We start from the raw sequence: 57,671 nt of genomic DNA, 5'->3' as shown, positions 1-57,671 counted from the left end.
GACGCCGTTGTTTCCAACCCTCACGTTTTGCCATGAGGTTGATTCCTTGTGGAGACGAGGGCAACCCCGCGATACCTGTCAGTTCCTTGGCAGCAAACCACTCTTTTTTCATAGCCTTTCTTCTCTACTATGCGGTAACACGCAAAAAAGGAATTTTTAGAAAATATTTGAAAATCATTTGGAAATTTGATGTTATCCTGTTTCTAAATGATTACTTTTCGTTCGTAATATGATTAACGATACACGGTTAGTTATACCACTAACATGCCAGCAGCTTAGTAAAAAAAAGGATTAAAGATGATTTTAAGGAAATCTGATTGGCACCCTGCCGACGTTATTGCGGCACTGCGGAAGAAAGGAACAACCCTGGCGGCGTTGTCTCGAAATGCCGGTCTTAGCTCATCAACGCTAGCCAATGCCCTGACTCGTCCCTGGCCGAAAGGTGAGTGGCTAATTGCGGAATGTCTGGAGATTCATCCCTCGGAAATCTGGCCTTCCCGCTATTTTGACGCTAGAACAGGGGCCTTACTGGATAGGAAAACGCGTATTCGTTCAGCACAGTCATAACTTACTGACATAAAAAAAGCCGCCGGTGCTTGCCACCAGCGGCTTCTTAGACGAAACAGTCAAGGGAAAATAACCCCCCGCTATTTTCAATCAACAATTGTTATTTGTTGACGAAATCTACGCCTAGTTCGATATCTTTGTGCAGCACGTCTAGCATGCTTTCTAATGCATTTTGCTCAAAGGCACTAAGTTTGCCAATGTCTTTACGTTCAGCAACACCTTGTTTTCCAAGCAGAATTGGCTGCGCGAAGAAGCGAGCATATTTGCCATCGCCTTCCACATATGCACATTCAACAATGCCGCTTTCACCTTGCAGAGCGCGAACCAGAGACAGACCGAAACGCGCAGCAGCCTGGCCCATAGACAGCGTTGCAGACCCGCCACCGGCTTTTGCTTCAACGACTTCAGTACCCGCATTCTGGATACGTTTGGTCAGGTCGGCAACTTCCTGCTCGGTGAAGCTCACGCTAGGAATCTGTGACAGCAATGGCAGAATAGTCACGCCAGAGTGACCACCAATAACCGGCACTTCGATATCCTGAGGCTGCTTGCCTTTCAATTCAGCAACGAAGGTGTTTGAACGAATGGTATCCAGAGTGGTGATACCAAACAGTTTGTTCTTGTCGTATACCCCAGCTTTTTTCAGTACTTCAGCCGCGATAGCTACGGTGGTGTTCACTGGATTAGTGATAATACCGATCAATGCTTTTGGGCAAGTACGAGCGATTTGCTCAACCAGATTACGAACGATCCCAGCGTTAACATTAAATAGATCCGAACGATCCATGCCAGGTTTACGGGCTACACCGGCAGAAATCAGAACTACATCAGCGCCTTGCAGAGCTGGGGTAGCGTCTTCGCCGCTAAAACCTTTAATATTGACTGCCGTAGGGATGTGGCTCAGATCTACAGCTACACCCGGAGTAACCGGAGCGATGTCGTACAGAGAAAGGTCTGAACCTGAAGGAAGCTGAGTCTTGAGTAGAAGAGCGAGGGCCTGGCCGATACCACCAGCGGCACCGAGAACTGCAACTTTCATCCTATACTCCTTGTTATATATAATTTAAATTTGCCGTGAATTCATCTATTTACGCACCTTAGTTTATTGCGATTTTAAACACAATCTATTAACAGTCAGATTGAGAGATCACGCATTAAAAACGGGTGTGAAGTCGGCTTATTTTAGAGTAATTCGCTTATCGATTAATGATATAGCGCACATTCTTCTAAAAATAATTTAAGCATCCACAACAGGTTAATCGGCGGTTACATTACACCCTTCCATAACATCAGAACAACATCATTTTAATAACATTTTTATCACGACTGTTTGATTGCTATGCATTTAGCTTAGGCATAATAGTTAGAGATATATTTACGCTAAATTGTCATCTGCTTTGATATAAGAGCTTTTATTACTTCCTACGCATGCTAATGTTGAATAAAAATTCATTTAAATGCATAATTGGCTTCCTAACTCTCCATTCCCCCAGGTGAAAAATGCGAAATCCCGCAAAACAAGAAGACCTTATCAAAGCGTTTAAAGCGTTATTGAAAGAGGAAAAATTCAGTTCTCAGGGCGAGATTGTTTTGGCATTGCAGGAGGAAGGGTTTGAAAACATTAACCAATCCAAAGTATCACGCATGCTGACCAAGTTTGGTGCCGTTAGAACCCGTAATGCGAAAATGGAGATGGTTTACTGTCTGCCAGCAGAATTGGGAGTTCCAACGACCAGCAGCCCGCTGAAAAATCTGGTTCTCGACGTAGATTATAATGATTCTGTCGTGGTGATTCACACCAGCCCTGGTGCTGCTCAGCTTATCGCCCGCCTGCTAGATTCATTAGGGAAAGCCGAAGGCATCCTGGGTAGCATTGCCGGAGATGACACAATTTTCACCACGCCAGCTAAAGGCTTTAGTGTTAAACAGCTGCATGACGCCATTTTAGGTTTATTCGACCAAGAGCTGTAATCCCAGCCAATCAGATCGCGGCCAGTAGAATCAAGGTTCTATTGGCCTTTTACAGTACATACTCTGCATTTCAATCCCTTTGCCATCTTCGATCTGCGACAGCCTATTCCCTTAGTCATCTTCCTTTACCTTGCATCAGCCATCCTTTCCAAGCCATGCAGCTTCGCTTTTTTGCTCGTTATCATCCTATAGATATAACTAGCCTCTGAGCTATTTCCCAAGAGGCATACTGCATGTAGTGAATATCACTGGATTTTCTCATCTAACCGGCACGGAAAATGACCCTTTTTCATTAAACAGCGAATACACGCTAAAATTTTCGCACTTTTGGTCAAAAACACCCACTCATTTGAAATATCTACTTTTTTGCCTCAATCACTCATTTTTTGATCGATTTTTATTCCGTTTGGTTATTAAAAACTAATAACTCACATTAAAGTCACGCCAAATATTATTAGTCAGCTATTAATGTTTCGGGTGACTAGATGTATACTCATTTCGTGACGTAAATCACATTTACGCAAACTAATAAAAGAATATTAAGAGGCCATAACATGAACATTAAAACTACCGTAGCAGCATTAAGCGTTCTTTCTGCACTGTCATTTGGCGTATTTGCAGCCGATTCAATCAACGCAAGCCAAGCGGCTAACTTACAATCGGTTGGCACCATTACTGTTAGCGGTGTGAATGGGACGCCTTCAGATATTCGTCAGGCACTGTCTGACAAAGCAGATGCACAAGGCGCCAAGGCTTATCAGGTTATCGAAGCTCGCGAAGACGGCAACTTCCACGCTACAGCAAAAATCTACCAGTAAATTCTGACCTGGCGCATCGCCTTACCAGATTCAGTCAGAATAGAAACACAATCAAAACAACAGCCTCTAAGTAGCAGAATCGATAATAATGCTTTCTGGTTGTTGGCTATTTTTAGGAAGAGATCATGAAAATCAAAAATACCATCGCTGCACTAGGCTTATTTTCCGTTATCGCGTTTGGCGCTTCAGCCGCCGAGTCTGTTAATAATGCTCAAACTAACAGCCTGACCGATATGGGAACCATCAGCGTGAGTGGCATCACCGGCGCGCCTTCTGATATTACTCAGGCACTGGCCGACAAAGCCGATAGCAAAGGCGCTACAGCGTATAAAATCATTGAAATGCGTCAGGAAAATGGCTGGCATGCAACAGCCAAGATTTACAAATAAGGGCGAATGCACGGTGTTTTAAGCGGCAAATCCCAAACAGACAAGCTTGCTCAATAATCTTTTAACTATAAACAGATGAACATAAGTCTATTGAGCAAGAGCAAGAGCAAGAAAAAAGTAAGAAAGAGCAATGCTAGATAATCCCTCGCTGTCCTATCCAGCGAACCCTTTGGCCCCCTTTCGGGGGCTTTTTTTATCTAAATCAGTTCAATAGCTGCTGATGCGCCTTTTTCTCCAGCGCTTCCAGCAGTTTGCTATGGATTCCGCCGAAACCACCGTTGCTCATGACCAGAATGTGATCGCCCGGCTGAGCGGTTTTCGCGATCATTTCTACCAGCGTATCAATATCAGCACTCCATGAAGCCGGTTGAATACAGGCTTCGGCCACTTCCACCACCTGCCACGGAATATGCTGTGGCTGGAACAGAAAGACTTCATCAGCCCGGCCGAGTGACGGCGCCAGCTCATTTTTGCACAGCCCCATTTTCATGGTGTTTGAGCGAGGTTCCAGCACCGCCAAAATCCGCGCTGTCCCGCCAACCTTGCCACGCAGCGCAGCTAAAGTAGCCAGAATGGCCGTTGGATGATGAGCAAAATCATCATAAACCGTTACGCCGTTGGCTTCGCCACGTAGCTCAAGACGGCGACGAGCATTGATAAAATCACCGAGAGCGCGGCAAGCGTCGGCTGGCTGTACACCAACGTGCCGAGCGGCAGCAATGGCCATCAGCCCGTTATGCATATTGTGTTCACCTACCAGCGACCAATTGACTTCGCCAACCAGTTCATTATCCAGGAATACCTGATAAGCGCTGGCATCGACCGTGACTTTCTTCGCTGACCAACTGCCGGTTTCGCCCACAAATTCCTGCTCACTCCAGCACCCCATCGCCATCACCTGTTTCAGGTGGTTGTCGTTATCTGGCAGGATGATCTTGCCTTTCCCGGGCACCAAACGCACCAGATGATGGAACTGCTTCTGGATCGCTTTAAGATCGTCAAAGATATCTGCGTGATCGAATTCCAGATTGTTCATGATCAGCGTGCGTGGGCTGTAATGAACGAATTTGGAACGTTTATCGAAGAAGGCGCAGTCATATTCGTCGGCTTCGATCACAAAGAATGGGCTGTTACCTAAACGGGCAGAAACGTCAAAATTACCCGGTACACCGCCAATCACAAAGCCTGGCTCATAGCCACAGGCTTCCAGAATCCAGGTCACCATACCGGCGGTGGTGGTTTTACCGTGAGTGCCTGCGACCGCAATAACCCAGCGCTCAGGCAGAACCTGATCGTGGAGCCACTGCGGGCCAGAAACGTAAGGAATACCGCGTTCTAAAACTGCTTCGACACAAGGATTGCCGCGAGTCATCGCATTACCGATGATCACCAGATCCGGTGCAGGATCGAGCTGAGCCGGATCGTATCCCTGGATCAAACTGATCCCTTGGTTCTCTAACAAGGTACTCATCGGTGGATAAACGTTAGCGTCGGCCCCAGTGACCTCATGCCCCAATGAGCGCGCCAGCATTGCCAGCCCCCCCATAAACGTGCCGCAAATACCAAGAATATGAATGCGCATAAATGTTTCCGTCTGATTGCATCGAGTTTGCGGCTATTCTACCGCTCAGAATCCGAGAGAAGAAATGGAATTGCCTATGAATCAATCTTAGCTTTGGGCTACACTGCGTAGCATATTGTAAGTGGTTTGTTAGTAATTCGATGTTCAACCGTAGATTCAGGGATTGTGTCATGAAAACGTTAGGCGAATTTATCGTCGAGAAACAGCAAGACTTCTCTCACGCCACAGGCGAATTAACTGCATTACTGTCAGCTATCAAGTTAGGCGCTAAAATCATTCACCGCGACATCAATAAAGCAGGTCTGGTCGATATTCTCGGTACCAGCGGCGCTGAAAATGTGCAGGGTGAAGTTCAGATGAAATTGGATTTGTATGCCAATGAGAAGCTGAAAGCCGCTCTTAAAGCGCGTGGCGAAGTTGCGGGTATCGCGTCTGAAGAAGAAGATGACATCGTTATTTTCGAAGGTGAGAGAGCAGAGAACGCCAAATATGTGGTTCTGATGGACCCATTAGACGGCTCTTCTAATATTGATGTGAATGTCTCGGTCGGTACTATTTTCTCTATCTATCGTCGCATTACGCCAATCGGCGAACCCGTCACAGAAAAAGATTTCCTTCAGCCGGGCAGCGCTCAGGTTGCGGCAGGCTACGTGGTCTACGGTTCATCCACCATGCTGGTCTACACTACCGGTTACGGCGTTCACGGATTTACCTACGACCCATCGCTGGGTGTTTTCTGTTTATCCCATGAGAAAGTTCGCTATCCAGCAACCGGTTGCATGTATTCAATCAACGAAGGGAACTACATCAAATTCCCTCAGGGCGTGAAGAAATACATCAAGTATTGTCAGGAGCAGGATGATGCAACCCAGCGTCCTTATACTTCTCGCTATATTGGTTCTCTGGTCGCAGACTTCCACCGTAACCTGTTGAAAGGCGGCATCTATATTTATCCAAGTACCGCCAGCCATCCGCAAGGGAAACTGCGTTTGCTGTACGAATGCAACCCAATGGCATTCCTGGCTGAACAAGCCGGCGGTAAAGCCACCGATGGTGTGAATCGTATTCTGGATATCGTGCCGGAGAAGCTGCATCAACGTGCGCCATTCTTCGTCGGTACCAAATCTATGGTGGAAGATGCAGAGCGTTTTATCGCTCAGTTCCCAGATTAATTATTATTCCATATAGATCGAATCAAGCAGCGGCTACGGCCGCTGTTTTTTATGCTGCCACGGTTTCTTCATCCGGCTGCAGCTTAAACACCGCCATGCTGGCAGCAAGCGCATCCGCCTGCTCTTCTAGCGAGCGCGTTGCCGCCGCTGCCTGTTCAACCAACGCTGCGTTCTGCTGCGCTACCTGATCCATTTGCGTAATCGCCAGATTAACCTGCTCAATACCAGAGCTTTGCTCATGGGACGCAGCGGATATTTCTTTCATTAATGCCGTTACCCGGCTTACCTCGCGGGCAATATCATTCATGGTTTTACCAGCGGACTCAGCCATATCAGCCCCTTCCCGTACCCGACTTTGCGATTCTACAATCAACCCTTTGATTTCTTTGGCTGACTGGGCGCTTCGCTGAGCCAGATTACGGACTTCACCGGCGACGACGGCAAAACCTCGTCCCTGTTCTCCGGCGCGGGCCGCTTCCACCGCCGCATTCAGCGCCAGAATATTAGTCTGAAACGCTATGCTATCCATCACGCTGATAATATCGGAAATCCTTCGCGAACTGGTGGTGATCGCCTGCATTTTATCCATCACATGATTAACCACCGAACTCCCCTGATTAGCGATCTCAGAGACGCTCACAGCCAAACGGTTTGCTTGATCTGAATTCTCCGCGTTCATTTTCACCGTAGAAGTCAGTTGCTCCATGCTGGCGGCAGTTTGTTCCAGCGAAGCGGCTGATTCTTCGGTTCTTTGCGCGAGATGGATATTACCTGCGGCTAACTCCCGCGATCCGATACCAATCTGACCGCCAACATCCCGGACATGGCTCACTGAAGCCACCAGCGATTGCTGCATGGCCTGTAAAGCCATGGCCAAGCGCGCCAGTTCGGTTTTACCTTCGCCATTAATACTATGGGTCAGATCTCCGGCCGCAATAAACTCCAATTGATGAATAGACTGCTCCAACGGACGCAGAATAATAATTTGCAAAGCAAACCAGGCAACTATCGCGGAAAATAAAGTTATCAGCCCCGAAGCGACAATAATGGCAACTTTAATGTGTGCCGCGCTATTGGCTTGCTCAATTTGCTGCTGGCCTGCATTCAGCGCATAAGAGCGGAATTGCTGCACATCTCCATCGAAAGCACCGCTGATGCTGGAAATCCGGTTTTCCAGCGCTTCATAGTAATCGTCCGCCTTACCTGCTTTGATCGCTTCCAGCATCGGAAACACGCCTTGCTCGAGATAGAATTTATAACTTTTTTGAATATTATTCGCCAGGTCTTCCCCTTCCCCTCTGGCAGTGACCGCCGCAATAAAGCGCTTCATTTCCTGCTGAGATTGGGCCAAATCGGCTTCAATTTTGTTGGCCGTTTTCTGGGATTCATCAATCAGGCCGATTTCCATTTGCCTGACGGCCAAGGCAGCCGCGGCTCTGGCACTTAACGTCGCATTAAAACTATTGGATAACGCCCCCAGCTCCTCTCCCTGAATCTGATTAATGATCCGCAAAGAATTAGAGCTTTCGTGAATGGAGTTGATACCAATTACGCTAACAACTAATAAAATCAACGACATCAAACTCAACTGGGCGATCAACCCGGTCTTTACGGTAATCTTTTTTAACATCTTTTTTTCCCGGTTATCTGCGAAGAATGAAGATTACAAAGCGTTAACTAAAAGTGAGCAGGCATATTATTTAGATAAGTTATCGGCGTACCCGATACCTTCTTGAGCTATGGCGAGTAAAACAGGTGAAAATAGATACGATTAGGCAATGACGAGATTTCTACGCGGCTTGTTCAGCCAAATTTAGCTAATACCTCCATTATCCAGATGTGAAAAGGACGGGAATTAAGAAAAGAGTTGGCTATAATAGCCGGCACTCCATTTCTGGTTTGATAAAAGGAAACCGACATGAGCTTGAACTTAGTACCAGCAGGTAAAGACCTGCCAGAAGATATTTACGTTGTGATCGAAATCCCAGCTAACGCCGATCCAATTAAATACGAAATCGACAAAGAAACCGGTTCTCTGTTCGTTGACCGTTTCATGTCTACCGCCATGTTCTACCCGTGCAACTACGGCTACATCAACAACACCCTGTCTTTAGACGGTGACCCGGTTGACGTTCTGGTTCCAACGCCTTACCCATTACAGCCGGGTTCAGTGGTTCGTTGCCGTCCAGTTGGTGTGTTGAAAATGACTGACGAAGCGGGCGAAGATGCCAAGCTGGTTGCCGTTCCGCACAGCAAACTGACTAAAGAATACGATCACGTTAAAGACGTGCAAGATCTGCCAGAGCTGCTGAAAGCGCAGATCAAACACTTCTTTGAACACTACAAAGATCTGGAAACCGGCAAATGGGTTAAAGTTGACGGTTGGGAAGATGCAGCAGCAGCGAAAGCTGAAATCGTTGCTTCTTTCGAGCGCGCGGCCAAGAAGTAATTCTTGCCGCTGCCCCATAAAAAAACACCGCTCAATGAGCGGTGTTTTTTTACTTTCAAATCACTTTTCTTCGTGTTCTTCGTGGCGTTTGAGCCAGTCACCGCTTCGAATCCGCGGCAATCCTGCAACACTCAGGCGATAGAGATAAATCCAGGCGCTGCCAAAAGGCGTTTGAATTAGCTCACGCTTATAATCTTTGGTATTACTCTTCAGTTCATCCAGCTCGGTCATGATGGCTGAGTTTATCCGATAAACCTCGCAATGCACCTGACCTTCACCGGGAATGACCGCGGGATAATGGCCCAAATTGTACATTTCATACCCATCAAGGTCATATTCACCCAAAAGCTGAGCGTCAGTCATCCAGTGACTGTTACCTTGTTTGCGCCGTAAACTACCGTAGACAATAATTCGCATCATTAAAACTCAAACTGATAGAGCACATCTAATGCCTGATTAATACCAGACACCGCCTCCAGATACAACCTGGGCATCAATCGATAGCGTAATGTTAACGTCGCCAATGAGTCAAATATACCGACACCATATTTTACCTGTAGGTCTTTGGTGACATATCCGCTAACGACCACTTGCGAACTATCTCCTACGCCCTGAGTATCCAACGCCAGATCGCTTACGCCGAACGCCTCACCGATTTGCCCCACCAGCTTGCCGCTCTGCGCCACCCCCATGCCGATGAGCATTGAGGTCATCATGCTGCTATCGGTGCCAGAACTGCTCAGACCCTGGCCGCGCAGTAAGTATGACAAAGCCTCTTGCTGAGATTTGACCGGATCGGAGAACACCTCAAGCTGCGGCGCATCTGCCAACCCAGTAACCCGAACCCCAGCGGTGACGCCATCTTCGGTAGAATCTGGGTTACGAATCGCTTCAATATTCAGCAGCGGTTGATCCGGCGGCCCGGAGAACAACAGCAGGCCTTTCCGCACGATCAGATCCTGCCCATAGGCACGGAAACTACCGGACGGAATATTAATTTGGCCGTTTAACCCCAAACCGCGCTGATCCTGAACCATTTTCAGATCGCCTTGCAGGCGCGCTTTCAGGCCAAAAGCGTTCAGACGAACATCATTGCCAACATGAATAAGCAGATTACTGTTAATCGGAATACCCGCGCTTCTTGGGGCGATAGGCTGAAGGTTGTTATTCAACATCACTTCATCCGGAGATACGCCAACCGCGCTTTCCGGCACTTCTTGTACCGTTATACGCGCCCACGGAATATCCACAGAACCGTTAAGAGAGAACAGCTGCGGGGTAGCTTCAAACACAATATCCGGTGATACATCAACGCGAACCATTGGTGGGATAGTGACTCGCAGCTTATTGCCTTTCGCCGCGATACGGGCACGCCATGCATCGATATTGCGCCAATCCGCGCTCCCATCAAGATTAAGCTGCCCGTTTGTGGTTCGAATCAACCCTTCCAGAGTGGAGGTCATGCCATCAAAATTCACGGCCAGACGCCCATCAGTAATATCAAATGGCATCCAGCTACCGTCAATATCCATGTCTTCAAGCGCCAAACGCCCGAAGACCAGTGGATTTTTGGCATTGCCACCAAGACGCAGGTTGGCGTTCAACATCCCTTTGGCTTTCTCGCCGTCGCTGAGAATCGGGTTAATCATCGCCAGCGAAATATGACTGATAGCAATATTACCAGAGAGATTTCTGCGCCCTTGCGGATCCGCGACCTGCACCTGACCGTTAAACTGGCCGTTATTTGTCAGCTTAATTAGCCAATCGGCCTGAGCCCGGCCATTATTCAGCGCCGCGTTCAAATTCAGGGTATCAAAGGCCAGCGGCAGAGGATTCCCCTGAACCATCTGTTTAACGTTAACCCCTTTACCCACCAAAGAAACCTTGGCCTGAGGCAAGGCACCACCTTCTGCCCAGCTCACGTCCGCTCGACCGCTGAATACGCCGTTTAGCGTGGTATCCGGCCCAAGGAAGGGTTTAATCATCGCCAAATCAAAGCGATTAAGCACGATGCTAGCTTGCCCGCTTGGCCCAGCTTCAATGGTACGTGGCACACAAAGTTCGGCATTCGGGTTCTGCCAGCAGTGCGGCCCGATGGTGATTTTCTGCGCCGTATTGAGATAATCCAGAGCAATAGCGCGATTTAAACGCCATTCTCCAACTGGCGTGTCAAAGCGGGTATTGTTCAGATTGCCACGCCAGCGCTGCTGTTGACGATCGAAACTGCCGTCCAGCGCCAACTGGCCAGAAACCGGCTCTCCCTGAACGTTTAAACGTAGCTGATGCTGCTTTTCGCTCCCTTTGGCATCTAGCGTCAACAGACTGACCAATAAGTCGTCCTGCTTCAGTTGCTCAACCCGTACCGCCAGTTGCCCCTGAATCTGCTCAGCAGAACGCACATCGCCATCGACCTTAATCCGGCGAATATGTAGTGCTTGCCATTGCAACCCCGTCGCGGTTAGATCGGCCAAAAGCTGTGGTGCTGCAAGATCGCCGCGCAGCTTCAGATTGCCTTTAACCACGCCAGCCAAACCTGGCAGAGCGCCATCTAACTGCGGCGCGTCCACATTGGCGTCGAGAACCCATTTGTCATTCAGATCGCCCTTCACATCCAGCTTATTGCGACCCAACGCCAGATTGATACCCGGAATATGCCATTGTCCGGCGGCATTGCCGGTGAGAGAGCCTCTGGCCGTGACGCGATTCTGTTTTACGTTACCGTCTAAAGTCAGCTCTGGAACATTAAGCTGCCAGCTGCCGCCGTGCATACTGCCGCGGGTGACAATCTTGCCGTCCAGCTTCGCCGGCCATTCCGGCCACTGCTTCGCCGTATTGATTCCGTTTAGCGTCAGAACCGAGTTCCAGCTAATAGCGTGACTCCAGTCGGCTACGCCAGTTAGATCGGTATTTCCTTGCAGTGCCGCCAACCGCAAACGCGTTAGCCTAAACTGCTCAACGTTGCCTTTCCCGTCCAAAGTAATGACGGCGGGAGGAATATCCGCCCCTTTTACGTCTGCGCGAATAGACAACGCATAATCTGAGGCCTGTCCGTTAAAGCGCGTTTTGAAGTTATTGACCTGGAACTGAGCGTCGCCGGTAAAAGGCCAACGCAGCTGCTTGCTTTGTAAGGTCAAAGCCAGAGGTAAACCGGCTTTAGCCAGTTCAGTTTGTGCTTCAAGCTGAGCGCTGACCGGGCCGGACAAATTTAGCGCCACAGTGAGTTGATCCCGCAGGCCGCCGCCCAGGTTCAGTTTGATTTTCTCGCCTTTCAGCGGCTCAACGTTAACGGCACTATTTACCACCAACTCCAACGGCCATTTATCTGCCAACGTAGCCTGCCCGCTGGCGGTCAAGCCACCCTGCGGGGATTTAATATCCAACGTTTCCAGCGTCACCCTTTGATCTTGCGTGCTGGCTTTCAATATCAGGCTAGTGATTAATGCTTCGGTATCGCCGGTCAAACGCAGCTGTTGAGCATTGATTTCCTGAATCTGCAAATCGACAGGCAAACGAAAATCAGGCAACTCTGGCAGCAACGGCTTGGCGAACAGGGCTTTTAACGTTTCCCCTAGCGGTTTTTCAGGCTCGGAGGACTGAGCTAAATCTTGCGTTGGCGCGGAATCAGCCACTTTCTCCGCTGCTTTTTCCGTGGCTTCTTTGACTGCAATCGCCGTGTCTACCGCCGGTTTCATTGCTTCCGGCACGGCAACTGGCGTGGTTTTCGGTAAGGCAATCAACAACCCGCTAATTTTGGTCGGCATCAAGGTTAACGCGCGTTGTTGCCAGTGAGCACCAGTGCGGAACTCGTCCAGCGAAATCGCCGTATCGTCGATGGTCACTTTGACATGGTTAATCGCCAGCAGCCGCAGAGTCATCGGATACGGCGTGCTCAGCTCGCCCATGGGTTCGCTATCCGGCGGCACAGGCTCAGAAGGCGGCAGCAATTTTGTATCGACAACCACGTCAATATCCTGCGCCGTCAAAGCGTTAACACACAGTTCGCTACGTTTAAGACAAGATAACTGCAGGGAAAGATGGAACTGGCCGGCTTTCACCGTCACGCCCGGCATTTGGTACTGAATGCCTTTCAGCGTGAGATCCCGCCAGCCGCCGCTGACACTGGCAATATCCAGCCCCGGCACCCAACGCGCCGCGCTGTTGATCAGAAAGTGCAAACCGGTAGTGGTGCCGAGCAAACCGGCCACAGTGCCGATCAGCAACAGCAAAATGAGTAAAAATGCGATACTGAGTTTCTTTAGCCAATTCATAGTTCAGGCCCCAAACCAATATAGAATTGGACTCCGTGGGTTTCTTGATCGCCAACCGGCGCTGCAAGGTCAAATTTAATCGGTCCAACCGGGGATTCCCAGCGCACGCCAACACCCGCGCCGGTTTTAAAATCGCTCTTACGGATATCGTTCACAGCTTCACCCGAATCGATAAATACGGCACCCCACCATTTTCCAGTGACGTTATATTGATATTCGATGGAGCCAGTAGCCAACTTGGATGCGCCGCTCAATTTACCGGAACTATCCAGCGGTGAAATGCTTTGATATTTATAACCCCGCACGCTGCGATCGCCACCGGCGAAGAAACGCAGAGATGGAGGGACTCGATTAAAGTTATTGGTTTCGATCCAACCGAGATTTCCTCGCGCAACGAAGCGGTTTTTCTCACCTAATGTACGAATCCACACGTTTTGCGCCTGGAACACGGCAAAATCGACGTCGGAACCCCAGGTGGTATCAGAAACGTCCACCGAGTAACGCTGGCTGTCTCCCCACGACGGCATCGCGCCGCCGCGCTGACGGGTGCGATTCACACTGGCGCCCGGATACAGCAGCATAGTGGTATCCGTAACGTTACCCTGCGTAAAGTGGTCCAGACTCCAGCGCAGATTGATAGAACGCTGCCAGCCGCTGGACATATCCCAGAAACGCGCCACATTCAGCGTGGTGGTGTCAGATTTGGTGTCATTCAGATCGGTACGTTTGAAACCGCCCTGAAGCAGATAATATTGCTCAAGTGGATTTTTCAGCAAAGGAATGCGGTAGCTAAAATCAAGACTTTGCTCAGGGGCCGAAACGTTGGCGCTCGTCGTAAAACTGTGGCCACGATTATTCACCCAGGGTTTACGCCAACTGGCTTTTACCCTTGGGCCGATATCGCTGGCAAAACCACCGCCTAGCTCAACGGTATTTTCCGTGCGGGGCGTCAGCACGGCGTCTAATGGCAATGTTTTACTTTTCTTCGCATCGCGAAAATCAGGAGAAACCACCACGGAGTTAAACCAGTTGGTGGCCGCTAAACGGCGGTTGAGTTCGGCTAAATCGTCCGAGCTGTAATCTTGCCCTGCGTGGAAAGGAACCAAATTTTGCAGGTAATCTTCGCGAATTTGTGAACCCTGAAAACTCACCGTACCGAAACGATAACGTTCGCCGCTGTCAAAATCGATATCCCAAAAGGCTTTCCGTAATTCAGCCGCTACGCCTAACTGACTTTTGATCATGTTAGCGTCAAAATAACCCCGGCGTAACGCCAGATTAGTCAGCGAACCTTTGAAGCTATCGAATTCGCCGTGGTTCAGAATTGAACCGATTTTTGGCGTGTCCCGGCGTACCAGAGCCAGATAGGAAGGATCGGTTTTCGCACCGCCTTGTAATACGATATCAACGCTGGCTATTAATACCGGTTCACCCGGAGTGACCTTCACCATTAATATTGAACGCGCCGGTGCAGGCTTGGGCTGTAAATCAAATTCAATGATGGGATCGTAATAGCCAAGCGCTCTAAGTCCCTGACGGATTGCTTCGTCCACCCTGGCACGGAACCGGCCATCGGCGCTGACTTCATCGGTGCCGATAGTTGATAATCGCGCCCGAACGTTTCTTTCCAAATCCCCGCTAAGACCTTCAACCTGCAGCCGAACATTGGCGGCATAAGCAAACGGTGTTGCGAGTAATGCACACAAAAAACACACAATAGGGTATCGAGACACGCGTACTCCTGATTAATTTTTACTTTCCTGTAAAAAAACGATCTCACCGGCTAACGGATATATGACGGTGTTTTCACACCATATTCCCCTTTATGAAGACCGATTTAAGCCTGTCGCCCCTAAGATTCTGCGTTAAGCTGATACATTAACGCAATATGCCTCTTATTGTGTGCAAACTCGCAATCAGATACAACTATCTATCCTTTAACACTGTGATAACCGGAGTTCATTTTGCTGCACAATTCAGAAAAATCAGCCGTTATTAACGCACAAGATGCCCTGCCGGGACGCACCACCCCGATGCCGGTTGCAACTACTCACGCCGTAAATGGCCACTCGATGACTCATATTCCAGAAGGTATGAAAGAAGCGATTTTTGCCATGGGCTGTTTTTGGGGCGTAGAGCGCCTGTTCTGGCAACAACCGGGGGTTTATAGCACCGCCGCAGGCTACTGCGGAGGCTATACACCAAATCCGACTTATCATGAAGTTTGCAGCGGCCGCACCGGCCACGCCGAAGTGGTGCGAGTGGTGTTTGATCCCAAAGTGATTGGCTACGACCAGTTACTACAGATTTTCTGGGAAAACCACGACCCGGCTCAAGGAATGCGTCAGGGCGGCGACATCGGTACTCAGTATCGCTCGGCTATCTACGTATTGACCCCGGAACAGGAACAGCAGGCTAACGCCAGCCGCGCCCGATTCCAGCAAGCGATGGCAGACGCCGGTGATAAGCGCATCATTACCAGTGAGATTACTGCGGCGTTGCCTTTCTATTATGCGGAAGACGATCACCAGCAGTATCTGTATAAAAATCCTCACGGCTACTGTGGTTTAGGGGGCATTGGGGTTTGCCTGCCACCGAATTTGTAGGGGCTAGCGGGCATCTGATTGCTGCTGCTATACTATCCGGGCTGTTGACACAGCCCAATGGCGGCTTTCCTGCCCGCCATTTTAACTTTTATGTATGACCCTTCCTTACGATCGCCGACTGAATCGTCGGTACGACACGGATAGATTATGTTAAACAGTATTTTACTGATTCTTTTTCTGATCGCGGTAAGTGCCTTTTTCTCTTTATCGGAGATATCGCTGGCTGCTTCACGCAAAATCAAACTTAAACTTCTTGCTGATGAGGGAGACATCAACGCACTTCGGGTGCTGAAACTGCAAGAGACGCCGGGCATTTTCTTTACAGTAGTGCAAATCGGCCTGAATGCCGTCGCTATTTTGGGTGGTATTGTTGGTGACGCCGCTTTCTCGCCGTCATTCAAAGTGGTGTTCGAGCGCTTTATGTCGCCAGAAATGGCAGACCAGGTCAGTTTCATCTGCTCATTCGTTCTGGTAACCAGCTTGTTCATCCTGTTTGCCGATTTAACCCCGAAGCGCATCGGTATGATTGCACCAGAGACAGTCGCCGTCCGGATCGTCAACCCGATGCGTTTCTGCCTGATGATCTGCCGTCCGTTAGTGTGGTTTTTCAACGGCATGGCCAACCTGATTTTCCGTTTATTCAAGTTGCCAATGGTTCGCAAGGATGACATTACATCTGATGATATCTACGCCGTCGTGGAAGCCGGAGCATTAGCTGGGGTACTGCGCAAACAAGAGCACGAACTGATTGAGAACGTTTTTGAGCTGGAATCCCGTACCGTTCCGTCATCAATGACATCTCGCGAAAGCGTGATTTATTTTGACCTGCGGGAAAGCGAAGAAAGCATCAAAGAGAAAATTGCGACTCATCCGCACTCCAAGTTTTTAGTTTGCGACGGCCATATCGATCAGGTCGTAGGCTACGTCGACTCTAAAGACTTGCTAAACCGCGTGCTGGGCAACCAGAGTTTGGTACTGAGCAGCGGCGTACAAATCCGCTCGGCGCTTATAGTTCCGGATACTTTAACGCTTTCTGAAGCGCTGGAAAGCTTCAAAACTGCCGGAGAAGACTTCGCCGTTATTCTTAACGAATATGCATTGGTGGTTGGGATTATTACTCTGAATGATGTAATGACCACGCTGATGGGGGATTTAGTCGGCCAGGGGCAGGAAGAACAGATTGTTGCTCGTGATGAAAACTCATGGCTGATTGAAGGCGGTACGCCTATCGATGACGTGATGCGCGTGCTGGATATCGATGAGTTCCCGCAGTCTGGCAATTATGAAACCATCGGCGGTTTTATGATGTATATGCTGCGTAAAATTCCGAAACGCACGGATTTCGTCAAGTATGCGGGCTACAAGTTTGAAGTGGTCGATATCGATAGCTACAAGATCGATCAGCTACTGGTTACCAAGCTCACTGATACTCCGGCTCCCATTCTGCCCAAAGCGCCGCACGAAAGCAGCGATGCCTGATTGATACGAGCAGAATGACTTGCTGAAAATACTAGCGGCCCCATTATCGGGGCCGCAATTCATTCGGCGCTACTGCTTTTACGCCTTATCAACCCATTTCTGCCTGTAGCCGTAGAACCTGGCGGTTGACCTCGGACATCACGCTATAGTGGCGTTTATCTCGTACTTTCGGTGGCAAAATCTTACCTTTGTCGAATTCAAAAGCCCCCATATCCTTGATGTATAGCCGACCGCGGAATAGGGTTTTGACATACATCGCGACTTTAGCGGGGTTGTAACGCTGGAAGATCCTCATTTTTTTGCTTTCCTCCCATGACACAAATACGCTCCGCGAATGGCCTAAGCGACCAGGATCACAGGTAGCGTAAGATAATTGCAGAGTAATAGACCTGAAGAGTGGCGCTAAGTTCCGCCAAAAGTAGTCATACATACTGTGTTTACATAAAATTACAGAATCACACGAACATAAACGGCCGTTAAGGCAGAATAACCATCTAAACAGTAACGATTACTAAAATCGGCATCAGACAGGACAGACCTCTGATCTGCACCTATGATTTGAAAACTTGCCTCAATTCGCGGCGCAAGTGCCTAATTCCATCGTTCAGCATCGTCAAGGACATCACATGATAAAAAATAGCCTGCTCATTCTTTCCCTTATTTTCACACCTTTGCTTGCCTCGGCTCATAACATTCAACTCGATCAGCGTGTGCCGCCGGTGGGTGTTAGTGATAAAGGTGAACTGGATTTGGCTAATAATAAGTTTAGCTATAAAAACTGGAATAGCTCGCAATTAGCCGGCAAAGTCCGGGTGGTGCAACATATCGCCGGCCGCAGCAGTGCCAAAGAGATGAATGCCCCCTTGATTGAAGCAATCAAGGCCGCCAAATTACCGCACGATCGTTACCAAACGACGACAATCGTCGATACCGATGACGCCATTATCGGCACTGCTATGTTTGTGCGTAACAGCATTGAAGACAGTAAGCGTGAGTTTCCCTGGTCGCAGTTTATTGTCGACAGCAATGGCAACGTGAAGAAAGCTTGGGATCTGGCCGCCAAAAGCTCCACCATCGTGGTGCTGGATCAGCAAGGTAACGTTCGTTTCGTTAAAGATGGGGCATTAAGCGCGGAAGAAGTGCAGCAGGTCATCGCCCAACTGCACCAGTTGCTGAAGTCTTAAAACAGCGACACTCTGAAGCCGGGGTTCAGGAAAGACTCACGCGGGGTATAAGATAAAGGTTTGCCCTGCCAATCATTGACCTGCGCTCCGGCTGCGACGGCCACCGCATGGCCTGCGGCGGTATCCCAAACGTTAGTCGGCCCAAAACGTGGATACAATTGCGCCTTTCCTTCGGCCACTAGACAAAACTTGAGGGAAGAACCGACGGATACCGTTTGATGCTCGCCCAACTGAGCCAGATAGTCTCTTAGCTCGTCATCACTGTGGGAACGGCTCACCACCACCAGCGGCAGTTGCGCATCACGAACCTGGATCTGCATCCTACGTCCGCCTTCCTCTTTCCACGCCTGCCCGTTCTCAGCGCTGTACATCACATCCGTCACCGGCGTATACACCACGCCCAAGATTGGCGCGCCTTGCTCGATCAGCGCGATATTCACGGTAAACTCACCGTTTCGGTTAAGAAATTCTTTAGTTCCATCCAGAGGATCGACAAGCCAGTAACGCTGCCAGTGCTGGCGAATTTCCCACGCCGGAGGATCCTCTTCCGACAACAGGGGAATATTCGGCGTCAGCGCTGCCAGACCGGCTTTAATAATATGATGCGCCGCCAGATCCGCTGCGGTTACCGGCGAATCATCTTTTTTGTGTGCTACATCAAGAGGTTTCTCTCCATCGTAGACGGCCATAATCGCCGCCCCGGCATCGCGTGCCAACTGGCAAATTTGCTCTAACATCATCCACCTCTGAAGTTATCTATCATTCTTTTCGTCGCTGTTCGGCTCACCGCAGTCCGGCTGTTACCGGTCGGCAACGCCCTTTTCCCTCTATTTATTTTAGAGGTAAATACCAAAATAAACTTCACCTAAAGGATGAATTCGGCTTGAGTAGCAGACTAGTGAATTTTGCCATTAATAGCCATCGCCAACTTAACATGTAATAAAATCAAGGGGATTAACCTGCCGCATCTGTGAGCGTCTACGCGTTAATCTGGCTGGCTTTCTGCCAAACTTCACACTTTGTTGCCACAATTAATTAAAATTACATCTGCTTTTGCGATACATGTCGAATAGCTCTCATATGGAAAGCCACAATGGAGAAAGCCATGATAAAGCGTCCCCTGACGTTGTCCCTACTCGCCTGTCTGATTGCCAGCGCGGCTCAGGCCGCTACGGTTGATTTACGCGTATTGGAAACCACCGATCTCCACAGCAACATGATGGATTTCGATTATTACAAGGATAAACCGACTGAACAGTTCGGTTTGGTTCGCACTGCCAGCCTGATTGACGCAGCGCGTCAGCAAGCGGTTAATAGCGTACTGGTAGACAACGGCGACTTAATTCAGGGCAGCCCACTCGGGGATTACATGGCAGCCAAGGGATTGAAAGAAGGCGAAATTCATCCGGTCTACAAAGCAATGAATACGCTGGATTATGCCGTAGGAAACATCGGAAATCACGAGTTCAACTACGGCCTGGATTACCTGAAGAAATCTCTGGCGGGAGCAAAATTCCCCTATGTAAATGCTAACGTGATTGATGTAAAAACCGGTAAACCGCTGTTCCAACCTTTCCTGATCGCCGATACACCGGTTAAAGATCGCGACGGTAAAACTCATAATTTACGCATTGGTTATATCGGTTTTGTTCCGCCACAGGTCATGATCTGGGATAAAGCCAATCTGACGGGCAAAGTCCGTGTAGACGACATCACCGAAACCGCGAAAAAATGGGTACCGGAGATGCGTAAGCAAGGGGCTGATTTGATTATCGCCATCCCGCACTCAGGCCTATCCAGCGAGCCGTATAAAACCATGGCTGAGAACTCGGTTTATTACCTCAGCCAGGTTCCGGGAATCAACGCAATTATGTTCGGGCACTCCCACGCCGTCTTCCCAAGTAAAGATTTCGCTGCGATTAAAGGCGCGGATATAGCGCAAGGTACGCTAAACGGCATTCCAGCAGTAATGCCGGGCCAATGGGGTGACCATTTAGGCGTTGTAGACTTTGTACTGAATAACGATAAAGGTAGCTGGCAGGTCGAACAGGCGAAGGCAGAAGCCCGCCCTATCTACGATAAAACCAACAAAAAATCGCTGGCACCGGAAAACGCCAAGCTGGTTAAAGTACTGGCCGATGACCATAAAGGCACCCGCGATTTTGTCAGCCAACCTATCGGAAAAGCCTCCGATAATATGTATAGCTTCCTGTCGCTGATTCAGGACGATCCAACGGTACAGATCGTCAACAACGCTCAGCGCGCCTATACCGAACACTTTATTCAGGGCGATCCGGATCTGGCCGATTTACCCGTGCTTTCTGCCGCAGCGCCGTTCAAAGCAGGCGGTCGCAAAAACGATCCGGCCAGTTTTGTTGAAGTCGAAAAAGGTGATTTAACCTTCCGTAATGCCGCGGATTTGTATCTCTACCCCAATACTCTGGTCGTAGTGAAAGCCAGCGGCGCTGAGGTGAAGCAGTGGCTGGAATGCTCTGCCGGGCAATTCAATCAGATCGATGTGAAAAGCAGCAAACCGCAGTCGCTAATTAACTGGAACGGTTTCCGTACCTATAACTTCGACGTGATTGACGGCGTTAACTATGAAATTGATGTGACACAGCCGGCTCGCTACAACGGCGACTGTAATCTGATCAACGATAAAGCCGAACGTATTAAAAACCTGACTTACAAAGGTAAACCACTAGATCCAAAGGCCACTTTCCTGATTGCGACCAATAACTACCGCGCTTACAGTGGCAAATTCGCGGGCACCGGCGATGACCATATTGCCTTTGCTTCACCGGATGAGAACCGTTCGGTACTCTCTGCCTATATCAGCGCAGAAACCAAGAAGAACGGTCAGGTTAAGCCTCAGGCTGATAACAACTGGCGTCTAGCCGAAATCACCAGTTCGCAGCCGTTGGATATTCGTTTTGAAACTTCACCAAGCGCCAAAGCCGCTGAATTTATCAAGCAAAAAGCCCAGTATCCCATGAAGGCACAGGGACTGGATGACATTGGTTTTGAAGTTTATCAGGTCGATTTGCAGAAGAAGTAATCCCTCCTTAAAGCGCTCTACGGAGCGCTTTTGCTCTTTCTCCCTCATCCTTACTACCTCTTAATAACTATGGCACACACATTAACATGCATTTATAATGCAACTTATAGAAGTTACACATTAAAGAGGTGTCATAATGGATTACCGCAATCAATCTCTCGGTTCTCTGGCTATTGCCATACCACGAGCCACAACGTTATTTCGCCGGTATGAACTCGATTTTTGCTGCGGAGGGAAACAAACTCTACAACGTGCCGCCGAGCGCAGGGCTCTGAATATTGACGCGTTGGAAGCGGAGCTCACCATGTTGCAAAAAGAAACTCAGGCAGTGCAGAACTGGCAAGAGGTTCCACAGGAGCACCTGATCAGTTTTATTCTCAACCGCTATCATGAACGGCACCGCGAGCAATTGCCGGAGCTGGTGTTAATGGCAGAAAAGGTAGAGCGCGTACATGCCGCAAAACCCACCTGCCCACGAGGTTTAGCAGTGCAGCTCAGCGTGCTACATCAGGATTTATTACAGCATATGGAAAGAGAGGAAAAAGTGTTATTCCCCATGATTGCCAAAGGAATGGGGAAAATGGCTAGCGTGCCGATTTTCGTGATGGAATCAGAGCACGAAGCGGCAGGGCAGCAATTGGAAACCATCAAACAGATCACCAATAACATCACGCCCCCACCTGGAGCCTGCACCACCTGGCGCGCACTTTATGCCAATCTCAACGAATTCGTCGGCGATTTGATGGAACACGTTCACTTAGAAAATAATCTGCTATTTCCCAGAGCGTTAAGTGGCAACTAAGTCGTAGAAAAGCCATAAAAAAAGAGCGATCCTGGATCGCCCTTTTTCACACTAACCGCTCAGAATTTACAGAATTTCCAGCAGTTCTACGTCAAATACCAGCGCGCTGAATGGCGGAATAGATGCGCCAGCGCCACGCTCGCCGTAGGCCAGATTGTGTGGAATCGCTAACTGCCATTTAGAGCCAACCGGCATCAAAGTCAGTGCTTCGATCCAGCCTGGGATCACGCCGCTAACCGGAAATTCAGCCGGCTGGCCGCGTTCTACGGAGCTATCAAATACCGTACCGTCAACCAGACGACCGGTATAATGCACGCGCACACGATCCTGACGTGAAGGAATTGGACCTTCGCCTTGTTGCAGCACGGAGAATTGCAAACCGGATTCAGTGGTGGTCACTTCATCACGTTTAGCGTTTTCTTCCAGGAAGTTAGCGCCTTCAACAACCAGTGCCTGCTGGCGCTCCAGACGAACAGCATCGGCACGTTCGTGAACTTCACGCAGCGCGCGGTGAACGACATCAACAGGAACTGTTGGTGTATTCCCTTCCATTGCGTCGCGCAAGCCCGCCAACAGGGCTTCTGGCTGCAAATCCTGCAAGCCGGACTCTTGTAATTGTTGGCCTATCTGTAAACCGATACCGTAACTTGCTTGCGCTTCTACGCTATCAAAAGAAGGGGTTGTCATGGATTTTCCTTAATTCTCTAAAAAGTCGAAGGTGCAAGCATAACAGCAGCAAGGGAGTAGGGTAAAATCTTGCATCGCTAATGATGACTTTTGTCGAAGAAAAAGAAACAATGGTTCTGCACTGACTTAAAACAGCCCGTTCGGCAGCATTATCCCTGTTTCTTTCTGCATCAATCAGTTAGCAAACTATACTAACAAGTAACAGGGAAAAGGTTCCATCCAGCAGTCGCTGATCGAGCACTGTGATTTTTTTTACGTCGTTGAAAGAGAGGTCACCATGGGCAGAATCGCGCCCAGGAGAAGGAAAAACAATCGGGTCTACCAGCCTTTGTTACACACTTGGCTAACTATCCGGCAGCGAATTCTGCCAGATAAACCGACCGATGAGCCTGAAAACCGCGTCAAAGCCGAGCCCTCCATTGGCGAGCCCGATCTCTTACCGCCAGAAACGGTAATGGATGACGACAAAGTATCAGCACCGCAGATCAAGTCGCCGGGAAAGCAAGCCGTGATTAAAGACTGGCTGCAAAAAATCTGGCATCTGCCGGATGATTTCCATTGGATGGAGCCCTTGCCTCTCTTCCATCGCCGCTGGGTCATCATTGCCGCAGCGGTATTGTTGCTGGCACTGCTTTGGCCTTCTTCCGGTAACAACGGCAGCGGGCAATTCCCGGTGACGGCAGAACCGACAGATATTCCGTTACAGGCCGAATTACGCGGGAGCAATCCCGCAGTCAACCAGCCGTCCTCAACGTTACCGCAGGGGAATTGGCAAAGCTATCAGGTACAAGCGGGTAAAACGTTGGCCCAGCTGTTCCGCGATAATAATTTACCGGTAAATGAAGTGTTTGCCATGGCGCAGGTGGAAGGCAATGATAAGCCACTGAGCAACCTGAAAGCCGGACAAGAAGTGAAAATCATACTGGACGCGCAAGGCAGCGTAACCGCGCTGGCTATTGAAACGGCCAACAGTGCGGAAGTATTGTTTAGCCGCCAAGCGGACGGTTCTTACCGCCGCGATCGATAATCCTCAGCGCGAATGCCAAGGACTGATAAAGCCCAGATTTCGCAGCCATAATCTGGCCTGGGCTTTGATCCAAACGCCGCTGTCACCCATTTCTCTCTCTGTAGGCTATCTGCGCCCAACCAAAGGCTCGCGGCGTGATATCGCTACGTCTGGATGCTGGAAAGGAATTATCGCAACTGGCAGGGTTACAGGGGCTTTTTTGTCGTTCTCAGAAAAGCAAAACGCCAGCTCGAGGCTGGCGTTTTAACGGTTAACAGCAGCGTAACTTACGCTTCTGCAACCACAACTACGTTCAGTTTTGCGAACACGTCGCTGTGTACCTGGAAGTGAACTTCGTGTTCACCAGTGGTACGCAGAACGCCATTCGGCAAACGAACTTCGCTCTTCGCTACTTCAACGCCCGCTGCAGATACTGCATCAGCGATGTCACGAGTACCGATAGAGCCGAACAGTTTACCTTCATCCCCTGCTTTAGAGGAGATTGTAACACTGCCCAATTCGTTAATTTTAGTTGCGCGAGCTTCAGCGGCAGACAGAACTTCAGCCAGTTTGGCTTCCAGTTCTGCGCGACGCACTTCGAAGAACTCAACGTTTTTCTTAGTTGCCGGCACAGCTTTGCCCTGCGGTACTAAGAAGTTACGAGCGTAGCCCGCTTTAACGTTAACTTGATCACCCAGGCTGCCCAGGTTTGCTACTTTATCAAGCAGAATAACTTGCATTACCATATCCTCTCAAAGTCGTTAATGGACAGTGGCCGATTACTGATGACGATCAGTGTACGGCAACAAAGACAGGTAGCGCGCGCGCTTGATAGCACGGGCCAGCTGACGCTGGTATTTGGCACGAGTACCGGTGATACGGCTCGGGACAATTTTACCGCTTTCGGTGATGTAATTTTTCAGCGTAGCGATGTCTTTATAGTCAATCTCTTGAACGCCTTCCGCGGTGAAACGGCAGAACTTGCGACGACGGAAATAACGTGCCATTAGGCTAGTCTCCAGAATCTATCAATTCAATCTGCTCGGCATGCAGAACCAATTTGTTAAGCCCATTGCGCCCTTGATGGCAACTAATGAAGCCTTCCACGGTTAACTGACTGCCGACCGTTATACTGTGAGTTAATGCTTGTGACTGGTGTCCACTGACAATCACGGGCATTCGGCACCATGTTTGTCGGCTAAATCCGGCTTCCTGCTGCGTTGAACGGTGCTCAAGCACGAACTGGCAGTGAGGAATACCAGAAGGACTCACTTTTCGAATGGGTGTCTTGCACACAGTGCCAGAGAGTACCAGTCGATTAGCGGCCACCACGGCAATTACTCTTCAGAATCCCCAGCTTCAGAATCATCATTGGTTTCTGACGCGAAGTCGTGACGCTCACGGCGTTCGTCTTTCGCTTTAACCATTGGTGATGCTTCAGTTACCGCGTTTTTAACGCGCATAACCATGCTACGGATAACGGCGTCGTTGAAGCGGAAGTTTGTTTCCAGCTCATCGATCGCTTCCTGCGGGGCTTCAACGTTCAGCAGAACGTAGTGAGCTTTGTGCAGTTTGTTGATCGGGTAAGCCAGTTGACGGCGGCCCCAGTCTTCCAGACGGTGAATCTGACCAGCAGCGTTAGTGATTGTTGCACTATAACGCTCGATCATGCCCGGAACCTGTTCGCTTTGGTCAGGATGGACCATAAAAACGATTTCGTAATGACGCATCGAATTGCTCCTTACGGATTATTCAGCCTCCTGATAGGGTCAGCCGCGGCCCATGGAGGCAAGGAACGTGTTTGTGTGCGGCCGAAAAATGACGCGTAACTATACTTGCGCGAGGAGGGAAACTCAAGGATTGCAGAGGAATTATTCGAGCTATATCCGTTCTAGCCAATAAATAGCACTTTTTGTTCACCAAATGAACTATGGATGGAGATCCATTAGTTTTTTAAATCTTTCAACAAAATCATTAGGTCAGCGCAAAAATCATTCATATTTTTTGAAAGAGTCAGTCAGCAATAGCGCATTTATTAATTATAAAAGAGAACTACTATTAGTTACATCCACCGCATAACAAGCGGCGCAGCAGCCAGGAAACTTATTCAAAGTATATAAATAAAATATTGGAGTCACCTATGAAAATCACGCTCACTATCGCCGCGATCCTCAGTTTCTTCCTATCGGCCAGCACTTTCGCCGCCACTGAAATCACCGCTCAACAGGCAATGCAGCAACAGCGTGTCAGCGTTGGCGCAGTGTCACTGGGTCACAATGTGGTTTCCCCTGACGATGCAACCTCACAGGTTAGCAAATTAGCCGATGAACGCGGCGCAACCGCCTATCAAATCATCGCTATGCATGAACCTGGCGGCAACAGCTCTATTCAGATTAACGCTGTTCTTTACCGCTAGAATTGCAAAGATAAATACAACACCAGAGAAAGACCGACAGTAAAACAATACAGCCCTTAAAACACTTAACCCCCGTCTATCGGGGGTTTTTTCTGGCCTTTAGTGCCTATAAATAAATGCCAATAAATGAGCGGCTATAACTATAAATAGTGCCGGAAGAATGCCGCGCCCGCCGTCAGCGCCGTTGGCGTGATTTTATGGCCGATACCAGGCTCGGTCAGGTAACTTAGATGATGATCCAACCCCTGCTCTTTCAAAGCTGCGACCAGACGCTCACTTTCCACCGCCGGAACCACTTCATCCGCTTCACCATGCCAGACCAGCAAAGGTTTGCGGGCGATTCTCTCCAGTTGGTGGGTTACCTCATATTCAATCAACGGAGCAATTTGTCGTTCCCATTCATCCTGCTTTGTTGAACCAGCACTGGGCAAAGGAGGAAACAGCGTTTTGGCCAGAGAAGTGAAATAACCTGACCCCATGAAATTAGCGGCCGCCTTTATCCACGGATAGCGCACCAAGGCTCCCAGAGTAGTCATCCCGCCCATTGAGGCGCCGCCCACGCCGATTCGATCGCCATCAATTAATCCAGCTTGTTGATAGTGTTCTTTAATTCCAGCCATTTCATCAATATTTGAACGCAAAATCTGCCAGAAACAGCCTAGCCGCCGGGTTTCATCGCCGTCAAATCTGGCTCCGTGCATATCGGCATCCGGCATCACCACGCGAAATCCCGCCTGCGCCAGAGCATAGGCAAAATAGGAATACACTTCTTTGGAGGAGGTATAACCGTGATAGAAGAAAAGGGTCGGCAAAGGCTGATGACGCTGGCCTGCTGGCGCGGCGTGAATTACCTCAATGCCCTGTACTTTTTCTAACGACATTTCAACCATAACAACAGTCCTTATGGGTCAAACAAGCCTTATCAGCCAAACCAATTGTAAACGCACCGCCATAGTGCCAAACCTGCTGAATAAAGTCTTAAACCAATCTCCTCCGAGATATATCAGAAATGACACATATCTGGTCGTTATGAATGTTTGAGCGTTACACTGAGAGAAAGTGGGGCAATATCAACACAGGAAACACACCATGACCTATTATCGCGCCTTTGTCGTTCTACTGTTCACACTGAGCCTTTCCGCCTGTAGCGCATTGAAAACCACGCCGCTACCTCCTCCCGCGCCACAGCCTTTCGCGCAGGAAATTAACCGAGCTCAAAGCGGAACATTACAAAAAATCGGGATGGCTTCGGTGCAGGTATATGGCAGCCCGATGGATGCTGAAGCGGCACTCCGTAGCAAAGCCAATGCCAGCGGAGCCCGTTACTATTTAGTCATTATGAATAGCGATTCTGTCATTCCGGGTCAGTGGTACTCACAGGCCATTCTGTATCGCTAAACGGCTGCGGCTCGGGTCAGTAACAGTTCGCAAAGCGGTTCCGGAATAGAATATTGATCCCGATGATCCAGCATCATACGACACCATGCGTCGGCCAGCGACGGCGATGCAAAACGCAACAATTGAGCGGCACAGTTCAGATTAAACAGTTGCAGCGTCAATTCTCGCCCCTGTGCTTCCTGCGGATTTTTTAACCGGAAAGCCAACTGGCGCCAAGAACGGTCGAACAAACGATTCTGCCCGCGAACTTCATAAAAATTTTGATTCAGCATTTCTATCGCTGCGGGCTGCTTGCGCAAAACCCGCAGCACATCCAGACACATAATATTGCCGGAGCCTTCCCAAATACTGTTAACCGGAATTTCACGGTATAAGCGCGGCAATTCGCTTTGTTCGCAATAGCCGATTCCGCCTAACACCTCCATCGCTTCGGCGACAAAAGCGCTGCCCTGCCCGCATATTTTATACTTGGCGGCCGGCGTCATCAGCCTGCTGAATAATGCGTCTTCCGCGCTGCCGTGTTCCCATGCTTTGGCCAAACGGAATAACAGCGCCGTGTGGCCTTCCAAACGCAGCGCCATACGGCTGAGCACCTGACGCATCAAAGGTTGGTCGGTCAGATTCTTACCAAAGGCCTGCCGCTGGCTGGCATAATCCAGAGCGACGGAAAAGGCTCGCCGCATAATGCCGTGGCTGCCTAACGCACAATCGAAACGGGTATGGCCGCCCATTTTTAAAATATGGTGGATGCCTTCCCCTTCATCGCCCAATAGCCAGGCGATGGCATTATCAAACTCTACTTCGCTGCTGGCATTGGAGCGGTTGCCCAGCTTGTCTTTCAGGCGTTCTAAACGAATGGAATTACTGCTGCCGCCGGGCAGAATTTTGGGCATAAAGAAACAGGATAATCCACCTTCGGCCTGCGCCAAAACCAAGTGCGCATCGCTTTGCGGCACGGAGAAAAACCATTTATGACCGACTAACCGATAAGCTTCACCGGCACCGCGAGCGCCCAAAGGCTCTGCTCGCGTGGAATTACTCAAGACGTCAGACCCCCCCTGTTTTTCCGTCATTCCCATACCGATCAATAAACCGCGTTTTTGATCACCGGGAGCGACGTGAGGATCGTAACGATCGGAGAGTAAAGGAGATATCCAGGATTGAAATTGCGCAGGTAGGGATTGTTGCAGAAGAGGAATGGCACCGTAGGTCATGGTTATCGGGCAAAGGGTTCCGGCCTCAACCTGTATATGCAGCATCAAACGAGCCGCTCTGGCCACCACAGATCCGATACGAGCATCTTCTTGCCAGCTCAGATTATGCACCCGATTGCCTACCAACCCTTTCATCAGAACATGCCAGGCGGGATGAAACCTGACCGTATCCAGACGCCGTCCAGCTGCGTCAAAGCGTAATAGTTCAGGAGGATTTGTATTAGCCAAACGCCCTAACTCCAGCGATTCTGCCGATCCCAACTGCGCGCCCATTGAAATTAATACTTCATTATCCCAACCGGCTTGCTCGCGTATGACAGCTTCCCTTAACGCCATATCAGACAAAAATAAATTGCTGTTTGATAATGGCTCAGGCTGATTGAACACTTCGTGCGTCCGCCAATCCATACCTTTCTCCCTCAGATTCATTAGCATAAAAATCAGGATTAAGTATGGTTCAGCCTGGTACTTTTGCCGATCATCACCACAGATAATGCGGGAGAAAGCGTAAAGTTAATCGCCCACTATTTACAGCTAACTAATTTACAAATAAACAATTTCCAGCGTAGCCATGCCATCCAGAACAATAATATCGCCGCTAGGTAATTCGGATTTCTTCGCAATACCGGCCACAACTTCCCCTTGCAGCGTAAAGGTTTCACCAATAGCGAGAGTGCCATTCTCCATCCATTGAGCCACTTTTCCTTTCGGGTTTAACGTATTCGCCGCATGGAATGGCTCCGCCGAGGTTCCGGCAATCAACGCCGTGCGGCCATCCACCGTGCCGGAAGAAAATATCACGCCCCAGGCACCAATCGGCTGTCCGTCTGAGGTTCGCCCAAGACTAAGATGATGTTCTGGCGGAATAACCGTACCGCTGCTGCCAATCAGTCTGGCATCCGTCGCGATGCCGGAACGGTTATCCGTCGCCTTAAATCCCAGCGCAGTTTTGGCGTCACATTCCACGCTGATAGGCGGCAACGCCCGATGCGACAAAGCAGTAAAGTGGGTTTCAGAGAGCTTGGACTGAGCTATTTCGCCATAATCAACGGCGCTATCGATGGAAACCTGACAGGCTACCGGCTCGATTTCAGCGCTGAAATAAATGCTGACAGAAGTCTCTGCGCTAGCCAAATGAGCAAATAGATAACTCACCGTTCCCACTACAATCGAAAGAGAACGAGCAAAATATCTATTGAGAGAACGGTTCATTATTGGTACTCCATCACGTCAAAAGTGCCAATGCCATTCAGGTGAACCCGTTCACCTCGGTTAAGTGCATTTGCCGCCAGCCACACTTCTGCCGTCATCTGAAAACTTAATTGGCTAACCGCTCGCCGACCGGGGTAAATCATATTTCGAGTCAATGGATGCAGGGGGAGTCTGGCGTGTTCCGCATTATTCCCTGCGGGAAAAGCAGAGCGAGCGCCGAGATACAATATGACCGGTTGCCCATCAGCCTGCGCGGCAGAAGGCGTCAGCTCAACTCTGGCGTGGTCTGAATCCAAAGAATAGCTTTCGCCGCTTTGGCTATTCCCTTGATAAGCGATGGCAAATAAACGCGGCTGCGGACACTGCACATCGACATTGAAATAGTGTTTTCCCAAACTGACGCCGCGATCGGTCGCGCCCTTAAGCTGGGCACGAGGCAGGGAGCCGAAATGCAGTTGGGATTGAGTCACGCTGATGTGGCACTGCGCCAGTGCCGTTCCGGTAAAACTTAGCAGTAGGGCCGCTACCGCCAGTTTAAAACCGCCGCTGAAGGGAGTATTTTTACAGGCAGCGGGCATCAGCTTCTTCATATAAAACCGGCGCATCCTTTGCCTCAGGCAGACTGTAATCCAACTGGCATATCTCATTTTCATTGTCCTTAATGTATAAGTCCGGATTTCCGTCGCTATTGCTCAGCAGCAACGTTCCTTTGCTACCAACAGTGCCAACATAATTATCTTCTTTATCCGTGATATCACTGCCTTCAGCGGCATACTCCCCCGATGCAAGGCGTATCGAGAGCAAAATTCGCCGAGTTTTATTTGCTTTGAAATTATAATTAAGTACCGCACCCCGGCTGGCATCCACTAATCGAATACCATTCTTAATATCGATATTTCGCGCCAGTTTCTTAGTGTTAACTTCTAGCCGAGAGGAGCCAAACGGCGACAAACTGGGAGCCAACGCATAGCCTCGCCGATCGGTCCATACCGGACCTGAATTAGTTTGTATTTCTGCACCGCTGATGCCCGGCAGCGCGATAACGGCAAAAGTATCCTGAATCGCATAAGGTGAAAGAGTCACGCCTGCACTATGCACCGCCACGCCGCCACTGGCCTGAAGCTGATAGCTGCTATTTCGCGCGCTATCCTGAAAATAACCCACGCCTAACTGAGCATATTTAGGTAATACCCTCAGCGTACCGCTGAGCGCCTGCCCCGATTGATTCGCGGTTTGACTTACCCCCAGACTGTAACCCAACTGATTATTAACCTGATGATTCAAACCAACGCGTTGCTGAGTTCTTCCTCTGCTTTGAGAAACGGTGCTGCTTAAGGACATATTAGAATTCAGCGGAATGCTGATATTTCCATAGATAATCTTGTCTCCTTTGCTATTCAGGTTTCTTTCCATATTCAGATTAAAATTAATGTTGTAAGGCAGCTGTTTATTCCACCCCAAACTCCAACGGCGTTCCTGCTGTTTAGCAAAAGATACCGATTGGGTATAACCCAGACTGATTCCGCCCAACAACGATTGGCTATAACTTAACTGCGCCCTGTATTGATTCTTAACGCCACTTTTATCCGCGTTAGGATTTTTATTCTTTGGCTCTACTGCGGGTAACTCCGCCACTGGCCTTTCTCGCAAACTATGCTGAAACTGGCGAAATCCAGCCGTTCGATGCATAGTCGATAAATTCAGTTTCAATGAGGAAACCAGCTTCACGCCAACGTGGCTACCCCATTGAACGCCTTGTTTTTCATTCTGGCGATCCCAACTGGTCACCGCATTCACCGCCCAAAAAGTTCGGGGAATCAAACCGGTATTTACTGCCAATCCGGCAGAGTGGTAACGGGAACCCAGCAAAACACCCTGAGTAATATCCGATAAGTCGCCTAACGGGCGAACGTCTGTCAACGTTCCTAGCCAGCTTTCCTGATGCTGATTAGAACCTGGCCCGGTTCTACCCATTCCGGCATAAATACCGCGCGTTCTGGGAACATACTGCAAGTTGAAACTCGCCGCCGGCACGCTGAAACTCTGAGTCTGCCCATCCACGCCTATCACCGATACCAATAAATCTGCACCGGTGGAATTAATAGGAATTTGGGTTAAAGTGAAGGGGCCGGGCGGCAACTGAGTCACGTAAATCAAGGCTCCGCGTTGACGTATCTCAACGCTTGATTGCGTTGGCGCAATGCCTGACACCGTTGCTCCGCTGCCTTCTCTGCTGGCTAAAGCACTTTCAGGCATTATCTGCAATCCGTAAATTTGTGGCGTACTGAATAAGCCGCTATTCAGGTTAATTTCTCCCATTTGCAACGTCGTTTTTTTTTCGATAAAAGTACGCTGCAAATAACTATATAGCCTGCTCCATTGCTGTCGCCGATCCTTATAGCTGAAGATCTGACGGGAACGAAAAATCCAGTTGCCGCTATTAAACCCAGCCTCCGTGGAGGCTTGCAGATTATTGCTACCGTTCTGATTTCTTATCGCCAGTGCGTCGTAATTCATTAACAACGCTGAACCTCCGGTTTCATAATTCCCCGTAACAACTTCACCGACTTGTAATAATTCCGCCGGGAGAATCACTTCAATACGTGACGTACTGGGGAATAAATTCACCAAAGCTCTGGGATAATGTAGCCGTAAATCACTACAGCCGTTTTCCATTGGGGGAGGAATAATCCCGCTTTTTTGGTAAAAATCCGGGCTAAAACACGGTTCACCCTGCTGATTAAACGTCATATCTACCCAGCCGCGAGCTACACCATTAATAGTTAACTCAATGGAATGATCTCCTGAGCTAAATCTGGCTTTATATTTAAAGTAGTCTGCCGCACTGGCAGAAACACCGCGTTCTTCAAGAATACCAATATCAAACTCAACGCCATCATCAGCCAAAGATCTCACGGAAATAAGAAAAATGCTGAAATATAAAAATAACCGAATGCTATTCTTCTTCGGTTTCATTTTTTCTATCTCCGTGTGATACAACGAGCTTTACATCGATATTATCTAACGATCATTTCAGTTCGGAAGAATAGGACTCAGTAATATATCCGTATAAATTAGCTGGTTGTATTCTGACGCTATTCGCCTGACCTTTAAATGCCTTATCCGTAATAGCCACCAGACTCTTTCCTGGTAAAATATAATTCTGCGTTAACTCAGCAGCCCCCTTTCCTGGCTGCAACTCAATAGAATTAGATAAACGGACTACATAGTCTCCTTCATTTTTCACAAGAATGTTCCCTTGTGCATTGCGACTGAACTTAAGAAACTCCCAAGGTTTATTGTGAGTTGCTAAACCGGAAGGATGAATAATCAACGGAATGTTGTGTCTAATGGTCAAACGAACGTTATTCTTTCCTTTAGGAGGAATATTCTGGAATATAGCTCTGACCATGGTTTGCTGAGTCAGTGAGTTTCTAAATTCGTCCTTTAGGAAGAAACGAACCATTTGTGTCTCGCCGGCTTCAATACGGGCAACGCTGGGTGTGACAATCACTTTCTCGGCGGTATCTTCGGCTACAAACTCCACGGAAGAATGTAACATTACCGGGTTAGCGGCCTTATTGGTCAACGTAGTGGTCGCTTCACCTTCCGCAGTATTAATGACAATCACTGAGTCATTAATTTGGATACCCGGAGTCGAAGAGCCGGTTGTATTCGCGCGGGAAAAACTTGCGATAGAAAATAAAATAGCCACTGATAAAACCAGATTAACCTTCATCATAAATTATCCGTTTATTATATAAATTTATATCCCTATAGCCTTATTTTCTTTACTTATCATGGCAATAGAATAGCAATAAATGGATGCCATACAGCACCCATTTAATTAACAGAGGTTATTAGAGATAAGACACATTCATGGTAACGGAACCATCAAGTTCAATACTAGAACCTCCCTTAAACTCTTTAGGATTGATGATTTTAGTATCTACGTTATAGCGACCCGAAAATAATGCCCCTTCAAAAATACTTTTATCAGCGTTAAAATAAGTAATATTCTGATCTTCAAACTTATCTAAGTCGACCGATGCTTGTCCTTCAACATCATTAATACCGCCTAGAAGCGCAGACTCTCCATCAACTTTAGGTTCGGTCAGTGAGACTTTATAACCACCAAAACCGACCTTTACATCATCCATATTAAGAGCACCTTCACCCAAACCAAAATAAGAGGTACCAATTTCAGCCGGAACACTACCTTTACGGTTATCGACAAAGCTCATCGATACTGCTGTCTTATGAGGGCAGTTAATAGCATACTCAATATTTCTCTTTCCTAAATCGATGATTCTTTCTTCTTTTTCAACCAACTCCTGTAAAGAAATATTCCCATAATTAATTTCTCCGCCGTTTACATCCAATTGGCAGGCACCCGGCATCAATTTACCTTTAACCGTAATTTCTGCGCTGTTATCCGCAGCAAAGGCTGCAGGAGTTAACGCAGCTGAAAGGATCAGAGCAGCAATTGTTTTGAATCTTATAGATTTAATTTCCATTTCATAACTCTCCATGTACATAAAAAGACACCAGAAGTAATGCATTTTATGATCACTGACATAAATGCTTACTGCTGGATAAATATACTGATGAATAGGAACAATCCGTAATTAATAGTTATTAGATTTCATTAGGACTTTATAAAATATAATAATATCTATTTGCTGAATTATTAAATCATGGAAACATCGTTAACTATCTGTTTTAATTGTGTGTTAAATATATCTTTGAGTATATTTAAGGCAAAAAAAAAGCAGTCCCCCGCGGGAACTGCCTTTAACAACATTAAGTTTTAAAAATATGGCGCTATGAAAATAATTAGGCTTTAGCTTTCAAACCGCGCTGACGTACAACTTCGAACAGACACACACCGGTCGCCACAGATACGTTCAGAGAAGATACGGTCCCCGCCATCGGAATACTGATTAATTCATCGCAATGCTCACGAGTCAAGCGACGCATACCGTCGCCTTCCGCGCCCATTACCAGAGCCATTGGCCCCGTCAGCTTGCTTTGATACAGCGTATGATCGGCTTCCCCTGCGGTACCCACGATCCAGACATTATTTTCCTGCAATACGCGCAAAGTACGAGCCAGATTGGTCACTCGAATCAAAGGGACGTTCTCCGCAGCGCCGCTGGCTACTTTCTTGGCCGTCGCATTCAGCTGAGCGGAACGATCGCGCGGAACGATAACCGCATGGACACCAGCAGCGTCGGCGCTACGCAGGCAAGCTCCCAGGTTATGCGGATCGGTAACGCCGTCCAAAACCAACAGGAAAGGCGATTCTACGCTGGCCAGCAGGCTTGGCAGATCGTTTTCCTGATACTGACGGCCTTCCCGCACACGCGCGACAATCCCCTGATGAACACCGTCTTCTACCTGAGAATCCAGCCATTGGCGGCTAGCAACCTGCACCACCAGACCAGCGGCCTCCAGCTCTGCAACTACTGGCTGCAAACGACGGTCATCCCGTCCTTTCAGGATAAAAACTTCCAGAAAACGTTGCGGATCGCGTTCTAACAGGGCTTTGACGGCGTGAATACCGTAAATAATTTCGCTCATGATGCTCTTTTACATGTGTCGGTGAATCCTATACAGGACCCGCCGTTGATTAAATAATGCGTAACACTAAGGGTTAGGCTTTGATCAGGGCGACGCTCCGCCGCCCTGTGGATACTAACTGGCTGACTTTTTCTTAGCTCGTTTGGCTTTAGTCGCCGCCGCAATCTTCCGGGTCTTTTCAGACGTTTTTTTCGCTTTGGCCTTTTTCTCCGCAGCCGCTTTGTCAGTTGGCTTGTCAGCATCAGGGCGGAAAGCGCTATCAGGCTCAAAATTAGCCGGTTTCTTGCCTCGACGATTACGCTTCTGTCCACTACTCGCGCCGCCATCGGCAGCACCGCGACGAGATTGTCCGCCTTCACGACGTGAAGGTGCGCTGCCACGCATGGTACGTTGGCCCGCTTTTTTCTCTCTGTCTTTCGCCGTTTTCCCTTCGCCGCGCGGTTTACGCGTGCTGGATACCAAAGCAAAGTCGATTTTACGCTCATCCATGTGGACAGCTTCCACACGAATCTCAACGGTGTCACCTAAACGGTAAACCACGCCGGAAGATTCGCCGATCAGCCGCTGTCCTATATTGTCGTAGCGGTAATAATCGTTGTCCAGGCTGGAAACGTGAACCAAACCGTCGATAAACAGATCGTCCAGACGCACAAAGAAGCCAAAACCGGTCACGCTAGCGATAATACCGGTAAACACTTTACCCACCTGATCTTGCATGAAGTCACACTTCAGCCAGTCAGCAACGTTACGCGTGGCTTCATCAGCCCGACGTTCAGTCATAGAGCAATGTTCGCCCAGTTGTAGCATATCTTCGTAATCGCTGTGCCAGCCGCCGGTTGGTGTCCAACGTTCTTTCACCGAACCCTGCTCTTTGGCTAGCTGATACTTAATTGCCCGGTGCATCGCCAAATCAGGATAACGACGAATCGGGGAAGTAAAGTGGCCGTAAGATGCCAGTGCCAGACCGAAGTGACCGCGGTTTTCCGGATCGTAAATCGCCTGTTTCATCGAACGCAGCAGCATGGTTTGCAGCATTTCGTGATCTGGACGATCGGCAACCTCATCCATCAGAACCGCATAGTCTTTTGGCTCTGGTTTCATTCCACCACCCAATACCAGACCCAGCTCATTCAGCACGCTACGCAGTGCGGAAATATGGTCATCGCTTGGACGATCGTGGACACGGAACAAAGCCGGTTCGTTATGTTTTTCGACAAAACGCGCCGCCGCGATGTTAGCCAGAATCATACATTCTTCGATCAGTTTATGCGCATCGTTACGCATAGTTGGCTCGATGCGTTCGATACGACGTTCTGCGTTGAAGATAAATTTGGCTTCTTCGGTTTCGAAGGCGATGCCGCCACGCTCTGCACGCGCGTGATCCAGCGCTTTATACATCGCATGTAGCTCTTCCAGATGCGGTACCAACGGCTTATATTGCTCACGCAATGATTCTTCGCCATCAATAATTCGCCAAACCTTGGTATAGGTCAGACGCGCGTGGGAGCTCATTACCGCTTCGTAGAATTTATAGGAAGACAGTTTGCCTTGGGAGGAGACGGTCATCTCACACACCATACACAGGCGGTCTACCTGCGGATTCAGCGAGCAGAGGCCGTTAGACAGCACTTCCGGCAACATAGGTACGACCTGCGACGGGAAGTACACCGAGTTACCCCGAGCGCGAGCTTCGTCATCCAGTGCGGTACGCGGGCGTACATAATAACTCACGTCCGCAATCGCTACCCACAGCCGCCAGCCGCCGCCGCGTTTTTTCTCGCAGTACACCGCATCATCAAAGTCACGTGCATCTTCGCCATCGATAGTGACCAACGGCAGATCCCGCAGATCCACACGACCTTTCTTCGCTTCTTCAGGAACCTGTTCTTTCAAATCTGCGACTTGTTTCTCCACCTGCGGTGGCCAGGTATGAGGGATTTCATGGGTGCGCAAAGCGATATCCACCGCCATGCTGGTGCCCATGTTTTCACCCAGCACTTCAACGATTTTACCCACGGCTTTACTGCGGCGAGTTGGGCGCTGAGTCAGTTCCACCACCACTACGTAACCCATGCGGGCACCGCTGATGGAATCTGGCGGAATCAGGATATCAAAGCTGAGGCGACTGTCGTCCGGAACCACGAAACCAATGCCTGCGTCGGTAAAGTAACGGCCTACAATCTGGCTGGTTTTCGGCACTAATACACGAACAATACGCGCTTCACGACGGCCTTTACGATCGGCACCCATGGCCTGAGCCAGCACCACGTCACCGTGAATAGCCATTTTCATTTGGTCTGAGGACAGGTAAAAATCGTCTTTGCTGCCTTCAACTCGCAAGAAACCGAAACCATCACGGTGACCAATAACGGTACCGCGCAGTAAATCAAGACGCTCAGGCAGCGCATAGCACTGACGGCGGGTAAAGATTAATTGGCCATCGCGCTCCATGGCACGCAGGCGACGACGCAGAGCTTCTAAAGCCTCTTCGCCGGATAAATTGAGTTCTGTGGCCAACTCTTCACGGCTGGCTGGCGTTTCGCGTTTGGCGAGATGCTCTAAAATGAATTCCCGGCTTGGGATCGGTGATTCATACTTCTCTGCTTCTCGCTCCAGGAAAGGATCTTGTGACATTGCGGTTCCTCCGTAGTCATCAGCAGGTTGCTCAACGTTATTCATTAAGCAAACACACTATTCAACAAGTAATAACTTGTAGAGCGGAGCGTTATCTTTAACCATATCGGCCAAAGTATAGTTATCCAGCTCTTTAAGGAAATTCTGTACAGCCTGGTGGAGCACCTGTTTCAAACGGCAGGCTGGGGTGATATGGCAAAAATCGCTGCAACAGTTCACCAAAGACAGAGGCTCAAGTTCACGCACGACGTCGCCGATACGGATACTTTCTGCCGGTTTGCCTAACCGAATGCCGCCGTTTTTGCCTCGAACTGCGGTCACTAATCCGGCACGGCTCAACTGGTTGATAATTTTCACCATGTGATTGCGCGATACCCCATAGACCTCGGTCACCTGAGAGATGCTAGTCATCTGCCCCGGCGGTAACGAAGCCATATAGGTAAGCGCCCGTAGGCCATAATCAGTAAAACTTGTTAACTGCACGTATACCCCTGAGTATCAGTGTACTCTGCTAAAGCTCATCTGCGATGACACCAGTCTAAGTGTTATTTATGAAAGCGTATTCTTTGAATGATAAACCAGCCACAAAGCTTGCGGCTAATCATTTAGGTGGAGGCGGAGGTTTTTGGCGTAAAAACTGCTTATCGAGGAACAACAAACCGGGCATAAGCCCGGTTTGAGTATTTTGATCGCATGGATTTGACGGTGTATCTATCAATCAGGCATCAAATGGATCGCGCAAGATCATAGTCTCGTCACGATCTGGGCCGGTAGAAATTATATCAACCGGAACACCAGTCAGCTCTTCTACACGTTTGATGTAGTTTAACGCTGCCTGAGGTAGCTGCTCGTACTTTTTCACTCCGAAGGTTTTTTCTGACCAGCCTGGCATAACTTCGTAGATTGGCTCGATACCTTCCCAGCCTTCAGCTGCCAACGGAGTCGTATCCATTTCGCGGCCGTCTGGCATGCGGTAGCCCACGCAAATTTTCACTTCTTTCAGGCCATCCAGCACGTCCAGTTTGGTCATGCAGAAACCTGACAGAGAGTTGATCTGAACGGCGCGCTTAACGGCAACGATATCCAGCCAGCCGGTACGACGGTCACGACCGGTAGTCGCACCGTATTCGTTACCTTGCGTACGCAGGAATTTGCCGGTTTCGTCTTCCAGTTCGGTAGGGAATGGACCTGCACCTACGCGAGTAGAGTAAGCCTTCATGATACCCAGTACGTAATCTACGTAACGTGGCCCCATACCAGAACCTGTCGCAACGCCACCCGCGGTGGTGTTAGACGAAGTCACGTACGGATAGGTACCGTGGTCGATGTCCAGCAAGGTGCCTTGTGCGCCTTCGAACATGATCAGCTCGCCTTTCTTACGGGCGCTATCCAACAGTTCAGAAACGTCAACAACCATGCCAGTCAGGATATCGGCAACAGAAACGCCGGTCTGAGGATCGACAGCCATCAGACTATCCAGAACTTCCTGATAATCAACCGCATCAACTTTGTAGTAATGCACCAACTGGAAGTTGTGGTAATCCACAATTTCTTTCAGTTTTGCAGCGAAGGTTTCTTTATTGAACAAATCACCCACGCGCAGACCGCGGCGAGCAACTTTATCTTCGTAGGCAGGACCGATACCGCGACCGGTGGTACCAATAGCTTTCGAACCACGTGCTTTTTCACGCGCGTTATCCAGAGCCACGTGATATGGCAGGATTAGCGGGCATGCTTCAGAGAGTAACAGTCGCTCACGTACTGGTACGCCGCGCGCTTCTAACCCTGTCATCTCTCTCATCAACGCATCAGGAGCCAGTACAACACCGTTGCCGATGATGCTGGTTACGTTTTCACGCAGAATACCTGAGGGAATCAAATGAAGAACGGTTTTCTCACCGTTGATAACCAAAGTATGGCCAGCGTTATGCCCACCTTGATAGCGCACAACATATTTAGCCCGTTCAGTCAGCAGGTCGACGACCTTGCCCTTACCTTCGTCACCCCATTGGGTGCCCAGTACGACGACGTTCTTACCCATCTCAAAAATCACCAGGTTGCCTTAAAAAAGGATTCTAACATCTCACCCGTGTGCTTTCAGCACTTTTTAACACATGCTTGCACAGTTTTTGCGCTTGGATTCAGCCACCCATGCGGCTACGCAACATGTAGTAGATGACGACGCCAGCAACCACTAATGCACCGCCAAAACGACGTAGCGTGGAGTCAGGTAACTGCGTCATCGCCTGAATCATTTTACGCCATGCTTTGGGATAGAGCATCGGACCTAGCCCTTCAAGCACCAAAACCAGCCCCAGTGCTAACCAGATTGTGGAGTTCATTATCTGCCTCAAAAAGAAAAGGCCCGCGTTAACGGGCCTTGCATCACACGCGAACCCCCTTACGGACGTTTGCTGGAATTATCCGGAGATTTCATATAGCGGAAGAAATCGCTGTCCGGACTCAACACCATCACATCGTTGCCGCTGTTAAAGCTATTTTCATAGGCGCGCAGGCTACGAATAAAGGCATAGAAATCTGGATCTTTACTGAATGCATCTGCGAACAGACGAGCCGCCTCTGCATCACCGCCGCCGCGAGTAATACGCGCCTGACGCTCAGCTTCTGCCAAAGTACGAGTCACTTCGTAGTCAGCAGTTGCACGCAGTTTTTCCGCTTCTTCCTGACCTTGTGAACGGTGACGACGAGCGACCGCTTCACGCTCAGCGCGCATACGCTGGAAGATCGCATCAGAAACTTCAGCCGGCAGGTTGATTTGCTTGATACGCACGTCAACCACTTCAATACCCAGTGCCGCCATGCTGTTCGGATTCACCGCAGGCTGTTTGCCACGGGTTTCCTCTTCAACACGCGCAGCTACGGAAGCAATCGCATTATCGGCTTCGGTAGTAACGGCTTCGTCATCTACGGTACCGGTATTCAGCGCATCGCGGACATCAGAGGTCAGGCGACCACGAGAATCCGTAACAATATCACGCACATCCAAACGACCGATTTCAGAACGCAGGCGGTCACTGAACTTACGTTTCAATAACACTTCTGCCTGAGAAATATCGCCACCACCGGTTGCCAGATAGTAACGGCTAAAATCACTGATACGCCATTTCAGGTATGAATCGACAATCAGGTCTTTTTTCTCTTTGGTCACGAAGCGGTCAGCTTGGTTATCCATGGTCTGAATACGCGCATCCAAGGTCTTCACTGTTTCAATGAAAGGAATCTTGAAATGCAGCCCCGGTGCGTACACCAAAGGTTTGTTATCGTTATCACGCAGTACTTTACCGAAACGCAGCACAATCCCGCGCTGGCCTTCCTGTACCACGAATAATGAAGCATAGAGCGCAATCAGCACCACAGCCACGACGAATAAGATCGACTTACGCATTGATTATTCTCTCCCTACGCGAGTGGAAGTGTCACGCTGGGCGTTTGCCCGGCGCTGATCCATGACAGAGCCAGAGTCTGAGCTAGTCGCGCTCTTCTCCGGACTGCTTGCCGCAGAGGAAGACGGATTCAAACGAATCAGACTTGAGTCTTTGCTAGCACCGGCTTTATCCGCACCGGCCTGTCCACGCAGCATTTGATCTAATGGCAGCACCATCAGATTATTACTCTTGTCGTTAGCCAATACTTTGTGAGTATGACCCAGGACTTTTTCCATGGTTTCGATATACAGACGCTCACGAGTAATTTCTGGTGCAGCCTTGTACTCTGGCAGCAACTTGGCAAAGCCAGCGACTTCACCCTGCGCTTCCAGCACCTTACGCGCGGCATAAGCACGAGCATCTTCTAACAGACGCTGCGCCTGACCGTTAGCACGTGGCTGAACTTCGTTAGCGTAAGCTTCTGCTTCACGGATGTACTGTTGTTCGTTTTCACGTGCAGCAATCGCATCATCAAAGGCGGCTTTCACTTCTTCCGGCGGACGAGCGGCCTGGAAGTTGACGTCCAGCAAAGTAATACCCATGTTGTATGGACGAATGGTTTCTTCCAATACGCGCTGAGTATCGCTACGAACGATGGTGCGGCCTTCAGTCAGAATCTTATCCATGGTGTATTTACCGATAACACCACGCACTGCGCTGTCCGTTGCCTGACGCAGACTGTCATCAGGGTTGGTTACGCTGAACAGATAAGCTGCCGGATCGGTTACACGGTACTGAACGTTCATTTCGATGCGAACTACGTTCTCATCGGATGTCAGCATCACGCCTGAAGCGGCCAATTCGCGCACGGATTCAACGTTTACCGGGGTCACTTCATCGATGAAGGTCGGTTTCCAGTTCAAACCTGGTTGAACGATATGGCTCAGTTTGCCCAAACGTGTCACAACGCCACGTTCGGCTTCTTTAATGGTATAGAAACCACTTGCGGCCCAAATGACGACAACGGCTACCGCAGCGATACCCACAATGCGTCCGCTAAAGCCAGGACCCTGTGTTGCGCCACCGTTACCACTTCCGCTACCTTTGCCGAAACTACTCAGTTTCTTGCTCAGTTTGCGGAAGATATCATCCAGATCCGGCGGCCCCTGATCACGGCCACCTTTATTATTATTTCCGCCAGAGTTGCCGCCATTATTATTGCTGCTCCCCCACGGGTCGCGGTCCTGTCCGTTATTACCGGGCTGATTCCACGCCATGTTTTAGCTCCATTCTTCTATGATTGGTTTTCTTCAGGCCAAGAGCGCACTTCCCTATAAGAAGCTGGCCCTCAATCTCACAAGTTCGATCAAACCCGACTCTTTCATTAACCCAAAGGGCCAATTAAACGACGTAGTCGATCAGCTCCTGCTCTTGTTTACAGAGACGACGCCATTCAACGATAGGCAGTCGAACCACCATACCGATATGCCCGCCCTCTTCTATCCACTCTTTTTCAATTGCCTGAAGCTGATAAAAACGGCTACGTAGACGGCCAGCCTGAGGCGGTAAGCTCAATTCATAGTGTGCGATTTCACCAGAAAGACGCTCCGTCAACGCTTGAAAGAGCAACGGGATACCTGCGCCGGTTTCGGCTGAGAGCCAAACCCTGACCGGCAGGTTTTCTTCGTTGCGATCGATACGCGGCTCGAAATCGTCCAACATATCGATTTTGTTCATCACTAACAGCGTAGGGATTTCGTCCGCTTCAATTTCTGCTAGCACGGTGTCGACTGCGGCTACATTCTCGCTCACGCGTGAATCAGCTGCATCAATCACATGCAATAACAGCGAAGCCTGCCGCGTTTCTTGTAATGTCGCTTTGAATGCGGCGACCAAATCGTGCGGCAAATGTCGAATAAATCCTACAGTATCCGCCAATACCGTATCGCCAACGTCCGCCACATTAATACGGCGCAGCGTTGGATCCAGCGTGGCAAATAGTTTGTCGGCCGCGTAAACATCGGCAGACGTAATTCGGTTAAACAGGCTGGACTTGCCGGCATTGGTATATCCTACCAGCGAAACAGTCGGTATTTCAGCCCGGTTGCGAGCGCGTCGGTTTTGCTCACGCTGCTTGGCCACGCGCTCTAGGCGATTGAGGATCAAGCTAATGCGGTCACGTAACAAACGGCGGTCGGTCTCTAGTTGGGTTTCCCCCGGCCCTCTCAGGCCAATCCCGCCTTTTTGACGCTCAAGGTGCGTCCAGCCGCGTACCAGTCGAGTTGCAATATGACGCAATTGCGCCAATTCAACCTGCAACTTACCTTCATGAGTACGCGCCCGTTGGGCAAAGATATCTAAAATTAATCCGGTACGATCGATCACCCGACATTCACACAGGCGCTCAAGATTCCTCTCCTGCGCGGCGGAAAGTGCGTGATCAAACAGGACAACAGATGCGCCACTGGCCTTAACGGCATCTGCAATTTCTTCGGCCTTTCCTTCACCGACAAAGTATTTGGGATGAGGCGCTTTGCGACTGCCCGTCACAATTTGCAGTGCCTCTACGCCAGCAGAAGATACCAACGATTCGAATTCGCTGAGATTTTCTGTGTCTTTGTCTTGCGAGAAATAGATATGAACCAGTACGGCCTGCTCACCGGCTTCATAACGGTCAAACAAGCGTGCAACCTCTCAAACGGGTAAAAACCGCTAGTGCGGAGAACATAAGACAATCAATGTTGCTTATGCTCTCCGTCATGGTTGACCAGCAATACGCTTTATTCAGCGTCATCGCTATCCTGCTGCTGTTGTTGCGGCGCAGACGGATTACTACCATGATAATTATTGGTGCCGCCACTCGGATTATTGCTGTGATGCGATACCGGGCGAGACGGGACAACAGTAGAGATAGCGTGCTTATATACCATCTGGCTAACTGTGTTTTTCAACAGAATGACAAACTGATCGAAAGACTCAACTTGGCCCTGCAGTTTAATGCCATTCACTAAATAAATAGAAACCGGAACCCGTTCACGACGCAATGCGTTCAGGAACGGATCTTGCAAAGATTGCCCCTTAGCCATTCTATATTTTCCTTATTTGCTTGTTGTTTTTAACTAAGAACCTATCGGCTCGAAAATAAACTGCGTAAAAAAAATCTGCGCGCTGAGTACTAATCAATTGTACACAATCATTCAACCTATGCACTAACAACCTGTATTACAGAGTCTAAAGCCTGTTCCGGCTTATCACTGTCGAGCCAATGAACAGATTCCCAACCTCGTAGCCAGGTCATTTGTCGCTTTGCCAACTGACGCGTCGCACAAATTCCGCGGAAAACCATTTCGTCATAATCAATCTCACCAGCGAGATAAGACCACATCTGGCGATAACCAACACAGCGAATGGCAGGCAAGTCCGTATGCAAATCTCCACGGTTAAAAAGCGCCCGAGCCTCGGTTTCAAATCCTGCATCCAGCATCTGACGAAAACGTAATTCAATACGCTGGTGCAATAACTCGCGGCTAGCAGGCGCAATCGCAAATTGGTGAACCTGATAAGGTAAGGTTTCACCCGAAATTTTAGTCAGTTCCGTTAAAGTTTTACCCGAAATAAAAAAAACTTCCAGTGCTCTAGAAAGTCTCTGGGGATCATTGGGATGAATCCGCACGGCAGAAACCGGATCGATTTCAGTCAGTTGCTGATGCAGAGCTTCCCAACCTCGTTCAGCGGCTTGTGCCTCAATGCGCTGGCGCACCTCTGGATCGGCAGAAGGCAACGGAGACAGTCCCTCTAACAGCGCCTTGAAGTACAACATCGTGCCCCCCACCAGCAGCGGAATACGCCCGGCGGCGGTAATCTCAGCCATTTCTTTCAGAGCATCTTTACGGAAATCAGCGGCCGAGTAGGATTCAGCCGGATCGCGAATATCGATTAATCGGTGGGGAGCCAGCGCCAGCTCTTCTGCGCTGGGCTTGGCGGTACCGATATCCATACCGCGATAAATTAGCGCGGAATCCACGCTGACAAGCTCCACAGGCAAATGTTGACGTAGCGCAATAGAAAGCGCCGTTTTGCCGGAAGCGGTCGGCCCCATCACGAATATAGCTGGGGGCCGGTTCAAATTCTCAGTATGACTCATGGGTTAAAGTTGCCAATGCGGCCTGTATATCAATAGGTTGTAAAAGCCCGGCAGGGGGTGATTGCACCAGCTGCGGACAAAGACGTTCGACATCCGTCAATAATTGTATCGCTTGGGATACATTCCAGACCTCATGCTCACTGCCAAGGCGGCGGGCAATCCAGGTGGCAAGTACCTCCGGCGACATCTCCTTATGTTGCGACAGATAGCCTAACAGTTCCGGTATCAGTTTTTGTAAATTTTGTTGGCGTAATGGTAAAGATACTGCACGTAGCGTCGCTCGTCCGTGTTCAATCGCCAGTTCGATTCCCATGGTAATCAATAATTTCTGGTGATGCTGGCAGGCCGTGGCTTCGTTTTTATCCAAAGTCAGTTTAAGCGGAATCAACAACGGCTGCGGACGCAACCCTTCCTCTGGCGGATTAAGCTGCGCCTGTTTCAGCCAGCGTTCGGCAACCGTTAGAGAAAGCAATGCCAAGCCCTGACCATATTCTATCACCGCGTAGCAGGGTGGCAGCACCGTCAATACCCGGCCAAAGCTGTATTGTCCGCTGCGCAGCGGTTCTTCATCCTTTCTGCTTTTTATCACTGCCGCAGGCTGTTGTTCTGGCAACTTATCCGTCGCAGGAGCCGGTTTCAGCAATTCGCGATACAGTTCACCCTGCTGTTTTTGATAAGGCGCTGGCGGCGTATAGGCTGGCGCTCGAGGCTCACGTGCAGAAGTATGAGAACCCGTATTGGCAACCCGTGGAGCCACGTATTGCTGCTGAATGGCTGTTTTTTCCGGCTGTGGCTGAGCGTATTTATTTCCACCAGCGGCCACCCGATTCTCCGGCTGCCAGCGCGGGGCTTCAATTTCGCCATCTTCGGAGACAATCAGCGCTGGTTCTGCGCTTTGCTGTAAAACGCTGGTCACCGCCTGATAGATAAAATCATGGACCAAACGTGCCTGATGGAAGCGAACTTCATGCTTGGCCGGATGAACATTCACATCCACCTGATGAGGATCAATATCCAGATACAACACATAAGCGGGCTGCTGATCGTCTTTTAGCAGATCCTGATAAGCCTGACGGATAGCGTGATTAATCAGCCGATCGCGCATCATGCGATTATTGACATAGCAATATTGCATCTCGCTAGGCGTTCGGGCAGCGCTGGGGTCGGCCACCCAGCCACGAATATTCAAATCACCGTGCTGCCATGAAATCGCCAGCGCATGTTGCAGGAAGGCCGGGCCGCAAATACTGGCCAAACGACGTTCATGCTGCGAAGGATCTGGGGCCGCTCGATATTGGCGAACCAGCTTGCCGTTGTGAGTGAGGTGAATCGCCACGTCGAAGCGCGCCAACGCGATGCGGCGTACCACTTCATCAATATGGCCGAATTCGGTTTTTTCCGTGCGCATAAATTTACGCCGCGCTGGCGTGTTATAAAACAAATCCAGCACTTCCAGCGTACTGCCTACCGGATGGGCGGCGGGTTTGATGGTCACCGCCATATCCCGCCCTTCGGCGTAAGCCTGCCAGGCTTCGTTCTGTTCGGCGGTACGCGAGGTCAGCATCAAACGGGAAACCGAGCTAATACTGGCCAACGCCTCACCGCGAAAGCCCATGCTGAGAATGGCCTCCAGATCTTCCAACGAACTGATTTTACTGGTTGCATGGCGCGCTAACGCCAGCGATAAGTCGTCTTTAGCTATCCCACAGCCGTTATCACGGATACGGATTAATTTTGCGCCACCTTTCTCAATATCAATATCGATTCGCGTGGCACCAGCATCCAGACTGTTTTCCACCAACTCCTTTACTACCGACGCAGGCCGCTCTACCACTTCACCGGCGGCAATTTGGTTGGCGAGTTGTGGCGGTAATATCTGAATCGGCATAACAAATCCCTTCGGTTAAGACTGTGGAATGGTGAGCGTTTGGCCGAGTTGTACCGAACCAGACTTCAGCTTATTCACGCGTTGAATCTCACTTTGAGATACACCATATTTCGCCGCAATAGCGGATAAAGTATCCCCGCGTTTAACCTGATGCTTGATCGGTTTGGCCGGGCTGATTTTCTTCACCGCAGGCACCTTGGCGACGCTAGCTACCGCGCTGCCAGATGCGGGAATTCGCAGGCGCTGCCCAACCCATACCACGTCTTTCTTCAGCGTATTATTCTGCCGCATCGCCGCCATACTGACACCGTACTGGCTGGCAATGCCGGATAGAGTTTCACCCCGTTTTACCATGTGAATCAGCGATTTACCGCTAATGGTGGCTTTCCCCCCACTGCTGACCGCACTGACTACCGGGCCAGGCTGATTAACACCACTTTGACGCGCTGACCTTTCAACCGCCGCTGTTGCGCCCAGCGGACGGTTTTCGACCTTTGGGTCGGCTTGTAGCGGATGCGACAGGAAATAACTGCGCAAGCCTTTGTAAATCGCTTGGGCAATTTTATCCTGATACGCACTGCTGCCGAGCAGCCGCTCCTCCGTACCATTACTGATAAAGCCGGTTTCCACTAATAAAGAGGGAATGTCCGGTGAACGCAACACGCCAAGACTGGCGTGTTCCGGCCTACGTTTATGAATAGAACCAATGGCTTGAAGCTCATGTAGCACTTTTACCGCTACGTCGTAACCCACCCGCTGGGAGTGACCAAATTGTAAATCCAGCACCGCCTGACTGAGATAAGGATCGGCTGAAGTGTTGGCGAGTACGTCACCCGCTCCGCCCAGCAGCTCAGATTGCTTCTCATGCTGCTCCAGCCAGTTGCCCATTTCACTGTTCGCGCGACGGTTAGACAGTACCCAGACAGAAGCACCGTTGGCGCTGCGATTCGGTGCCGCATCGGCATGAATGGAAACCAGCACGTTGGCAGCCTGCTTACGCGCCACGTCTGAACGCCCCATCACCGAGATAAAATAGTCGCCGTTGCGCGTCAACACCGGTTTAAACATCGGGTCATTATTGAGTAATGTCTCCAGCTTACGGGCAATGGAGAGGGTCACGTTTTTCTCTTTCAGACCATTTTGCCCAATAGCGCCAGGATCCTGACCGCCGTGACCAGCATCGATAGCCACCACCACACGATCGCTACTGGCTGGCGCGCTGGTTTTAACCGGACGCGTGGTTGAGGTGGTGATGGTCGGGCTGCTGGTCACTACCGTTGGCTTATTATTGAACGGATTACTGCCGGCGGTGGCCTTGGTTGCCTGTCGCGTTGGCGTCGCCGTGGTCACCGTTTGAGTTTGACGTACTGGCGTACCAGCGGCTGTCAGGGTGAACACCACGTTATATTGATTGCCCACTTGCTGCGTCACTGCGCGTGTTTTGGCTTTTTGCGTCAGTTCAAACACCAATCGGGTGCTTTGCGGGTCTTTCGGCTGGCTGGAGCGAATTCTTTTCAACAGATTCTGCCCACTGAATTCCAGCGGTAAACCGGAAAGATTACCGCTCTGACGAATATCCAGCACAACGCGCTCCGGCCCGCTCAGCGGGAAGAAGGCATAAATCGGTTTGCCGTCGAAGCTCAGGGTTATCTGACTTTCGCCGGAACCGTTGGTAACTTTGATATCGGTTAACTTCATCGCCCATGCCGCCGGAGCGGCCAATACGCTAGAAACAACCAACAATGCGGTGGCTAAATAGCCTCTCCAGCTAAGCATCATCGACAGTTTATCCTTGCGCAGCGGCTAAGCGGTGCAGAACATCCGCACCAGAATCAGACAGCGCTACCAGCCGAGCTTCACGCCCCTGCGGCTGATAGTCCAAATGTAATTCGATATCAGGCTTAGGCAAGAAGCCCTCGCCCTGCTGCGGCCATTCCACCAGGCAAATAGCCTGTCGATCGAAATAGTCGCGAATTCCCATAAATTCAAGCTCTTCCGGATCCGCCAATCGGTAAAGATCGAAATGATAAACCGGCCGAGGCGTCAGTGCGTAAGGCTCCACCAAGGTATAGGTAGGGCTTTTTACGTGGCCTTGATGTCCCAGAGCTTGCAGGAAGCCGCGGCTGAATGTAGTTTTTCCGGCACCTAAATCGCCGAACAGATAAATAACGCTGGCACCTTCGAAGGCTTGCGCCAAACGAGCCCCCAATGCAACGGTTGCTGCCTCATCAGGCAAAGGTAAAACGAGTTCTTTCATTCTTGATATCTATTTTGCTAACTCAGGATTAACGTAGTTCGGAATAACCGGCAATAAATCTGTCGCCAGTAAACCCCGGGTGCCTTGTTGTTCAGCCAGTTGATCGGCTGCCGCGCCGTGGACCACACAACCTGCGCAAGCCGCATCATACAGCACCAGCTTTTGCGCTATCAAACCGCCAATGATACCGGACAAAATATCGCCCATACCGCCGGTCGCCATGCCCGCATTCCCCACATCGGCTATCGCCATTTCGCCCTGCTCGCTGGCTATCAACGTACCGGCACCTTTTAGTACCACTACGCCGCCGTATGTCTCTACCAGTCGACGAACTGAAAGTAAGCGATCACTCTCAATTTCAGCGACGGTACAACCGAGCAAACGAGCCGCTTCACCGGGATGAGGGGTCAACACTCGATTCTGACGCCTCAGCGGATTTAATACCAGCAAGTTGAGCGCATCTGCGTCCCATAACGCAGGTTTATCACTCTGTTGCAGTAATTTCAGAGCATTCCTGCCCCAATCTCCTTGCCCCAGCCCCGGTCCAATAACCAAAGTGTCTGCCCAATCGATAGCCTCAATCAATAAATCATCGCTGAGTGCCTGTACCATAAGTTCAGGACGAGCAGTGAGTAGAGGAGCAACATGATCGATGTTAGTAAGCACTCGCACCAATCCAGCACCGCTGCGTAGTGCGGATTCTCCCGCCATCCGTATTGCGCCCCCCAAACCTTTATCACCCCCTACCAACAATAGACGACCTTGCTCACCTTTGTAAGAACAAGGTCGCCTCGGTTTCAACCATTTGCTGAGGTTATCAGAGGTAATTCTCTCAATGTGCGGCATTTGCTGATCAAGCCATGGGGACAAACCCAGATCGTCGCAATGCAACTGACCGACCCAATCACGCGCCTGCCCGGTCAATAACCCTGGTTTTAGCGCCACAAACGTCAGCGTATGCTCGGCTCGAATCACTACGCCAGGAGCAGCGCCGGTTTCCGCCCCTAAGCCAGAAGGAATATCCAGCGCGAGTTTAGGCGCCCGATATCTATTCGCCATTTCAATTAAAGTAGCGTAACTGCCTCGTGGCGCGGCACGTAAGCCGGTGCCCAGCAGCCCATCGATAATTAAATCAATATCCTGCGGCCAAAGACTATCCTGAGGAAAAATATTCCCCCCCGCCGATAACCACTGCTCACGCGCCAGAGCAGCTTCGGCAGGCAATGGACGATTGCCCTCACAGGCAATTAATGTCACTTTCAAACCCGCCGCTTGAGCGCGGGCAGCCAGGATATATCCATCCCCGCCGTTATTGCCATGACCGCACAGAATCAACCAGTGTCGGCTCGCAGGATAATATTGGCGAGCCAGAGCAAAAGCGGCTTCACCGGCTCTAACCATCAGTTCAAACAGAGAAAGTGACAAAGCGGCAGCAGCAACGCTTTCATGTTGCCTGACCCAGTCCGCAGAAAAAATAGAGTGTGGTAAACTTAGGCCGTTTTGTTTCTTACTATGGTCCGTCATGACACACCCCCTCGATCTGAATCAATTAGCCCAACATATCAAGCAATGGGGGCAATCGCTAGGTTTCCAGCAGGTTGGCATCTGCGATACCGATCTTTCTGCGGAAGAACCTCGTTTGCAGGCGTGGTTAGACAAGCAATACCACGGTGAAATGGCGTGGATGGCGCGCCACGGTATGTTGCGGGCGCGCCCCCATGAACTGCTGCCCGGTACGCTGCGGGTTATCAGCGTGCGCATGAACTACCTGCCAGCCAAAGCCGCCTTTGCCAGCACTTTGAGCAATCCAGAATTGGGCTATGTCAGCCGCTATGCCTTGGGACGCGACTATCACAAGCTATTGCGGCAACGGTTAAAGAAATTGGGCGATCAGATTCAGGAGTATTGCGCACAGCAATCGAGTGAAAACGGCGTCAATTTTCGTCCGTTTGTCGACTCAGCTCCGATAATGGAACGTTCACTCGCTGCCAAAGCGGGTATTGGCTGGGTTGGCAAGCACTCACTTATTCTTAATCGCGAATCTGGCTCCTGGTTCTTCCTTGGGGAATTACTGATTGATTTGCCGTTGCCAATCGATCAACCGCAAGAGGAACAGTGTGGCCGCTGCGTGGCTTGCATGACGACCTGTCCAACCGGGGCCATTGTCGCGCCTTACACCGTGGATGCTCGCCGCTGTATTTCCTATCTCACCATTGAGTTGGAAGGCGCTATTCCCGAAGAATTTAGACCGTTAATGGGAAATCGTATTTATGGCTGTGATGATTGCCAACTGATTTGCCCGTGGAACCGCTTCTCTCAACTAACAGAGGAGGAAGATTTCAGCCCGCGTGCGGTATTACATACGCCAAAGCTGCTGGATCTGTTCGCCTGGAATGAAGAAAAGTTTCTACGAGTCACCGAAGGTTCCGCGATCCGCCGTATTGGGCATCTGCGCTGGCTACGTAATATCTCGGTGGCTTTGGGAAATGCCGCCTATCAGGATGAAATTGTGCTGGCGCTGGAAAGTCGCAAAGGCATCGACCCTATGTTGGATGAGCATATCGTCTGGGCTATCGAGCGGCAGTTGGCGCGGCGGGCAGAACAAAGTGTTGAAGTGCAGTCATCGCAGAAAAAGAGGCTGGTTCGAGCCATTGAGAAAGGGCTGCCGCGAGACGCATGATAACTTTTCAATCGCGGGTTTTTCCGTAATAAACCTGTCAAGCGCCCTGTGCATAAAAATAAAAATGCCTTGCCAATCAAGTGGGAAAAAAAGCGCAAGAGATCGCCATAACGTTTTCCCATAAATAAATAAACAATTAAAACAAATAGTTAAATTTAGGCAATAGCCATTGGTTTAATTAGCATCAGTATATAAAAAATACAGAATCTGTGGATAAGTCTGTTGAAGAAGTTAATACATTCTGTGAAAGGCACGACAAAAAGCGCGAACTGTCTGTGGATAATTATTTTGGAGATGAAGATAAAATTGGAGCGGGAAACGAGACTCGAACTCGCGACCCCGACCTTGGCAAGGTCGTGCTCTACCAACTGAGCTATTCCCGCATTGAGATGCTGATGCACCCTGCTGTCTGTTTGACGGCATTTGGTATTCATGGCTGAAGATTGGAGCGGGAAACGAGACTCGAACTCGCGACCCCGACCTTGGCAAGGTCGTGCTCTACCAACTGAGCTATTCCCGCATCACAGATATTAGCGAATGGTTCGCCGACATCGTTAGCTTCTGCCACTACTTGAAAAATTTGGAGCGGGAAACGAGACTCGAACTCGCGACCCCGACCTTGGCAAGGTCGTGCTCTACCAACTGAGCTATTCCCGCTCTACGTACTAAATTCGATCTCGCTAACTGGCGAAAATCTTCATCGGTACGGGGTGCGCATTATACGAGAATTCCGTTTTGCTGCAAGCCCCTGAAAGCAAAAAAATCATTTTTTCGTTCAAGTGTCGATTAAATCAACAATATGTACTTTTTGCCAGCGACGGGTGTTGAATAAATCGGCTAAGCGCTTAAAACCCGTGATTTGCACGACAGAATCATAGTACTGAGAACAAGATTCTGCCGTGTTTAAACCAGATTTTATCTATTAAAGACTAAAGCTGGATAAAATGTTCGCGGTAATAAGCCAGTTCCGCCACAGATTCACGAATATCGTCCAGCGCCTGGTGCGTATTTTGCTTTTTAAAGCCCGGCAGGATTTCCGGTTTCCAACGGCGAGCCAGCTCTTTCAATGTGCTGACGTCCAGATAGCGATAGTGGAAATAAGCTTCCAGCGCAGGCATATAGCGGAACAGGAAGCGGCGATCCTGACCCACGCTGTTACCGCAGATAGGCGATTTGCCGGCCGGCACCCATTGTTCGAGGAAAGCAATGGTCTGCATTTCTGCATCATGGTCGTTGAATGGGCTAGCTTTTACCCGCTCAACCAGACCACTACCGGTATGAGTACGCACATTCCACTCATCCATTAGCGCCAGTTGCTCATCAGACTGATGCACCGCCAAAACCGGGCCTTCTGCCAGAATATTAAGATTGGCATCCGTTACCAACGTTGCGATCTCAATAATCCGATCCCGCTCTGGATCGAGACCGGTCATTTCCAGATCAATCCAGATCAGATTATTTTCATTTCCTGCCATGATATTTCCTGCCTATTCATCGGGGGGATCAACCGAACAAACGGTTAAATGATAAAATTATGTGTATCATAGTTCTTTTAGTCGCAACGAGCGATAAATGCAGATTCAAGTGAGGCGCAGTGAGCAAGAATAAACTGTCCAAAGGTCAACAACGCCGCGTGCAGGCTAACCATCAGCGCCGGCTACGCACTGATAGAAAACCTGAGTTAGATGACTCTCAGCTTGGCGATGCGCAAGAAGGTATCGTAATCAGCCGTTTCGGTCAGCACGCCGACGTTGAAGCCACTGATGGCACCCAACACCGTTGTAATATCCGTCGCACCATTACCTCTTTGGTAACCGGTGACCGTGTCGTTTGGCGACCGGGTATTCAGCAGGAAGGTGTTCGAGTTAAAGGTATTGTTGAAGCGGTACATGAACGTACTTCGGTTTTAACCCGTCCTGATATTTACGACGGCGTGAAGCCGATCGCCGCTAACATCGATCAAATCGTGATCGTCTCGGCCATTTTGCCGGAACTCTCACTCAATATTATCGATCGCTATCTGGTGGCCTGTGAAACGCTGGACGTAGAACCGCTGATCGTACTGAATAAAGTCGATCTGTTGGATGCCGAAGGCCGCAAATTCGTCGATGGCATGATGGATATCTATCGCCGTATCGATTACAAGGTACTGGAAGTGTCTAGCCAGACTCGCGAAGGGATGGCAGCCTTTGAACAGGCGCTGGCTGGCCGTATCAGCATTTTCGCCGGCCAATCCGGCGTGGGTAAATCCAGCCTGCTGAACGCCCTGTTACCACCAAGCGATACGCAAATTTTGGTCAACGCAGTTTCCGATAACTCAGGTTTAGGACAACACACCACCACCGCCGCGCGCTTGTATCATTTCCAGCACGGCGGCGATGTGATCGATTCACCTGGAGTGCGCGAATTTGGCCTGTGGCATTTAGCACCGGAACAAATCACGCAAGGGTTTGTCGAATTCCGCAACTACATTGGTCATTGCAAATTCCGAGATTGCAGCCATACCACCGATCCCGGCTGCGCCCTGCGCGAAGCGGTGGAGCGCGGTGATATTGCCGAAGAGCGTTTCGATAACTACCATCGAATTCTGGAAAGCATGGAACAAGTCAAACCACGCAAACCGCTTTCAGATTCTGAATAACTGACATTGCGGGCGCCGAACGTTACAATGCGCCCCTTTTATCTAATGGCTAATGCCTAATCCAAGAGGTTCTCGTGCTGGATAGCATCAAAATCAGACTGCAATATTTACTTCCGAAGCAAGGACTTACGCGCCTGGCTGGCTGGGGTGCAGACAAAAAAGGCGGCTGGTTGACTCAACTGGTTATTAAAGGCTTTGCCCGTTTCTATAACGTAGATATGAAAGAAGCGCAGAACCCAGAATTCACCGCTTATGCCACTTTCAACGAATTTTTCGTTCGTCCGTTACGCCCGGATGCACGCCCTGTGGTGGCGGAAGACAATGCGCTGGCACAGCCTGCTGACGGCGCCGTCAGTCAGCTTGGCGCTATCCGCGAAGACCAAATCTTGCAGGCAAAAGGCCACAATTACACGCTGGAAGCTTTACTGGCCGGTAACTACCTGTTGGCTGAAGAATTCAAGAACGGCACCTTTATCACCACGTATTTAGCGCCGCGCGATTATCACCGAGTGCATATGCCTTGTGACGGCGTACTACGTGAAATGATCTATGTACCTGGGGATTTATTCTCCGTCAATCCGCTGACCGCAGCCAATGTCCCTAACCTGTTTGCCCGTAACGAACGCGTGATCTGTATCTTTGATACCGCTTTTGGCCCGATGGCGCAGATTCTGGTCGGTGCCACCATTGTCGGTAGCATTGAAACCGTTTGGGCAGGAACAACCAATCCAACCCGCGAAGGGGTTATCCGCCGCTGGACCTACCCGCAGGCCGGTGAAGAAGGGGCGATTGCATTGGAGAAAGGGCAGGAAATGGGTCGCTTCAAGCTGGGCTCAACGGTTATTAACCTATTTGCATCAGGCAAAGTGTATCTGGCTCCGCAGCTAAACAGTGGCTCCGTCACCCGTATGGGTGAGCTACTGGCAGAAGCCGTTCCACCGACGCCTCCGTGCTAACCTAACGCTTTATGGCGTAACTTGATTTAAGGAAGCATAACGTGCGCCTGATAACCACATTCCTGCTTGGTATTTTTCTCTCTCTGCCGCTTTATGCGGCAACTCAGCCTAATGAGGCTCAGCTCAGACAAGAGCTGAAGCAGGCTGAGGCGAATAAAGGCGCCGCCAACCAGGCGGAAATTGTTCAGGCGCTGCAAGGTGCTATCAACTGGCTTAATGATGCGAAAGAGTCCGACGAACGGGCACAGCAATACCAGAAAGTCATTGATGATTTCCCCAAATTAACCAGAGAGTTACGTCAACAGTTGACGCCGGATAGCGAAAAACCGCTGCCGGTGCCAACCAATTTATCGACCAATGAGATGGAGCAGCAAATCCTGCAAACCAGCAGCCAACTGCTGGAACTTTCCCGTCAAATGCAGCAAGAACAGGATCGTTTGCGGGAAATTAGCGACTCTCTGGGGCAACTTCCTCAACAACAATCAGATGCCCGCCGCCTATTAGGTGAAGCCACGACGCGTCTGCAATCTCAAAACTCACCAACCTCTCCGCTGGCGCAGGCGCAATTTGCACTATTACAGGCGGAAGTTACGGCTCGTAAAGCCAAAGTGAATGAGCTGGAGCTTTCTCAGCTTTCTGCCAATAACCGGCAAGAATTGTCCCGCATGCGCGCCGAAGTATATAAAAAGAACCATGAGCGGACAGACACCTTATTGCAGACATTGCGTAACAATTTGAATAATCAGCGCCAGCTTGAAGCGGAAAGAGCGCTGGAACGCACCGAATTACTGGCGGAACAAGGTGGCGATCTGCCGGCCTCCATCAGCCAGCAGCTAGAAACCAACCGAGATTTATCCCGCGCGCTGAACAGTCAGGCTCAGCGCATGGACCTGATTTCCTCTCAACAACGTCAGGCGGCGGCAGACACTCTGCGAGTTCGGCAGACTCTCAGCACCATTCGCGAACAGGCGCAATGGCTGGGTATTTCTACTGCACTGGGGGAAACCCTACGAGCGCACGTAGCCCGCTTGCCTGAAATGCCAAAATCTCAACAGTTAGATAGAGATATGGCTCAGCTTCGAGTTCAGCGTCTGACCTATGAAGGGATGCTGGAGCAGCAGCAAAAAGGAACCAAAGCGACGCAGGACGACGGTACGCCGCTGACGGTTCAGCAACAACGCATTATGGACGCTCAGCTACGCACCCAGCGAGAACTGCTAAATT

General features: G+C 49.9%; 53 protein-coding genes, 3 tRNA genes and 1 pseudogene (2 of these 57 cut by a window edge). 18 read left to right on the top strand and 39 right to left on the bottom strand.

Annotated elements, in window-relative coordinates; all coding sequences use genetic code 11:
- Positions 1 to 112, bottom strand: the 5' end (the start) of a protein-coding gene (locus ACQ4OC_RS11410; RefSeq protein ID WP_049599381.1) for a DNA-binding protein. The gene continues 236 nt to the left of window position 1, outside the view; 112 of the gene's 348 nt are visible here — the first part of the coding sequence; it begins with the start codon at positions 110 to 112; its stop codon lies off the left edge, out of view.
- Between the two features lie 185 nt (positions 113 to 297).
- Between ACQ4OC_RS11410 and ACQ4OC_RS11405 the strand changes: the two genes are divergently transcribed.
- The gene (locus ACQ4OC_RS11405) at positions 298 to 567 is read left to right on the top strand and encodes a helix-turn-helix domain-containing protein (protein WP_064516094.1); all 270 of its coding nucleotides are present in this window, start codon (positions 298 to 300) and stop codon (positions 565 to 567) included.
- Between the two features lie 100 nt (positions 568 to 667).
- On the opposite strand, the gene mdh is transcribed toward ACQ4OC_RS11405, so the two are convergent.
- Positions 668 to 1,606, bottom strand: coding sequence for a malate dehydrogenase (gene mdh / locus ACQ4OC_RS11400; protein ID WP_064516092.1), 939 nt, complete (start codon positions 1,604 to 1,606; stop codon positions 668 to 670).
- Between the two features lie 461 nt (positions 1,607 to 2,067).
- Between mdh and argR the strand changes: the two genes are divergently transcribed.
- The 3 genes from argR (at position 2,068) to yhcN (ACQ4OC_RS11385) (ending at position 3,745) form a co-directional block, all read left to right on the top strand.
- Entirely contained in the window at positions 2,068 to 2,538 is a 471-nt protein-coding gene (argR, locus tag ACQ4OC_RS11395) for a transcriptional regulator ArgR (RefSeq protein WP_064516090.1), read from the top strand.
- Positions 2,539 to 3,092: 554 nt separating this feature from the next.
- Positions 3,093 to 3,356 carry a peroxide/acid stress response protein YhcN gene (gene yhcN, locus ACQ4OC_RS11390; RefSeq protein WP_049599371.1) on the top strand — a complete coding sequence of 88 codons (264 nt, stop codon included), beginning with the start codon at positions 3,093 to 3,095 and terminating at the stop codon, positions 3,354 to 3,356.
- Positions 3,357 to 3,481: 125 nt separating this feature from the next.
- On the top strand, positions 3,482 to 3,745 hold the full coding sequence (gene yhcN, locus ACQ4OC_RS11385; protein ID WP_064516088.1) for a peroxide/acid stress response protein YhcN: 264 nt from the start codon (positions 3,482 to 3,484) through the stop codon (positions 3,743 to 3,745).
- Positions 3,746 to 3,947: 202 nt separating this feature from the next.
- On the opposite strand, the gene mpl is transcribed toward yhcN (ACQ4OC_RS11385), so the two are convergent.
- On the bottom strand, positions 3,948 to 5,327 hold the full coding sequence (gene mpl, locus ACQ4OC_RS11380; RefSeq protein WP_064516086.1) for a UDP-N-acetylmuramate:L-alanyl-gamma-D-glutamyl-meso-diaminopimelate ligase: 1,380 nt from the start codon (positions 5,325 to 5,327) through the stop codon (positions 3,948 to 3,950).
- 170 nt (positions 5,328 to 5,497) lie between these two features.
- On the opposite strand from mpl, the gene fbp reads away from it, so the two are divergent.
- Positions 5,498 to 6,499, top strand: a complete 1,002-nt coding sequence (gene fbp, locus ACQ4OC_RS11375; RefSeq protein WP_049599364.1) for a class 1 fructose-bisphosphatase — start codon at positions 5,498 to 5,500, stop codon at positions 6,497 to 6,499.
- A 49-nt stretch (positions 6,500 to 6,548) separates the two neighbouring features.
- Here fbp and ACQ4OC_RS11370 read toward each other — a convergent pair whose 3' ends face one another.
- Positions 6,549 to 8,129: a methyl-accepting chemotaxis protein gene (locus ACQ4OC_RS11370; RefSeq protein WP_064516084.1), complete on the bottom strand. Its 1,581-nt coding sequence runs from the start codon at positions 8,127 to 8,129 to the stop codon at positions 6,549 to 6,551.
- Positions 8,130 to 8,417: 288 nt separating this feature from the next.
- Here ACQ4OC_RS11370 and ppa point away from each other — a divergent pair, with 288 nt between their 5' ends.
- Complete coding sequence (gene ppa, locus ACQ4OC_RS11365) at positions 8,418 to 8,948, top strand: inorganic diphosphatase (RefSeq protein WP_064516082.1); 531 nt, start codon at positions 8,418 to 8,420, stop codon at positions 8,946 to 8,948.
- A gap of 60 nt (positions 8,949 to 9,008) precedes the next feature.
- Here ppa and ACQ4OC_RS11360 read toward each other — a convergent pair whose 3' ends face one another.
- Genes ACQ4OC_RS11360 through tamA form a run of 3 tightly spaced genes read right to left on the bottom strand, consistent with a single transcriptional unit; the run spans position 9,009 to position 14,949 of the window.
- Complete coding sequence (locus ACQ4OC_RS11360) at positions 9,009 to 9,365, bottom strand: gamma-glutamylcyclotransferase family protein (protein WP_064518419.1); 357 nt, start codon at positions 9,363 to 9,365, stop codon at positions 9,009 to 9,011.
- Positions 9,366 to 9,367: 2 nt separating this feature from the next.
- Positions 9,368 to 13,216, bottom strand: coding sequence for an autotransporter assembly complex protein TamB (gene tamB, locus ACQ4OC_RS11355; protein WP_064516080.1), 3,849 nt, complete (start codon positions 13,214 to 13,216; stop codon positions 9,368 to 9,370).
- On the bottom strand, positions 13,213 to 14,949 hold the full coding sequence (gene tamA, locus ACQ4OC_RS11350; protein WP_064516078.1) for an autotransporter assembly complex protein TamA: 1,737 nt from the start codon (positions 14,947 to 14,949) through the stop codon (positions 13,213 to 13,215). The genes tamB and tamA overlap by 4 nt, the downstream gene beginning before the upstream one ends.
- Before the next feature lie 234 nt (positions 14,950 to 15,183).
- Here tamA and msrA point away from each other — a divergent pair, with 234 nt between their 5' ends.
- Together msrA and ACQ4OC_RS11340 are read left to right on the top strand one after the other, a co-directional pair.
- Positions 15,184 to 15,822, top strand: coding sequence for a peptide-methionine (S)-S-oxide reductase MsrA (gene msrA / locus ACQ4OC_RS11345; protein ID WP_430971187.1), 639 nt, complete (start codon positions 15,184 to 15,186; stop codon positions 15,820 to 15,822).
- 147 nt (positions 15,823 to 15,969) lie between these two features.
- On the top strand, positions 15,970 to 17,301 hold the full coding sequence (locus tag ACQ4OC_RS11340) for a hemolysin family protein (protein WP_049599346.1): 1,332 nt from the start codon (positions 15,970 to 15,972) through the stop codon (positions 17,299 to 17,301).
- Positions 17,302 to 17,389: 88 nt separating this feature from the next.
- On the opposite strand, the gene ACQ4OC_RS11335 is transcribed toward ACQ4OC_RS11340, so the two are convergent.
- Complete coding sequence (locus ACQ4OC_RS11335; RefSeq protein WP_064516074.1) at positions 17,390 to 17,596, bottom strand: DUF1107 domain-containing protein; 207 nt, start codon at positions 17,594 to 17,596, stop codon at positions 17,390 to 17,392.
- A 331-nt stretch (positions 17,597 to 17,927) separates the two neighbouring features.
- On the opposite strand from ACQ4OC_RS11335, the gene ACQ4OC_RS11330 reads away from it, so the two are divergent.
- Complete coding sequence (locus ACQ4OC_RS11330; protein WP_049599340.1) at positions 17,928 to 18,485, top strand: YtfJ family protein; 558 nt, start codon at positions 17,928 to 17,930, stop codon at positions 18,483 to 18,485.
- On the opposite strand, the gene cysQ is transcribed toward ACQ4OC_RS11330, so the two are convergent.
- A complete protein-coding gene (gene cysQ / locus ACQ4OC_RS11325) occupies positions 18,482 to 19,222 on the bottom strand; it encodes a 3'(2'),5'-bisphosphate nucleotidase CysQ (RefSeq protein WP_064516071.1) in 741 nt (246 codons plus the stop codon). The genes ACQ4OC_RS11330 and cysQ overlap by 4 nt on opposite strands.
- A gap of 356 nt (positions 19,223 to 19,578) precedes the next feature.
- Here cysQ and ACQ4OC_RS11320 point away from each other — a divergent pair, with 356 nt between their 5' ends.
- Positions 19,579 to 21,543 carry a bifunctional 2',3'-cyclic-nucleotide 2'-phosphodiesterase/3'-nucleotidase gene (locus tag ACQ4OC_RS11320; RefSeq protein ID WP_120806345.1) on the top strand — a complete coding sequence of 655 codons (1,965 nt, stop codon included), beginning with the start codon at positions 19,579 to 19,581 and terminating at the stop codon, positions 21,541 to 21,543.
- A gap of 136 nt (positions 21,544 to 21,679) precedes the next feature.
- The gene (gene ytfE, locus ACQ4OC_RS11315; protein ID WP_064516067.1) at positions 21,680 to 22,345 is read left to right on the top strand and encodes an iron-sulfur cluster repair protein YtfE; all 666 of its coding nucleotides are present in this window, start codon (positions 21,680 to 21,682) and stop codon (positions 22,343 to 22,345) included.
- A gap of 66 nt (positions 22,346 to 22,411) precedes the next feature.
- Here the strand turns inward: ytfE and ACQ4OC_RS11310 are convergent, their stop codons facing one another.
- The gene (locus ACQ4OC_RS11310) at positions 22,412 to 23,032 is read right to left on the bottom strand and encodes a peptidylprolyl isomerase (RefSeq protein WP_064516065.1); all 621 of its coding nucleotides are present in this window, start codon (positions 23,030 to 23,032) and stop codon (positions 22,412 to 22,414) included.
- A gap of 277 nt (positions 23,033 to 23,309) precedes the next feature.
- On the opposite strand from ACQ4OC_RS11310, the gene ACQ4OC_RS11305 reads away from it, so the two are divergent.
- Entirely contained in the window at positions 23,310 to 24,059 is a 750-nt protein-coding gene (locus ACQ4OC_RS11305; RefSeq protein ID WP_064516063.1) for a LysM-like peptidoglycan-binding domain-containing protein, read from the top strand.
- Between the two features lie 266 nt (positions 24,060 to 24,325).
- Here the strand turns inward: ACQ4OC_RS11305 and rplI are convergent, their stop codons facing one another.
- From rplI to rpsF, 4 genes are read right to left on the bottom strand one after another with little or no spacing between them, the layout of a single operon-like run.
- Positions 24,326 to 24,778, bottom strand: a complete 453-nt coding sequence (gene rplI / locus ACQ4OC_RS11300; protein ID WP_049599324.1) for a 50S ribosomal protein L9 — start codon at positions 24,776 to 24,778, stop codon at positions 24,326 to 24,328.
- 39 nt (positions 24,779 to 24,817) lie between these two features.
- Entirely contained in the window at positions 24,818 to 25,045 is a 228-nt protein-coding gene (rpsR, locus tag ACQ4OC_RS11295; protein ID WP_000135199.1) for a 30S ribosomal protein S18, read from the bottom strand.
- A 4-nt stretch (positions 25,046 to 25,049) separates the two neighbouring features.
- Positions 25,050 to 25,370, bottom strand: a complete 321-nt coding sequence (gene priB, locus ACQ4OC_RS11290) for a primosomal replication protein N (protein WP_049599320.1) — start codon at positions 25,368 to 25,370, stop codon at positions 25,050 to 25,052.
- Between the two features lie 5 nt (positions 25,371 to 25,375).
- Positions 25,376 to 25,768, bottom strand: coding sequence for a 30S ribosomal protein S6 (gene rpsF / locus ACQ4OC_RS11285; RefSeq protein ID WP_038241841.1), 393 nt, complete (start codon positions 25,766 to 25,768; stop codon positions 25,376 to 25,378).
- Positions 25,769 to 26,178: 410 nt separating this feature from the next.
- On the opposite strand from rpsF, the gene ACQ4OC_RS11280 reads away from it, so the two are divergent.
- On the top strand, positions 26,179 to 26,454 hold the full coding sequence (locus ACQ4OC_RS11280) for a DUF1471 domain-containing protein (RefSeq protein WP_064516061.1): 276 nt from the start codon (positions 26,179 to 26,181) through the stop codon (positions 26,452 to 26,454).
- 140 nt (positions 26,455 to 26,594) lie between these two features.
- Here the strand turns inward: ACQ4OC_RS11280 and yjfP are convergent, their stop codons facing one another.
- Positions 26,595 to 27,344, bottom strand: a complete 750-nt coding sequence (yjfP, locus tag ACQ4OC_RS11275; RefSeq protein ID WP_430971177.1) for an esterase — start codon at positions 27,342 to 27,344, stop codon at positions 26,595 to 26,597.
- 199 nt (positions 27,345 to 27,543) lie between these two features.
- Between yjfP and bsmA the strand changes: the two genes are divergently transcribed.
- Positions 27,544 to 27,852 carry a biofilm peroxide resistance protein BsmA gene (gene bsmA, locus ACQ4OC_RS11270; protein ID WP_064516057.1) on the top strand — a complete coding sequence of 103 codons (309 nt, stop codon included), beginning with the start codon at positions 27,544 to 27,546 and terminating at the stop codon, positions 27,850 to 27,852.
- Here bsmA and ACQ4OC_RS11265 read toward each other — a convergent pair.
- From ACQ4OC_RS11265 to nnr, 20 genes and pseudogenes are all read right to left on the bottom strand, one after another.
- A complete protein-coding gene (locus ACQ4OC_RS11265) occupies positions 27,849 to 29,474 on the bottom strand; it encodes an isovaleryl-CoA dehydrogenase (RefSeq protein WP_064516055.1) in 1,626 nt (541 codons plus the stop codon). The two genes, bsmA and ACQ4OC_RS11265, sit on opposite strands and share 4 nt — an antisense overlap.
- Before the next feature lie 135 nt (positions 29,475 to 29,609).
- Positions 29,610 to 30,278, bottom strand: coding sequence for a DUF1120 domain-containing protein (locus ACQ4OC_RS11260; protein WP_430971176.1), 669 nt, complete (start codon positions 30,276 to 30,278; stop codon positions 29,610 to 29,612).
- Positions 30,278 to 30,868: a hypothetical protein gene (locus tag ACQ4OC_RS11255; RefSeq protein WP_064516051.1), complete on the bottom strand. Its 591-nt coding sequence runs from the start codon at positions 30,866 to 30,868 to the stop codon at positions 30,278 to 30,280. The genes ACQ4OC_RS11260 and ACQ4OC_RS11255 overlap by 1 nt, the downstream gene beginning before the upstream one ends.
- Positions 30,840 to 33,254 (bottom strand): fimbria/pilus outer membrane usher protein, encoded by a 2,415-nt coding sequence (locus tag ACQ4OC_RS11250; RefSeq protein WP_430971175.1) that lies wholly within the window; start codon positions 33,252 to 33,254, stop codon positions 30,840 to 30,842. Before ACQ4OC_RS11250 ends, ACQ4OC_RS11255 begins: the two co-directional genes overlap by 29 nt.
- A 52-nt stretch (positions 33,255 to 33,306) precedes the next feature.
- Entirely contained in the window at positions 33,307 to 34,020 is a 714-nt protein-coding gene (locus tag ACQ4OC_RS11245) for a fimbria/pilus chaperone family protein (protein WP_084414333.1), read from the bottom strand.
- 118 nt (positions 34,021 to 34,138) lie between these two features.
- On the bottom strand, positions 34,139 to 34,795 hold the full coding sequence (locus tag ACQ4OC_RS11240; RefSeq protein WP_064516048.1) for a DUF1120 domain-containing protein: 657 nt from the start codon (positions 34,793 to 34,795) through the stop codon (positions 34,139 to 34,141).
- Between the two features lie 319 nt (positions 34,796 to 35,114).
- Complete coding sequence (gene rlmB / locus ACQ4OC_RS11235; protein ID WP_064516047.1) at positions 35,115 to 35,861, bottom strand: 23S rRNA (guanosine(2251)-2'-O)-methyltransferase RlmB; 747 nt, start codon at positions 35,859 to 35,861, stop codon at positions 35,115 to 35,117.
- A 114-nt stretch (positions 35,862 to 35,975) separates the two neighbouring features.
- Positions 35,976 to 38,495, bottom strand: coding sequence for a ribonuclease R (rnr, locus tag ACQ4OC_RS11230; protein ID WP_064516045.1), 2,520 nt, complete (start codon positions 38,493 to 38,495; stop codon positions 35,976 to 35,978).
- Positions 38,496 to 38,552: 57 nt separating this feature from the next.
- Positions 38,553 to 38,978 carry a nitric oxide-sensing transcriptional repressor NsrR gene (gene nsrR / locus ACQ4OC_RS11225; protein ID WP_049599288.1) on the bottom strand — a complete coding sequence of 142 codons (426 nt, stop codon included), beginning with the start codon at positions 38,976 to 38,978 and terminating at the stop codon, positions 38,553 to 38,555.
- Between the two features lie 235 nt (positions 38,979 to 39,213).
- Positions 39,214 to 40,536 (bottom strand): adenylosuccinate synthase, encoded by a 1,323-nt coding sequence (locus ACQ4OC_RS11220; protein ID WP_049599570.1) that lies wholly within the window; start codon positions 40,534 to 40,536, stop codon positions 39,214 to 39,216.
- Positions 40,537 to 40,636: 100 nt separating this feature from the next.
- Positions 40,637 to 40,837 (bottom strand): DUF2065 domain-containing protein, encoded by a 201-nt coding sequence (locus tag ACQ4OC_RS11215; RefSeq protein ID WP_049599286.1) that lies wholly within the window; start codon positions 40,835 to 40,837, stop codon positions 40,637 to 40,639.
- A 59-nt stretch (positions 40,838 to 40,896) separates the two neighbouring features.
- A complete protein-coding gene (gene hflC / locus ACQ4OC_RS11210) occupies positions 40,897 to 41,901 on the bottom strand; it encodes a protease modulator HflC (protein ID WP_049599283.1) in 1,005 nt (334 codons plus the stop codon).
- A 3-nt stretch (positions 41,902 to 41,904) separates the two neighbouring features.
- On the bottom strand, positions 41,905 to 43,158 hold the full coding sequence (hflK, locus tag ACQ4OC_RS11205; RefSeq protein WP_064516043.1) for an FtsH protease activity modulator HflK: 1,254 nt from the start codon (positions 43,156 to 43,158) through the stop codon (positions 41,905 to 41,907).
- Between the two features lie 124 nt (positions 43,159 to 43,282).
- A complete protein-coding gene (gene hflX, locus ACQ4OC_RS11200; RefSeq protein WP_049599277.1) occupies positions 43,283 to 44,563 on the bottom strand; it encodes a ribosome rescue GTPase HflX in 1,281 nt (426 codons plus the stop codon).
- Positions 44,564 to 44,661: 98 nt separating this feature from the next.
- Complete coding sequence (hfq, locus tag ACQ4OC_RS11195; protein WP_064516041.1) at positions 44,662 to 44,967, bottom strand: RNA chaperone Hfq; 306 nt, start codon at positions 44,965 to 44,967, stop codon at positions 44,662 to 44,664.
- A 116-nt stretch (positions 44,968 to 45,083) separates the two neighbouring features.
- Entirely contained in the window at positions 45,084 to 46,025 is a 942-nt protein-coding gene (miaA, locus tag ACQ4OC_RS11190; RefSeq protein ID WP_071925589.1) for a tRNA (adenosine(37)-N6)-dimethylallyltransferase MiaA, read from the bottom strand.
- Positions 46,012 to 47,913: a DNA mismatch repair endonuclease MutL gene (gene mutL / locus ACQ4OC_RS11185; RefSeq protein WP_064516037.1), complete on the bottom strand. Its 1,902-nt coding sequence runs from the start codon at positions 47,911 to 47,913 to the stop codon at positions 46,012 to 46,014. Before mutL ends, miaA begins: the two co-directional genes overlap by 14 nt.
- Positions 47,914 to 47,928: 15 nt before the next feature.
- Positions 47,929 to 49,626: pseudogene (amiB, locus tag ACQ4OC_RS11180) on the bottom strand (N-acetylmuramoyl-L-alanine amidase AmiB); the annotation flags it as partial.
- A 73-nt stretch (positions 49,627 to 49,699) separates the two neighbouring features.
- On the bottom strand, positions 49,700 to 50,170 hold the full coding sequence (tsaE, locus tag ACQ4OC_RS11175) for a tRNA (adenosine(37)-N6)-threonylcarbamoyltransferase complex ATPase subunit type 1 TsaE (RefSeq protein WP_064516033.1): 471 nt from the start codon (positions 50,168 to 50,170) through the stop codon (positions 49,700 to 49,702).
- 9 nt (positions 50,171 to 50,179) lie between these two features.
- Positions 50,180 to 51,694 (bottom strand): bifunctional ADP-dependent NAD(P)H-hydrate dehydratase/NAD(P)H-hydrate epimerase, encoded by a 1,515-nt coding sequence (gene nnr / locus ACQ4OC_RS11170; RefSeq protein WP_120806362.1) that lies wholly within the window; start codon positions 51,692 to 51,694, stop codon positions 50,180 to 50,182.
- On the opposite strand from nnr, the gene queG reads away from it, so the two are divergent.
- Entirely contained in the window at positions 51,693 to 52,850 is a 1,158-nt protein-coding gene (queG, locus tag ACQ4OC_RS11165) for a tRNA epoxyqueuosine(34) reductase QueG (protein ID WP_064516029.1), read from the top strand. The two genes, nnr and queG, sit on opposite strands and share 2 nt — an antisense overlap.
- Positions 52,851 to 53,157: 307 nt before the next feature.
- Here queG and ACQ4OC_RS11160 read toward each other — a convergent pair.
- The 4 genes from ACQ4OC_RS11160 to orn form a co-directional block, all read right to left on the bottom strand.
- A tRNA-Gly gene (locus ACQ4OC_RS11160) sits at positions 53,158 to 53,233 on the bottom strand.
- A gap of 61 nt (positions 53,234 to 53,294) precedes the next feature.
- Positions 53,295 to 53,370: transfer RNA gene (locus ACQ4OC_RS11155), tRNA-Gly, on the bottom strand.
- A 61-nt stretch (positions 53,371 to 53,431) separates the two neighbouring features.
- Positions 53,432 to 53,507 (bottom strand) — tRNA-Gly (locus tag ACQ4OC_RS11150).
- Between the two features lie 272 nt (positions 53,508 to 53,779).
- Entirely contained in the window at positions 53,780 to 54,325 is a 546-nt protein-coding gene (orn, locus tag ACQ4OC_RS11145) for an oligoribonuclease (RefSeq protein WP_064516027.1), read from the bottom strand.
- Between the two features lie 119 nt (positions 54,326 to 54,444).
- On the opposite strand from orn, the gene rsgA reads away from it, so the two are divergent.
- The 3 genes from rsgA to mscM form a co-directional block, all read left to right on the top strand.
- The gene (rsgA, locus tag ACQ4OC_RS11140; RefSeq protein WP_064516025.1) at positions 54,445 to 55,491 is read left to right on the top strand and encodes a small ribosomal subunit biogenesis GTPase RsgA; all 1,047 of its coding nucleotides are present in this window, start codon (positions 54,445 to 54,447) and stop codon (positions 55,489 to 55,491) included.
- A gap of 74 nt (positions 55,492 to 55,565) precedes the next feature.
- Complete coding sequence (gene asd / locus ACQ4OC_RS11135) at positions 55,566 to 56,447, top strand: archaetidylserine decarboxylase (protein WP_120806864.1); 882 nt, start codon at positions 55,566 to 55,568, stop codon at positions 56,445 to 56,447.
- 41 nt (positions 56,448 to 56,488) lie between these two features.
- Positions 56,489 to 57,671, top strand: partial view of a miniconductance mechanosensitive channel MscM gene (mscM, locus tag ACQ4OC_RS11130; protein ID WP_064516021.1) — the 5' end (the start) only. Its footprint extends 2,150 nt past the window's final position; only the first 1,183 of its 3,333 coding nucleotides appear in the window; the start codon lies at positions 56,489 to 56,491; the stop codon falls past the right edge of the window.

The organism is Yersinia sp. J1 (genome assembly GCF_050586585.1).
GTDB classification, from domain to species: Bacteria; Pseudomonadota; Gammaproteobacteria; order Enterobacterales; family Enterobacteriaceae; genus Yersinia; species Yersinia entomophaga.
This window is presented reverse-complemented; position numbering and strand designations above follow the sequence as displayed.

Coding starts and splice junctions, on each gene's coding strand:
- ACQ4OC_RS11405 (WP_064516094.1), top strand. CDS start 298: ATGATTTTAAGGAAATCTGATTGGCACCCTGCCGACGTTATTGCGGCA.
- mdh (WP_064516092.1), bottom strand. CDS start 1,606: ATGAAAGTTGCAGTTCTCGGTGCCGCTGGTGGTATCGGCCAGGCCCTC.
- argR (WP_064516090.1), top strand. CDS start 2,068: ATGCGAAATCCCGCAAAACAAGAAGACCTTATCAAAGCGTTTAAAGCG.
- yhcN (WP_049599371.1), top strand. CDS start 3,093: ATGAACATTAAAACTACCGTAGCAGCATTAAGCGTTCTTTCTGCACTG.
- yhcN (WP_064516088.1), top strand. CDS start 3,482: ATGAAAATCAAAAATACCATCGCTGCACTAGGCTTATTTTCCGTTATC.
- mpl (WP_064516086.1), bottom strand. CDS start 5,327: ATGCGCATTCATATTCTTGGTATTTGCGGCACGTTTATGGGGGGGCTG.
- fbp (WP_049599364.1), top strand. CDS start 5,498: ATGAAAACGTTAGGCGAATTTATCGTCGAGAAACAGCAAGACTTCTCT.
- ACQ4OC_RS11370 (WP_064516084.1), bottom strand. CDS start 8,129: ATGTTAAAAAAGATTACCGTAAAGACCGGGTTGATCGCCCAGTTGAGT.
- ppa (WP_064516082.1), top strand. CDS start 8,418: ATGAGCTTGAACTTAGTACCAGCAGGTAAAGACCTGCCAGAAGATATT.
- ACQ4OC_RS11360 (WP_064518419.1), bottom strand. CDS start 9,365: ATGCGAATTATTGTCTACGGTAGTTTACGGCGCAAACAAGGTAACAGT.
- tamB (WP_064516080.1), bottom strand. CDS start 13,216: ATGAATTGGCTAAAGAAACTCAGTATCGCATTTTTACTCATTTTGCTG.
- ACQ4OC_RS11340 (WP_049599346.1), top strand. CDS start 15,970: ATGTTAAACAGTATTTTACTGATTCTTTTTCTGATCGCGGTAAGTGCC.
- ACQ4OC_RS11335 (WP_064516074.1), bottom strand. CDS start 17,596: ATGAGGATCTTCCAGCGTTACAACCCCGCTAAAGTCGCGATGTATGTC.
- ACQ4OC_RS11330 (WP_049599340.1), top strand. CDS start 17,928: ATGATAAAAAATAGCCTGCTCATTCTTTCCCTTATTTTCACACCTTTG.
- cysQ (WP_064516071.1), bottom strand. CDS start 19,222: ATGTTAGAGCAAATTTGCCAGTTGGCACGCGATGCCGGGGCGGCGATT.
- ACQ4OC_RS11320 (WP_120806345.1), top strand. CDS start 19,579: ATGGAGAAAGCCATGATAAAGCGTCCCCTGACGTTGTCCCTACTCGCC.
- ytfE (WP_064516067.1), top strand. CDS start 21,680: ATGGATTACCGCAATCAATCTCTCGGTTCTCTGGCTATTGCCATACCA.
- ACQ4OC_RS11310 (WP_064516065.1), bottom strand. CDS start 23,032: ATGACAACCCCTTCTTTTGATAGCGTAGAAGCGCAAGCAAGTTACGGT.
- ACQ4OC_RS11305 (WP_064516063.1), top strand. CDS start 23,310: ATGGGCAGAATCGCGCCCAGGAGAAGGAAAAACAATCGGGTCTACCAG.
- rplI (WP_049599324.1), bottom strand. CDS start 24,778: ATGCAAGTTATTCTGCTTGATAAAGTAGCAAACCTGGGCAGCCTGGGT.
- rpsR (WP_000135199.1), bottom strand. CDS start 25,045: ATGGCACGTTATTTCCGTCGTCGCAAGTTCTGCCGTTTCACCGCGGAA.
- rpsF (WP_038241841.1), bottom strand. CDS start 25,768: ATGCGTCATTACGAAATCGTTTTTATGGTCCATCCTGACCAAAGCGAA.
- ACQ4OC_RS11280 (WP_064516061.1), top strand. CDS start 26,179: ATGAAAATCACGCTCACTATCGCCGCGATCCTCAGTTTCTTCCTATCG.
- yjfP (WP_430971177.1), bottom strand. CDS start 27,344: ATGGTTGAAATGTCGTTAGAAAAAGTACAGGGCATTGAGGTAATTCAC.
- bsmA (WP_064516057.1), top strand. CDS start 27,544: ATGACCTATTATCGCGCCTTTGTCGTTCTACTGTTCACACTGAGCCTT.
- ACQ4OC_RS11265 (WP_064516055.1), bottom strand. CDS start 29,474: ATGGATTGGCGGACGCACGAAGTGTTCAATCAGCCTGAGCCATTATCA.
- ACQ4OC_RS11260 (WP_430971176.1), bottom strand. CDS start 30,278: ATGAACCGTTCTCTCAATAGATATTTTGCTCGTTCTCTTTCGATTGTA.
- ACQ4OC_RS11255 (WP_064516051.1), bottom strand. CDS start 30,868: ATGAAGAAGCTGATGCCCGCTGCCTGTAAAAATACTCCCTTCAGCGGC.
- ACQ4OC_RS11250 (WP_430971175.1), bottom strand. CDS start 33,254: ATGAAACCGAAGAAGAATAGCATTCGGTTATTTTTATATTTCAGCATT.
- ACQ4OC_RS11245 (WP_084414333.1), bottom strand. CDS start 34,020: ATGATGAAGGTTAATCTGGTTTTATCAGTGGCTATTTTATTTTCTATC.
- ACQ4OC_RS11240 (WP_064516048.1), bottom strand. CDS start 34,795: ATGGAAATTAAATCTATAAGATTCAAAACAATTGCTGCTCTGATCCTT.
- rlmB (WP_064516047.1), bottom strand. CDS start 35,861: ATGAGCGAAATTATTTACGGTATTCACGCCGTCAAAGCCCTGTTAGAA.
- rnr (WP_064516045.1), bottom strand. CDS start 38,495: ATGTCACAAGATCCTTTCCTGGAGCGAGAAGCAGAGAAGTATGAATCA.
- ACQ4OC_RS11220 (WP_049599570.1), bottom strand. CDS start 40,536: ATGGGTAAGAACGTCGTCGTACTGGGCACCCAATGGGGTGACGAAGGT.
- ACQ4OC_RS11215 (WP_049599286.1), bottom strand. CDS start 40,837: ATGAACTCCACAATCTGGTTAGCACTGGGGCTGGTTTTGGTGCTTGAA.
- hflC (WP_049599283.1), bottom strand. CDS start 41,901: ATGCGTAAGTCGATCTTATTCGTCGTGGCTGTGGTGCTGATTGCGCTC.
- hflK (WP_064516043.1), bottom strand. CDS start 43,158: ATGGCGTGGAATCAGCCCGGTAATAACGGACAGGACCGCGACCCGTGG.
- hfq (WP_064516041.1), bottom strand. CDS start 44,967: ATGGCTAAGGGGCAATCTTTGCAAGATCCGTTCCTGAACGCATTGCGT.
- miaA (WP_071925589.1), bottom strand. CDS start 46,025: ATGAGTCATACTGAGAATTTGAACCGGCCCCCAGCTATATTCGTGATG.
- mutL (WP_064516037.1), bottom strand. CDS start 47,913: ATGCCGATTCAGATATTACCGCCACAACTCGCCAACCAAATTGCCGCC.
- tsaE (WP_064516033.1), bottom strand. CDS start 50,170: ATGAAAGAACTCGTTTTACCTTTGCCTGATGAGGCAGCAACCGTTGCA.
- queG (WP_064516029.1), top strand. CDS start 51,693: ATGACACACCCCCTCGATCTGAATCAATTAGCCCAACATATCAAGCAA.
- nnr (WP_120806362.1), bottom strand. CDS start 51,694: ATGACGGACCATAGTAAGAAACAAAACGGCCTAAGTTTACCACACTCT.
- orn (WP_064516027.1), bottom strand. CDS start 54,325: ATGGCAGGAAATGAAAATAATCTGATCTGGATTGATCTGGAAATGACC.